This is a genomic window from Pseudomonas sp. JH-2 (genome assembly GCF_036231725.1).
GTDB lineage: Bacteria > Pseudomonadota > Gammaproteobacteria > Pseudomonadales > Pseudomonadaceae > Pseudomonas > Pseudomonas delhiensis.
Genome location: NZ_JAZAQP010000001.1, coordinates 56,795 through 114,112, shown reverse-complemented (window position 1 = coordinate 114,112; position 57,318 = coordinate 56,795). Strand labels below are relative to the sequence as shown.

Here is a 57,318-nt window from a genome sequence, read left to right as displayed (position 1 = left end):
CCCTGAGCCGCCAGGCCGGCGAATCCCTGGGCAGCATCACCCGCACCGTGTCCAACATCCAGGCGATGAACCAGCAGATCGCCACCGCCGCCGAACAGCAGAGCGCCGTGGCCGAGGAAATCAGCCGCAGCGTGGTGAGCGTGCGCGACGTCTCCGAGCAGACCGCCGCCGCCAGCGAGGAAGTCGCCGCCTCCAGCGTGGAACTGGCGCGCCTGGGCGGGCAACTGCAGACGCTGGTCAGCCACTTCCGCGTGTAAGGCTGGCCAGGGAAGCCACGAGCCCCGGGGCTCGTGGCGCCTTCGGCCGCCGGTTCCGTGACGCACAGCACAAAGGAGTCTTTCCCAGGCGCTTTTCGGACTCGTCCTAACTCCAGCCCATGACGAAGCGAGCAGTCTCCCAAGGCATCCGGAGAACCGCATTCCAAGAGCTTCGCATGGACGAAAACGCAGCCGAACGACACCCCGCACCCTTCAACGGGCAGCCCCTGGCCGGCCGGACCCGCGCCCTCTACCAGCACCTGGTCGACCTGTGTACCGCGCCCCTTCCGGCAGCCGCGCGCCTCAAGCAGCTGGAGCGTGCGCGGCCGGAAGTCTTCGAACTGGGCCGCGGCCTCGCCGGCTTGCTCCAGCACCGCCAGGGCGTCGGCGAGCAACGCCGGGCGGACAAGGCGGCGAAGCTGATCACCGCCCTGCACCGCCGCTTGATCCAGGGCTACTGTGGCCTGGCCCAGGCCGAGCGGGCCAAGCCGCAGGTGCGCGCATTGCTGCTGCAACGCGCGCTGCGCAGCGCCCAGGAAATCCACTGCTACGCCCTGCTCGACGGCCAGCAGGCGCCCGCCGGCCTCTGGCGCCTGCTCCACCGCCTGCACGCCAGGGCCCGCCAGCTGTCGCTGCAGGCCATCGAGGTGGACGACCCACAAGCCCCGGACGCGCGAAGCCAGAGCCTCGCCCGCGGCTACCTGGCGGCGCTGCTGCTGGCGGGCTCGGGCCCGCTGGAGATGCCGCGGGAAAGCCTGCGGCTGCTGATCGAATCCCTGGATGCCCTGGCCACGGCGGCGCGCCTGGAGGGCGCCCGCGGCACGGACCGCTGGATCATCGCCAGCGACCAGGATCGCCCGTTCCTCGACATCCCCGCCAACCCCGAGGGCCGCCTGGCGCTGCGGCTGGACGAAGCGCTCGAGGCGATAGGCCATTTCAAGGGTTTCGGCGGCGCCGGCCAGGGCTTCGACCTCAAGGCCCACCTGCAGCGCTGCTGGAGCGAAGAGGCACCCGGCCCCACCTGGGAGGCCTGCCACGGCTTCGCCGCCATCCTGGCGCAGTTGGGCGCCCCCCGCGAAGAAGCCGCCCTGGATGCCCGCCATTTCGCCCGCCAGGCCATGCCCCAGGACGTCTGGGCGATCCATGGCAACGCGCGGGTCGATCTCGACGAAATGGTGCCCCACGAGGACCTCATCGAGTTCACCCCATCGACGCCAACCACTCCCGAGCTGCCGCCGCCCGGCCTGCTGAGCGGGATGACGAAGAGTCCCCGGGGCGTTTGCGCGACATGGAGCGGCGAGGCGGCCTCCCGGCCCGCGGCCGGCGACCTGCTCGGCATCCGCACCGCGCCCACGGCGGACTGGCGCCTGGCCCGCGTCGAACAGGTGGCCCCGGCGGGTAACGGACAAGCCACGCTGAGCCTCGCCTGGCTATCGAAACAGCCCCGCGCCTGCCGCATCACCCTGCTCGGCAAGCTGCAGGAAAGCGCCACCCACAACGCCCTGCTGCTGGACGACGCCGGCGCGAAACGCATCCTCTGCCCCAGCCTGCCGCTGGCCAGCGGCAAGAAGTTGCGGGTGGAGGACGGGGCGGACCGCTACCTCGCCCTGCTCGGCGCAAGCACGGGCAACGGCGCGGAGGCGCCCTGTTTCGGCTTGAGACGGCTGGCCCTGGGGATCGAAGCGAGCCAATGAGAGGAATGGGCGGCAAGCCATTCAGTCGGAGCTGCCGCAGAGGCCGTGCAACCATTTCGCAGCGCTTCGGAAACGTCTGATTGCCCAACGGGCCCGCCCGGCCGAAAGTGGGCAGGCTCTTGCTGAGAGCGGATCGGCCATGGCAGGGACGCCGGACCGGTCCTTACCCACCGCAGCGAAGCCGCAAGGCCCTGAATTCCAGGCCCCGCGAGGCCCCGACAGATCATGCGGGCGCGGCGGCCGCCACGCCCGCAATCACTCAGTCGGTGCCGTACTTCGGCGAACGCGGGCCGTACAGCAGCGCACCCGGCTTGCCGGCGGAGAGCAGGCGCTGGCTGGTGACGCCGGCGATGGGGTAGCCCGCATCCTCCTGGGCGCTGCTGATGATCTGCTTGACCGCCGCCGTGATCAGCATGCCCAGCAGGCCGCCGTTGTTGTTGCTGCTGCCCTCTTCGCTGGAGGCGCTGGCGCTGCCCGTCCACAGGGTGGCGCCGGTCTTCAGGTCCACCAGCTTGGCCCCGGCGGTCACCACGGTGGCGCTGCTCAGCACCATGTAGCTGGTGCCGTACTGGGTCACGGTGATGTACAGGGCCGCATCCGCGCCGAAGATCTCCTGCAGCTTCGCCGGCGACACCGCATGGATGTCCGCCGGCGTGCCCAGGCCGTTCTGGCGGAAGGTCTCGGCCACCAGCGCCACCGGCAGCACGTAGTAGCCGGCCTCGGCGAGCGGGAAGGTAACCTGCGAGAGCATGCTGTAGGTCGCCTTCACGTCCGGCGAATCGTTCAGCGGCGGCAGCACCAGGATCGAGCGCGGCCGGGCCTGCTTGTACGCGGAATAGTCGACGGTCTTCTGCGGCGCGCAGCCGGCCAGCAGCACCAGGGCAAACAGGGCCAGCAAGGCCTTGAACGGGTTCGACATCACTGGCTACCTCCCTGCCGGGCGTTCTTCAGCAGAAAATCCATATAGGCCGCGGATTCCGGGAACAATGCCTTCTCGGTGTTGAACTGCTGGACCATCTGGTCGTCCTTGCCCAGGCTCGAATACAGCAGGCCCAGTTGCGCGTGGTAGCCCGGCGGCACCTTGCCGTCGGTGGATGCGATCTTCTGCAGGTCGCGCTCCAGCGCCTCGGCCTGCGCTTGCTTGGCATCGCTGGTGAAATAGTCGTGCACCTGCGACTGGTAGCTTTCCCACTGGTACAGGGTCTTCGGCGAGGAACACCCGGAAAGCAGCGCCAGGCCGGCACAAGTCAGGGCCGCGAGGCAGCCCCTGGAAACAAAGGTCCTACCCATGAACATCATCACTCCCTGTTCTGTCTCGGGTTAATGCGCGGGGTTCCAGCTGCCGCTGTCCACCGCATTCACCAGCTTGTTCACCGCCTCGCGCATGGCCAGGTCCAGGACCTTGCCGTTGAGCGTGGAGTCGTAGCTGGCGGTGCCGCCGAAGCCGATGATCTCCCGGTTCGACAACTCGTACTCGCCCGCCCCCTGGGTGGAATAGACGACCTCGGAGGTGCTGATGTTGACGATGTTCAGCGCCACCTTGGCATAGGCCACCTGGGTCTTGCCGCGGCCGAGGATGCCGAACAGCTGGCGGTCGCCGACTTCCTTGCGACCGAACTCGGTGACGTCGCCGGTCACCACGTAGTCCGCCCCCTTGAGCCGCTGGGCCTGCCCCTTGATGGCGGCCTCCTGCTGGATCTCGCTCATGTTGTCGCGGTCCAGCACGTTGAAGCGGTTGGTCTGCTGCAGATGGGTGATCAGGATGGTCTTGGCCTGGCCGCCAAGGCGATCGACGCCATCGGAGAAAATGCCGCGCATGTAGCTGGAACGGTTGTCGAACTTGCCCACCGCAATGGGCGAACGCACACCCGAATAGGGCTTGCCGACGCTCTCCACCTGCTGCACCGGCAGCGCCCTGGAACTCTCCGTGGCACAACCGCCGACCATCAGCAGGGCGGCGGACGCCACCCCCAGCAGCAACCCCTGGGACATCTTCATCTTCACGTTGCACTCCCCTCGCAAATCCACCAAACCGGGCCGCCGGCAAACACCGGCACCCTCCAGTCAAAGGCCACGACGGATCCGAAGCTCCTGCGCACGGCACAGCCGCGCTCGAAAGACACGCAGGAAGGGAAAGCTCGAGGATGGAAAACGGCGCCGTTACAGGACGTAGCGGCAGGAAGGGCGGGAAGCGGCGAAACAAGACCTGGCATCCAGCCTGTGGGAACGAACCGTATCCCGTCGATCCTTCGAAAACATCGTGTTACCTGAGGTGGGCGATTAGAGCACAATCATTACGCCATCATCCATGCCAGGTGCCTGAAATCAGAAGTGTCTCAAGAAATTCCCGGCATGCCCGGGATAGGGCGGGTAATGGCGGCCTTCGAAGGGGGCTGGCGAGAACCTGCCAAAGCAGGACCGGTACCGGCAGGAGCGTCTGGCCATCCCCAGCCGCACAAGCGAATGCAGCTCGGTAGCACCCGTTATCCACAGCCGGGGCAGAGCCGGACCGAGCACTTCCGGGCGTGATCAGCCGATAGCGGGCCGGTGTCTGCGGCTCTCTTTATCCTTGAGAACCATCCAACCCATTTGCTCTTTGGCCATTCAGCCTGCGGGGACTTTCTGCAGGTGCCTTTCGACCTCCATGGCATCGTGAAGGATACGAACGATCTCGATGACCTGGTCGTGGCCCAGCCTGTAGAAAACGACGTGGCGGGGACGGTCTACGCGGCCGTTTGGAGCCTCGGAGCGGCAGTAGAGCAGGTGCAGGCTGCGCAGCCCGGTCTCCAACTGCTCCCGAGCGATACTCCCGGCCCTCTCGGACTCTGCTGGCAGCGACACGAAGGCCGCCCGTAGAAGCCCCTGGTAACGACGGCGCACGTCCTCGCCAAACTTCACCTGGGTGAAGCGAAGGATATCGATGAGGTCAGTCTGCGCATCCAGGGACAGGCGGAATCTGGTGGCGCTCACTGCCTGGAGCTCGCCAACTGGCCCAACTCTTCCAGGTATTCCTCGAGCTGTGCTTCGGAGGCAATCTCGACGAACCGACCTGTCTCGAGCTGCATGATGCCGCTTGATGTTGCGTTACGGAGAGCGACGAGCTTGGCGGACTCTTCGGCCTCGCGCTCGAGGAGCAGACGTAGGCCGGCACGCACGACCTCACTGAAATTCTGGTAACGGCCTTCGCTCACGAGGTCATCAATGGATTTCTCCATGGACTGAGGCAGAACGACGTTGTGTGTGGCCATGGCACTCTCCAAGGAAAGCGACTATGGCGTTTTATGCCATGAAGCTTATGGGAATGCAAAAACGGCGTATGCCTGATATCACGGTGCCTTTCGGGAGAGAAGGGGACGAGAAAAGGAGAAAATTATTTAAGCGCTCTAATTCTGCCTGACCGATCAGTTTTAGAGTAGAAGAAATAAATCTATCCTCTTTTCGCTATCCTTCTCCACTTACCCCTGAGCGACTGTAACCCGGCACAAAAGATCACTCTCATTAAACTGAAAATTAACCACAACCCCCCACTTCTGATACCTTAGCCACTTCCCTACATAGCCAATTAATAAATCTTTTTTTCCACCACCTGCCATTGCAGGCTGGCCAAGAAAACTCAAAACACTCTGACAAGTAGATAGACCATTCAACCCCCATACAACTCTCCATTGAAGGCAGAGTATCCATCACTAGCCTCAACATAAAAATTTATATGATTTAGTAATTTTCTTCTGAAACCCACCTCAACTCCCGAGCGAGTAAATTTATAGTACTTTGTCGCCCCTATCGGGTCATTATACTCATCAGGATCAGACGAAATACATGAAACCTCCCCAATAACTTTCTCCAACTCTAAAAAATCGGATGATCTCTCAACCTTACCAATAGCAGCTATAGATTTATCCCATACACTTATCACTTTACAACTCCAGCCTGACGGCTCCTATCAATGATCTGCTTTATTGCCTCTTCAACCTGTCCAGGGTCATAGCCACGCTCAATAATATTTTAAAATGGGACAGATTTATTTTTCACACTCTAATCCAGCCCAACCAGTTGACTTTAGAGCATGGAAAATAAACCCGCCCTCTTTCCGCTCATACTCACGCAAAAATACAATTATAGTCATACATATACTTGTCGTACTCGTCCATACTCCAAACATGGCCGTCCACTCTATCCACCCTAATTTTTCCCCCGGCCCTCTCCCCTGTAGGATCCGAGATAGAAAAACTCCAATACAACGGAGTGAAATTACCTACTCTCAAGTCATTCCCCGCCACCTTAAAGCCCTTAGCCTCTGCATACTCCTTAGCCAAAACCAATGCCTCCCTCCTATCAATATTCAAGCTATCTCGGTATCGTACAGGGACACTAAGCACTCGAACCCCCTCATTGCGCAGATCAACAACCACTCGCACCAATCTAAATCTCTCAACATTCACCCCCAAGTAACCAGAGTAGCATTTCTGAGAGTCAAAAATGAATTCCCTGTCAAATAGCTTAACAAGCGACATAGTCTTTGATCCGACTACTGGTCCAACATACAAGTCACAAATTTCAGAAACCATGGAGTTATTTACCCTTCACAATAACGGCTTTACCAGTTAGCACCTTCTCTAAGTCACCCACCAGAGAAAAGGGGACGAGAAAAGGGGACAGATTTATTTAAGCACTCTAATCCTGCCTGAGTGATCAGCTTTAGAGTAGGAAAAATAAAGCGGCCCCCTTTCCAGGAAGACGAACAACACCGGGTCAAACACGGCCACCTTGATATCCAACTCCACCAGGGCCGCCAGACCATCAATGGACTTACGGAGGTCCACTGGCTTCGGATAGAGATAGACAGCTTTGACCTTGGCGTCCGGACGCATCATGACGGAGCTTCACTGGGAAAATGGGAGCCCAGCATCCGCAAGCGGACAGTTCAAATGAAGGTGGGGTTTGTGGAGCGCTTACCTTGTTCTTGCCGTCGAGCTTCTGGGTGTTGGCCGCCACTTCCAGGGTGATGTCGCGGTTGGCGGCCAGTAGCATGTCGTTGCCGGCCTTGATGCCTTGCAGCGCGGAGAGCCGGTTGTCGTCCTCGTGCTTGGCCTGCTTGGCGGTCTGGTAGCCCGAACTACCGAAGAGCGCCAGGGTGAGGCTGACATCACGGCCCTGGATCAGTCAGTTGGCTTTGTCTTTATCTCTGAGTTGTTTTTAAAGAGCAGTGCCTATTTGAAAGCTCAACTCGATGCCCCCTGTTGCATTCAGCTCCTACAGCTTTCCTACTTGGGCTCGGTATGTTCTTTCAACTATCACAGTAGACTAAGAGCAGCTTTTCTTCTTCAGGATCAATCAATTAATGCTTAAGTAAGCACCATTAAAATCTGGGTTTACCTGCTGGCACACAACCTGATCCGGCTACTCATGGTGCAATCGGCATTAATGGCGGACTATTTGCCGCGTGAACTGAGCTTCAAGCACAGCCTGCAGCTATGGCTGGCATGGCGACAGTTCGATGGTCCGGATATGGACGAAAGCCTTCAGAGGTTACTCATTTTAATCGCCCAGCAGCGCGTTGGCAGGCGGCCTGGGCGGGTTGAGCCACGAGCTCTCAAGCGAAGGTCGAAACCTTATCCATTGCTGACCCATACACGCCAATCTGAGCGCGCCAAAATCAGGCGAAGCGGTCACCCAAGGCGGGCTAAGTAAGCGCCATTCAAATCTGCCTCTTTTCGGCCATTTTCGTTTTGACCAAGAAACTATTGCATGAAGCGAAACTTCCAGTAATCACTCCCATCAACCATCCAGTACCTCTCGCCATCAGGGATCAAATAGCAAAAATCTATATACTTCGCACTCCAACCAGAATGAGCCAAGTCCTCATGAACTCTACCATAATCCATATGGAAAAATATCTCTCTATCAAAATTCACATAGAAACTCGGAAGGGCGACTGCAACAGAGTTCACACTAGAAAAATCTTTTTGACTTAATTCAACACCAGACAAGAGATAGCCCTCAACCCTTCTATGCAGATCTTTACTCAACCCGCTTTGAAGAAACAAGTTCCCAATATCCTCCAAGGATAACACCTGTCGATCCTTTCCCATCAGGTAACTCAGAAAATTATCAGCAGTAAGCTTAAGAATTCCCCCTCTAAAATTCACACATGCCTCAGAATACTGCTCATTAGTTATATAACCCTTTTCTAGATACGCACGATACTCTTTCTCAGCATCCAAGCTAAAATTAAACTTCTCATCAACGACCCAGAAACACTTACCTGAATGAACAAAAAAGCAAATGCTTTTTTCCCCATTCCACAACTCCTCATGTAACTTTTTCCAATTCATCAATTGCCAAACTCCCGCAAGAATTCATCATGAGAGTACACACGTGCATTACTTGAGTGTTTTTCAAGAACTGCTTCCCATACCTTGGGGAGCTCTAATGCAACGCCCGGTTGATTTGGATCCACAATTTTAGGAGCCGATGGGTCTCGCGGGATCCCCGGGACAGGTCGTTGAGGTATCGCGCTGGACATTATTTGATTATGAAGCTCGGCATCTACTTCAAACACCACCACTGTTCCGTCCGGACGTTTGTTACTTAAAAAATAGGTAGCATGATCAGAGTTCCCGACACTTACACAAAGCTGCCCGGAACACCCAGGATTGATTCTTATACTACCATCAGCATTAACTGTAATACGATTCTGACTTGAGGCCACTCCCGAACCACCACCTTCAACCCTGAAATACTTCTCAGTCTTTGGTCGCCCCGAGCTTACTACGACACCATCAGCTACCGTCCCATAAATCCCCAACCCGTTGAGGATAGCCGTAGCTCCCCACAACACCTGCTCACCAGTGCTAGGCACCGCACCGGATATAGGATTCGCTCCCCCCGCTGCACGGTAAATCTGACAAGCTACCGCTGCTACGCCAAAACCACCGCAGCCAACATCGAATGCATCCGCAGTCCATTGCTTAAGAGAAGCATCTGCTTGAGCACTAACACTCTGCTGGCGTGCTGCCTCTATCTGAGCCTGTTCGTCCGAAGCCGGGACCAGTTGCCACTCCTTGCCCTGATCGGTAGTCAGCACTTGGTCTGTTACCTGGCAGAAGCCATTCGACGAACCCACGCAACGAATGATATTCCCAGGCGTGGTCTTGACCGTATTCTCTGGCCCCATATCTGACGCGGGAGCGAGTAGCTCAGTCTCCAACACACTACGACCTTTTTCCCGCAGGGCCTGGATGTCCTTGCGCAGTTGCTGGCAAAGGCCACTGTTAGACGCACCTCCCTGGCAATCGCGCTGGTACTGCACCTCCTTCAGGTTCAGGCTGATTTTCTCGTCAGTGGAAAGGTGATTGTTCTCCACTGCATTCTTGCCAGCCTGAGCTCCCGCTATCGCGCCAGCACTATCACCTGTCAGAGCCCCGCCAATTAATCCGGCGGCGAGGGAAGAAAGCGCCGAGACCGTCTGCTTTTCGCTTTCTGTCAATTGCTCGGTTTTTTTGCCTGGATACAGCTGGGCGGCAATTAACTCGCCGGTTGCAGCACCAGCAGCACCAGCCGAGGCAGAATTTCCCTGCGCCTGGGCAACGACAGCACCCAATACCGCCTGGGCCATGATCCTCGCGGCGTCGTTGCCTGCGGTCTGCTCCTTGATCACGGAAGCCAGGTATGGCGCTGAGGCTCCGGCCAGTGCGGAACCGATATCGCCGCCAGCCAACCCTTGCAGCGCCGCCGTGACTGCCTGAGCCACCTGCTGGTACTTGCCGCCAGTGCCGAAGTCCTGCATTGCTGCCTTGTAGGCAGCACTGTTCTGGATCTGCTCCCGGGTCGGGTTATGGATCCCACTCTTGGCTAGCTCTTCTTTCGCCGCATCACTGGCCTTGATCTCCCCCTGCGTCCGCACGATATCCATCGCCTGGGTACCGATCTCGGCGATCAACTGCACCTGCTTCAGCCGGTTCTGTTCCTTCTCCTTGTCGAAGATCGGGCTGATGCTGCCGTTGGCGTGCTCGACGTCGCGGCTCAGGCTGGCCACGTCCTGTTGCTGGCTGGCCGGGTCGCGGATTTCGATGCTGCCGCTGGAGATGGCCGAGCCGGTGGTGCCGCTGGCGCTGTCGCCGTGGTTGTAGGCCACCAGCATGCCGCTGGGCATGTTGCTGATGAACTTGCCGCTGCCATCGCTGCCGCTGCTGAGGCTGACGCTCTGTTGCTGGCTCTTGTAGTCGGCCTTATTGTCGATGCTGCTCCAGCCCAGGGTGCCGGTGCTCAGGCGGTTCTTGTCGGCTTCGGCGGTGCTGGCGATGACGCTGCCGTCCAGTTGCGTGTGGTTGCCCACGTCGATCTGGAAGCCGCCCTTGCCGGCGTAGAGGCCGGTCTGTTCCTGCACGCTCTTGTAGTTGGAGTCGATCTTGCTCTGGCTGGCACTGAAGCTGGCGCTGCCGCCAGAGCCGATGATGGCCACGCTCGCCCCGGCGGAGACGTTCTTCTGCCTGGCGTCGTAGTAGTCGCTGTCCTGCAGGCTCTGCAGCGTCAGGTCGCGGCCGACGTTGGCGATGATCTGCTCGCCGTTGACCTGGGCGCCCTTGAGCGTGGTGTCGCGGCCGCTGACCAGCTTGACCTGGTTGCCGGCGTCCAGGGTGGTTTCCGTCCAGGTGGTGCCGGTGCCGACTTCCTTGCCCGAGCCCTGGTTGGCGTTGGCGAAGATGCTCAGGCCCACCCCGTTGTCCGCGGAGTACCCCACGCTCACGCCAACCGCGCCGCCGCTGCTCTTGTTCTTGCCGTCGAGCTTCTGGGTGTTGGCCGCCGCTTCCAGGGTGATGTCGCGGTTGGCCGCCAGCAGCACGTCGTTGCCGGCCTTGAGCTGGCTGCCCTGGATGCGAATGTCGCCGTCCTGGCCCACCTTGCCTGCGCCGGTGGCGAGGATGTTGAGGTTGTTCCCCGCGGTCAGGCTGCTGCCCTGGCTGACGCTCTGCTCCTGGGTCTGCTTCGAGCTGGACTTCTGCGAGCCGAGCGAGGCGCTGATGCCGAAGAACTGGCTGGCGCCACCGCCCTCTCTGCCCTGCTGCGCCGCCTGCCAGGCCTGCACGCCGGTCAGCCCGGCCTTGATGCCTTGCAGCGCGGAGAGCCGGCTGTCGTCCTCGTGCTTGGCCTGCTTGGCGGTCTGGTAGCCCGAATCCATGGCGCTGCCGACACTGCCGGAGAGCGCCAGGGTGAGGCCGCTGGTCTTGCTCTTGTAGGTCTGCTCGCTGCGGTTCTCGTTCTGCGCGGCGAGGATGTCGACGTTCTGCCCGATGAGGTTGATGTCCTTGCCGGCGACCACGTCGGAACCGCGGATGGTCAGGTCCTTGCCGACCTGGATGTCGACGTTGCCGAGCACGCTGCCGATGGTGCTGCCACGGGTCTGTTCGTTGTGGTTGGTCTGGGTCGCCTGGGTGCTGGCCGAACCGAGGGTGAAGCCGAGCCCGCCGCTGCTCATCACGCCGGATTTCTTCTTCGACTCGGCGTGGCTGGTTTCGCTGGTTTCAGTGGCGCCGTCGATCAGCACGTTGCGCCCGGCCAGCAGGCTGGTGCCATTGGTGGAAGCCACGTCGCTGCCGCTGACACCGATGTCCTGGCCGGCGCGGATGGCCACCTTGTCGGCGCTGACCAGCGAGCCTTGCTGGGTGGTGTAGAGGGAAGTGTCCTCGGTCTTTTTCTCCGAGCTGGAGAGCAGCCCATGGCTGCGCTTGGTCTTGCTCAGCGCATGGCTGTCGGTTTCCGCCGCCGCCTGCAGGTTCACGTCACGGGTGGCGTAAAGGTAGGCCTCGTTGCTGGCGCTGATGGTGCTGGCGGTCAGGTTCAGGTCCTGCCCGGCGCTGGCCACCAGGTCGCCGCCCGCCGTCAGTTGCGCGCCGAGCTGGCGGGTCTGTCCGGTCTGCTCGACGGTGCGGGTGCTGCTGGTCTTGCTGCGGACTTCGACGCTGGCGGCGTCTTCGACAGCGCGGAGGTTGATGTCGCGGCCGGCGGCGGCGGTCAGGTCGCCCTTCGCGCTCGCCTGGCTGCCCACCACGTTCAGGTCACGCCCCGCATCCAGTACCAGGTCGCCTCCGGCCGTCAGGCTGGAGCCGTGGTTCTGCGCGACCGTGGTGGTGGTGACGTGGTGCCCGCCCTGCTGGATGTCGCGCAGGCGGCTGGCGTCGGTCACGGCTTGCAGGTTGATGTCGCGGCCGGCGCCGAGGTAGCTGTCGCCGCCGCTGGCGAGGCTGCCGCGGTTGGTGATGTCGCGGCCGGCGTCCAGGCTGAGTTCGCTGCGGGCGCTGATGCTCGCGCCGGCGTCCAGGAAGCTGCGGTACTCGTCGCCGCCGATGCCGGCGGTAACGGCGGTGCGATCGTTGACGATGTCGCCCTTGAGCGCGGTGAGGTCGACCTGGTCGCCGCGGATCTGCCCGGCCAGGGCATTGCGGATACTGTCGCCGGCCAGCAGGCTGACGCGTTGACCGGCATCCACCAGGCCGCCCTGGAGGATGCTGCCGCCCGCCGTCGCCGTGAGGTCCTCGCTGGCGCGCAGGGTGCCGACGTTGGTCAGGTCGCCGCCGGCCATGAGGTTGAGGTCGCGGCCCTGGATCAGGCTGCCGCCGCGCAGGTTGCGCGCGTCGGTCTGGGCCAGGTAGACCACCGGGACCAGCACCTGCTGGCCGTCGACGACGCGGGTTTCCATCCAGACGATGTCGTGGGTCAGCGCCGCCACCTGTTCGGCGGAGAGGCCCACGCCGACGCTCAGCTGCAGCGCGTCCTTGGCGGCCAGGGCGTTGTCCATCAGGTATTGGAACTGGTCGTAGTCGCTGGTCAGGCCGTCGAGGAAGCGCTGGCCGGTCTGGGCCTGGATGGCTTCGCGGATCAGGCGGGTCTCGTAGGCGCCGTCGCCCAGGCGCTTCCAGGCCTGGTCCGGGTCGAAGCCGAGCTTGCCGAGCAGGTAGTCGGAGTTGAGGAAGCGCCCCAGGTCGGTGAGCGCCGGGTTGGTTTCGATGAGGTAGTGGCTCTGCGGGTCCGGGCTGCGGATGAACATCCCGTACTGCCCCTGGGGCAGGCGGAAGGTGTCGGCCGCCGTCGGGTCCACGGCGGCGAAGGGCACGCCGGTGTAGTCGACCGGGATGAAGCTGACCTGCTGGCTGCCGTCGGCGGCCGTGTGCGTCACGCTCTGCACGGTTTGCGGCCCGCGCGCCTGGGCGTCGCTGGACTGCTTGTTGAGAGTCAGGTTGACCGTGCCGAGCTGCCCGCCCAGCAGGCTGCCAGCCAGTTGGCCGGTGAGCTGGGCCTGGCTGTATTCGCTGACGGTGCCGTTCTGCAGGTTGTGCGCCACGTTCAGGGTAACGCGGTTGCCGGCCTGCAGCGTGGCCGGCGCGGACTGGGCGCCGTCTTCGCTCCAGCTGACGACCGGGGTGCCGATCGCCCAGCGGTCGCCGTTGTAGATGGCCCAGAGCTGGTCGTACAGGTCCTGGTCGAAGGTGCCCGCAGCCATCTTGTTGTTGAAGGCGCGGGCCAGGTTTTCCATGGCATCCCACTGGCCGGTGGGGATCTTGCCGTAGTCGCCCGGGACCACGTTGATGACCACCACCTTGTTGCCGGTGCGCGAGGTGTTGCCCTGGTTGAGCAGCGAGTTGGCGTTGATGGTCAGGTCGCCGTTGGCGGCAATGGTGCTGTTGCGGTTTTCCACCGCATCGGCATCGATGCTCAGGTTGCCCCCGGCGGTCAGCCAGGCGGCGGGGCTGTTCTGGGTGATGCGTTCCTCGATGGTTTCGCTGACGTCGATCTTGCCGCGCTTGAAGGAGTCGTGGCCGCCGCAGTGCTGGCCGCACTGCACATCGAATTCGCCGAAGCTGGTGGTCTGCTCGAAGGCGAAGACGTCGCGGGTGTTTTCCAGGCTCGCCACATTGAGGTGGATGTCGCCTTGCGCCTCGATGGTGCCGGAGCGGTTGCTCAGGCTCTGCGCCCGCCCGCCGTCCTGGCCGGCGAAGCTGAGGTTGCCCTGGCTGTAGAGGTCGCCGTAGCGGTTGCTCAGGCTGGCCGCGCGCAGGGTCATGTCGCCGCCGCTGAACAGCAGGCTGTCGGCGCCGTTGGCGATGCCCTGGCTGGTGAGTTCCAGCGTCCCCAGGGCGCCGAGGGTGCCATTGTTGTTCACTTGCGCGGCGCTGGCGCGCAGGGCCTGGTTGGCGATCAGCCAGCCCTGGTTGTTCAGGTTGCCGGCGAGGCTGAGCCGGGTATCCAGGCCGCTGGCCAGGCGACCGCCCATCTGGGTGAAGTTGCCGGCGTTCAGGGTGAGGTTGCGCTGAGCGGAAAGCAGGCCGGCGTTGTAGGCGTCGCCGCTGAGGGTCAGGCCGAGGTCGCCGTCGCTGAGCAGTTCGCCCTGGTTGTTCAGGTAGGCGGCCGTCAGGGTCAGGCCGCCGGCGCTGGCGATGCGCTCGCCGGCGGCGAGGTCCAGCCCCTGGTCCACGCGCAGGTCGAGGGCGCCGTTCAGGCGCATCTGGCCAACGCCGGAGAGGCTGCCGAGCTGCCATTGCCCGCTGCCCAGGCCGGTGAGCGAACCCGCACCGACCAGGCTGCCCCCGCCCAGGCGGAACAGGCCGGTACCGGCATGCTGAATCTGCCCCTGGCCATTGAGCAGGGTGGTGCCGCTGTTCAGTTCGAAGGCCTGGCTGGCAACGCCGATGTTCCCGCCCTGGTTGTTCAGCTGGCCGGTGCTGCGGATGTGGCTGCTGTCGCCGCCGAGCGCGCGCAGGCGCCCGCCCTGGCTGTTGTCCAGCGACCCGCTGTCCAGCTCGAGGGTGGTGGCCGATTCGATCAGGCCGCCCTGGTTGTTCAGGGTATCGCTGCTGGCGAGCACGACACGGCTGCCGCTGAGCTGGCCACCGCCGTTGTCCAGCGTGTTGCCGGTGACGCTGAGGTCGCCCTTGCCGAACAGTTGGCCGCCCCGGTTGACGAGGTTGCCAACCACCAGTTCGAGCTTGCCGAGCAGGCTGGCGATGATGCCGGCCTCGCCATTGACCTGGCTGTTGTCCAGGTTCGCGGCCGTGATGGCGACGCTGTCGCCCTGCACGGTCCCTGCCTGGTTCTGCAGGCTGCCCGCCCCTAGTTCGACGGTTACATCACCGCCCTGGGCATGGACCAGGCCCCTTTGGTTGTTCAGCGAAGCGGCCGTCAGGGAAAGGCCCGCGGCGCCCGCCAGCAGCCGGCCGGACGCGGAGTTGTCGACGCTGCCGGCAAGCACCTCGGTCCGCTCGCCACGCAGGGTGCCGCCACGGTTGTCCAACTGGTCGACGGCCTGGGTGAACAGCAGAGCCTGGTCGCCTGCGTCGATCAGGCCGGTAGCATTGTTCAGGACGCCATCGAGGCTGAGGCGCACCTGGTCGCCATTGCCGACCACGGCACCGCCCTGGCTGTTGTCCAGATTGCCGCCTTCAAGCTCGACGCGCTGGCCAAGCACTACGCCGCCACGGTTTTCCAGCTGCGGCGCTACGAGCCGCAGGCCGGCATCGCTCTGGATACGGCCCTGGTCGTTGGACAGGCGCTGCTGCGCCGTGAGCACCAGGCCTTCCGCGCCCGCCACCAGCAGACCCTGGTCGCTGTTGTCGATGCTGGCGGCATTCGCCTGGACACCGTCGCCCACGATACGGCCGCCGCGGTTGTCCAGCGTCCCGCCGGCGCGCAGCAGCAACTGGGCGCCGGCCAGGGCTCCCTGGCGATTGTCCAGGCTGCCTGCCGTGACATCCAGGTTGCCCTGCACCGATTGCAGGCGCCCCAGTGCGTTGTTCAATGCCTGCGCCACGGTCAGCTTCAGCAAGCCGTCGGCGCTCAGCGTGCCGCCGGCGTTGCTGCTGATGCTGGCGAGGTCGGCCTGCAATGTGCCACCCAGCAGCAGGCCGTTGGTGTTGTCGAGATCGCCAGCGCCGAGGACCAGTGCCGAGTCGGCCTGCACCCGCCCATTGCGGTTGGCCAGCGCCTGGGCATTCAGGCTCAGGCGCTCGGCGGCCAGGCTGCCGCCGCTGTTGTCCACAGCCCCTCGGGCGGTCAGTTCAAGCGTCTGCGCCAGCAGCTTGCCGGCGGCGTTGGCGACGCTGCCGACATCCAGCAGCAGGGTGCCGCTGGCCTGTCCCAGGCCCGTTCCGTTGTCGAACGCGCCACTCAGGCGGAGGTCGAGGTCACCCTGCTCCGCGCTGAGCACGCCACCCTGGCGGTTGTCCAGGCTGCTGCCGGCGAGTTCGATGGAGTCGCCGACCAGGGTTCCCGCCCGGTTGTCCACGGCCCCGGCTGTCGCCCGCAAGCCTTGCGCGGCCTGGAGTTTGCCGCTGGCGTTGTTCAGCGCGCCCTGGCTGTTCAGGACCAGGTCGCCGCTACTGGTACCGATCAGGCCACCGGCGTTATCGATGCGCTGCGCATCGATCCGGGCGCTGCCAGCGACGATGCGGCCCTGCTGGTTATCCAGCGTGCCGCCGGCGAGCGTCAGGCTGCCGCCGTTCACTTCCAGGCGACCGGTGCGGTTGTCCAGGCTGGTGAAGTTCAGGCCGGCAGCCTGGCCATCGCCGAAGCGGACCAACCCGCCCAGGTTGACGATGGCGGGAGCGTCGAGCAGCAGGCTCTGCTCGCCGATCAGCTGCGCGCTGGCGCCAAGGTTGTTGAACTGGCGGGTGCGCAGCGAGACTTCGCGCCCCTGCAGTGTCCCGCGGTTATCCAGTTGCTGGCGGGCGTCGACGCCGATGCGGTCGGCATAGGCCTGCCCTGTATTGTCCAGCGTGCCGGCGGCCACGCTGAGGTTGCCGGTGGCGTCCAGCCGGCCACGGTTGCCGACGCTTTCGGCGACGATATCCAGGCCTTGCCCGGGGATACGCTGTTCCCCATCGATGCCGGCGACGATCTGTCCATCGTTGTTCAGGGTACCGGCCCGCAGTTGCACGCCCTGCCTGGCGGCCAGGCTCTGCGCATTGCTCAGCGCACCGCTGGCCTGCACGCTCGCGCTGCCGCCGGCATAGGCCGGGCCATTCAGCGCCACGTCCTGGCCCTTCAGCACGAGATCGCCGCTGGCCGCCACCTGGGCCAGTTCCAGCTTGCCGTTGGCGTCGATGCGGATGTCGCCGGCGCTGGCCGCCATGTTGCCGGCCAGTTTCACGCCCACGCCCTGCTCGGTGCCCACCAGGCGGATGGTGTTGGCGTACATGCCGCCCAGCGCCGCGCTGTCGATGGCCAGTTGCGGCTTGGCGCGGCCGTCGTCGGCCTTGGCGCTGGCGGCCAGGGTCTCGGCATCCACCTGGTTGCGCCCGGCCACCACGGTCAGTTGCTTGGCGTACAGGTCGGCGTTGAGTTTGGCGCTGCGGGTAATCAGCTCGAACTGGTCGAGGTTGCTGGCGTTGAGCCCGGCGCCTTCGATGGCGATTTCGCCGCCATTCACGTCGTAGCCCTGCAGGCGCTCGCCGGCCAGGATCGGCTTGCCGGTGGCGAGGGTGGCGCGCGGGGTGTTGATGAAGCCGCAGCCGTTGCAGGTGATGCCATTGGGGTTGGCGACGATGACGTGGGCGCCCTGCCCCGCCACCTCGGTGTAGCCCTTGAGCTGCGAGGGGCTGCCGCCGGTGACTTCGTTGAGGATCTTCTGCGCCGCCTGGCCCTTGAGGTTGGGGTTGCCGATGATGATCCCGCCCAGCTGGGTACTGGCGGTCTTGCCGGTGGCGTTGTTGAGGATCAGGCCCTGCTGGCCCACCGAGTAGTCGCTGAATTTGTTGTGCGACAACCCCGCGCCATTGGGCGTGGCGATGTTGACGATGGGCACGCCGTTGCCTGCCGCGCCGAGCTGTGTGTTGCCACCGGCGGCCGCATCCACCGCCAATTGGGCAGCGGCCGCGACTATGGGGTTGAGGAACAGGAGGCCGGCCAGGGCGCTGGCGATGGCCTGGTGGAGGGGGCGGCGGATGTCCATATCTCGGTCTCCGTGGCGCGGGGCGCAATATCAGAAGAACAGGTCGACGCGGAAGTACACCGGGTGTTCGCGCTTGTCGATCACGCCGGGCCGCTCCAGGGAGCGGGCGAAGCTCAGGGTCGCGGCCAGGTACTGGCCGCGGGCGTTGAACTCCAGCGCGTGGCCGCTCAGGCGGCCGTGCAGTTCGGGGTTGTGGCGGCCGTTCTCGATGGCGCCGAAGTCGTAGCCGTAGCCCAGGCCGTACTCCTGCAACCACGGCTGCAGCGCTGCCCAGGTCACCGGGCGGCGCCAGCGCAGCTGGTTGCGCCAGTAGTAGCCGCTGTCGCCGGACAGGCTCTGGTCCTTGAAGCCGCGCACCGAGTTGAGCCCACCCAGGCTGATGCGCTGCGGGCTGTAGAGCACGTCCTCGCTCTGCTGCGCGGTGGCCAGGGCGTCGAAGCTGAAGTGCTCGCCCCACAGCTGGAAGGGCTGCAGGTAGCTGAGGGTGAGGGTGTACTTGTCGTAGCGGGCGTGGGGCTGGCCCGGCCGCGGCTCGTGCTCGCCCTGGGCGCCGAGCGCGCCTATGCCCTGCTGCCAGCCGGCGTCGAGGTTGACGAAGGCGCTGCCGATGCGCCGGCCGTGGTTGAAGCCCAGCTGGCTCTCGGTGATCTGGCTGCTGGAGACGCCGATCTTCTCGTCGTCGATGTAGTTGTTCGAGCGCACGTGGGCCAGGCCGAAGTTGACCGCGGTCTTGCTCAGGCTGTCGCGGTGCAGCACGCGCTCGGCGCCGAACTGGTGGGAGCGGCTGTCGCCGTCGAGCTTGAAGGCGAAGCCGCTGCCTTCGTTGCGGGTGCGGTAGTAGCTCTGGTTGTAGCTGTAGCGGAAGGTCCACCAGCCGTAGGGCAGGCTGTAGAACAGGCCCTGGTTGTCGGAGTGCTTCCAGTGGTCGCTGACCACGTCCTCGGCCACCCGCAGGCCGAGCTGGTCGGCCAGGCCCAGCGGGCTGTCCCAGTCCAGGCCCAGGCCGGCCTGCTGCTCGCCGCTGCTGCGGTCGCCGTTGTTGTCGCGGAAGGCCGAGACGCGCCAGGGTTTGCCGCGCTCGCCGGCCAGCTGCACGCGGCTGCCGCCGACCTGCTCGCCGGGCACCAGCTCCAGCTGCGCCTGGCGCGAGGGCAGGCGGTTGACCTGGTCCACCAGCTGTTCCAGCTCGCGCAGGTTGAGCAGCTCGCCGGCCTTGCCGGGGAAGCCCATGGCCAGTTCCCGCGGGCTGGCCACGGCGGAGTCGTCGAAGCCTTCCAGGCGGCCCTCGACCACGATGATCTTCAGCGTGCCGCCGGAGAGGTCCTGCTGCGGCAGGTAGGCGCGGGTGGTGACGAAGCCGCGGGCCAGGTAGTGGTCGGTGATCGTCCGGAGCAGCTCGTTGAGCTGGGCCACGCCCAGGCACTGGCCGCGGTAGGGCGCCAGCAGGCGCTCGCGGGTGGAGGCGGCGAGGTGCCCGGCGCCTTCCAGGGTGATCTCGCGGATGTCGAAGCAGCGCGTGTCGGCCGGCTGCGCGGCGGGGGCCTGCGGCGCAGCCTTGCCGGGCAGTTGCTGCAGTTCCTCCAGGCGCTTCTGTTGTTCGCGCAGCAGCTGCTCCTGGCGGTCGCGCTGCAGGTCACGGTCGCCCGGGGTGGTGGGCAGGGGCGCGGCGGAAACATCAAGAACGACGGCCAGGGCAAGGCCCGGCATCCAGAAACGGGAAATGGACTGCATCCCTTCGATCCCTCGAGTACGACATCCGGTTACAAACTGACCTGATTAAAACATGGCCACTTGATGCCAAGGGAGTGTCATTCGGCGACTGACGTCACTTTTAGGACTATTCCTACAAGCCGGATTTCGCCTCAGACCGCAGAGGGCAAGCGGTAGACCCAGATCCGCCGCAGCACCGTGGCGAATTGCCGCGACAGGCGCCCGCTGTTGTAGGTCTGCCCGTAGCGCGCGGCGATCTGGCGCACCTCGCGGGCCAGTTCGGCGTAGCGGCGCGCCGGCAGGTCGGGGAACAGGTGGTGCTCGATCTGGTGGCTGAGGTTGCCGGTGAGCAGGTGCAGCAGCGGCCCGCCCTCCAGGTTGCTGGAGCCGCGCAGCTGGCGCAGGTACCAGTGGCCGCGGCTCTCGCCCTGCAGCACGCTGGCCGGGAACACCACGGCCTTCTCGGTGAAGTGGCCACAGAAGATCACCGTGAAGGTCCACAGGTTGCGCAGCAGGTTGGCCAGGGCGTTGCCGCAGAACACCGCCCAGAAGCCACCGCCGAGCAGGCCCAGCAGGGGAAAGGCCAGGTAGTCCCTGGCCCACTGGCGGCCGAGCTTGGCATTGAACTGGCGCAGCAGCGGGCGCAGTTCGTCCTTGCCCAGGCGGCCCTTGAAGTACTTGTCCAGGCGCAGGTGCTGGATGGCCACGGCGTACTGGAACAGCACGGCCTGCAGCGTCACCCACAGCGGCTGCCAGCGGTAGAAGGGCTTCCACTTCTGCTCGGGGAACAGGCGCACCACGCCGTAGCCGACGTCGTCATCCTTGCCTAGGACGTTGGTGTAGGTGTGGTGGATGTGGTTGTGGGTGTGCCGCCAGAAGTCGGCCGGGCCGGCGATGTCCCATTCGTACTGGCGGCCGGCGAATTCCGGGTCGTTCATCCAGTCGTACTGGCCGTGCATGACGTTGTGGCCCAGCTCCATGTTCTCGAGGACCTTGCCCAGGCCCAGGAGCAGGCTGCCGAGCAGCCAGGTGGGCGGGAACCAGCCGAGCAGCAGCAAGGCGCGGCCGCTCCAGCAGCAGGCGCGCACGGCGCTGCGCACGCGGCGGATGTAGCGGGCGTCGGCCGCGCCGAGGTCGTCCAGGGTGCGTTGGCGCAGGGCGTCCAGTTCGGCGCCGAAGGCGGCCAGCTCGGCCGGGGTGAGGTCGCGGTCTTCGCGCATGCTGGGGTTCCGAAAGAGGCTAGAGGTCGAGGCTGACGTCGCCCTGCGGGGCGCTGACGCAAAGGCGAATGGGCTGTTGCGGCTCGCTGTGCAGCGCGCCGCTGCGCAGGTCGCGCACGCTGCCGGCGAGCAGGGTGCAGGTGCAGCTGGCGCAGATGCCCTGGCGGCAGCCGTGGGCCGGGCGCAGGCCGGCGGCCTCGGCCTGCTCCAGCAGGCTGCGCTGGTTGTCGCCGGCAGCCTGGCGGCCGCTGCGGGCGAAGTGCAGGCGGACCTCGCGGCGGGCCTCGTCGGTGGACCACGCCGGCGCGCTGAAGGCTTCCCACTGCAGGCTGGCGGCGCGGGGTGCGAGGGTGTCGCGCACGGCGCCGACGAAGCCGGCCGGGCCGCAGGCCAGCACGTGCTCGCCGGCCAGGCCATCGAGATGCTCGGCGCGGAAGCGGCCCCGCAGTTCGCCGGCCGCCGCCGCGCCGCCGCTGATGGCCCAGCGCGGGCTGAAGTTGGGGTACTCGCGGGCCAGTGCCTGCAGGGCGTCGACGAAGGCGCGCTGGCTGCGTTCGCGCACGTAGTGCAGCAGCGTCACCGGGCCGCGGTAGCCGTCGGCCAGGGCCTGGCGCAGCAGGCCGAGCAAGGGCGTCAGGCCGCTGCCGGCGGCCAGCAGCAGCACGCTGCGCTCGTCCTGCGGCCAGTGCAGCTCGCCGCCCGGCGCGCCCAGCTCCAGCACGTCACCCACGCACAACCGGCCCAGCAGCAGCGGCGAGACGCGCCCGCCGGGCTGCAGCTTCACCGCGATCTCCAGGCAGCCGTCCACCTCGGCGATCAGGCTGTAGCTGCGCCCCAGGCGCACGCCGTCGTGCTCGACGAACAGCTGCAGGTGCTGGCCCGGCCGCGCGCCGCGCCAGTTGGCGTTGGGCCGCAGGCGCAGGGCGAGCATGTCGTCGGCCACCCACTGGCGGCCTTCGACGCGGGCGAACACCCGGTTCAGCGCCCAGGCCGGGTTGAACGCGGCCAGCACGGCATCGACGTCGGCCTCGCGCAGCCAATGCCGGCGCACCAGCGCGCGCAGGGGGCCTAGCAGCGGGCGCAAGGCGCGCAGCCAGGCCAGGGGAAGCAGGGACATGGACGGCATCCAGACAGTAAACACTTGTTCACTAAACTGGCATGCCGCCACTTTTCAGTCAACAGTCGTTCACTGAAGCCGTCGGCGCAGTCGCCGATTTCCCCGGCCATTTGCTAGAGTGCCGGGGCCCCACGCCATGGAAGCCCCGATGCCCTCTCCCCGCGCCGAACAGAAACAGCAGACCCGCCAGGCCCTGATGGATGCCGCGCGCGGCCTGATGGACAGCGGCCGCGGCTTCGGCAGCCTGAGCCTGCGCGAGGTGGCGCGCGCCGCCGGCATCGTCCCGGCCGGCTTCTACCGGCACTTCGCCGACATGGACGCCCTCGGCCTGGCCCTGGTGGCCGACGTCGACGAGACCTTCCGCCAGACCCTGCGCGTGGTGCGGCGCAACGAGTTCGAGCTGGGCGGGGTGATCGAGGCCTCGGTGCGCATCTTCCTCGACGCGGTCAGCGCCAACCGCACCCAGTTCCTGTTCCTGGCCCGCGAGCAGTACGGCGGCTCGCTGCCCATCCGCCAGGCCATCGGCACCCTGCGCCAGCGCATCACCGACGACCTGGCGGCAGACCTGGCGCTGCTCAACAAGCTGCCGCACCTGCAGGCCCGGGACCTCGACGTGATCGCCGACCTGGTGGTGAAGACGGTGTTCGCCACCCTGCCCGAGCTGATCGACGCGCCGGCCGAGGCGCTGCCGGCGCACCTGACGCCCGAGGCCAAGGTCACCCAGCAGCTGCGTTTCATCATGATCGGCGCCAAGCACTGGCACGGCATCGAACCGCGCGGCTGAGGCTGGGGCTTCCTTGTAGGAGCGAGCTTGCTCGCGAACCAGCCGGTGGTACCTGCGCACAGGTTCAACTCCGCCCCTCTCCCCAGCCCTCTCCCTGAAGGGAGAGGGAGCCTGTCCGTGCCGGCTGACAGCAAGGCTTCAGCCGGGTATCACAGCATCCGGCGAACTCCAGAGCATCCAGGCACACCGAGCGCTCCCCTCTCCCTTCAGGGAGAGGGTTGAGGCTGGGCCTCCTTGTAGGAGCGAGCTTGCTCGCGAACCCGCCGGTGGTACCTGCGCACGGGTTCAACTCCGCCCCTCTCCCCAGCCCTCTCCCTGAAGGGAGAGGGAGCCTGTCCGTGCCGGCTGACAGCAAGGCTTCAGCCGGGTATCACAGCATCCGGCGAACTCCAGAGCATCCAGGCACACCGAACGGTCCCCTCTCCCTTCAGGGAGAGGGTTAGGGAGAGGGAATGGAGCCAAACCCCGAACACCAACGTCACCGGCCAGCCCCCTTCGCGAGCAAGAGCTAGGCGCCTCCCTCGATCCTACGAAAAGCCCATTCCGCCCCGCATTGGTGCGCACCATTTGCGTGCGCACCAGCAACGCGCACGCGCACCATTCCTGATCACTCGGACAGCCCGCCCAGGTCCCGCCGTTGCTGGCCGCGCCCGCCTCTGGCAAGGCCCTTGCTGTAGCTCGGCCATTGCCTACTGCCGGACACCACCATGCTGGTCATCCACCAACGCATCGAGCCCCGCGACCGCTGGGACGCCGAACTGCACCTGAACTACGAGGCGCGCAGCAAGAGCCGCCTGCGCTGCTACGCCCGCGACGGCGAGGACGTCGGCCTGTTCCTCGAACGCGGCCAGCCACCGCTGGCCGATGGCGACTGCCTGCTGGCCAACGACGGGCGCGTGGTGCGCGTATGCGCCGCGCCCGAGCAGCTGATGCACGTGACCTGCGCCAACCCTCGCGAGCTGAACCGCGCCGCCTACCACCTGGGCAACCGCCACGTGGCGCTGCAGGTTGGGGAGGGCTGGCTGCGCCTGCTGGACGACTACGTGCTCAAGGCCATGCTCGACCAGCTGGGCGCCACGGTGGAAAGCATCGAGGCGCCGTTCCAGCCCGAGCATGGCGCCTACGGCGGCGGGCACCACCATTCGCACCAGGGCGATGCGGAGTTCAACTACGCGCCGAAGCTGCACCAGTTCGGGGTACGCAAGTGACCGGCACAGGCCTCTGGCCCCTGCTGCGCCTCGCCAGCCCGCAGCTGCCCATCGGCGGCTACAGCTATTCCCAGGGCCTGGAAGCGGCGCTGGAACACGGCCTGGTGACGGACGCCGAAAGCGCCTTCGCCTGGCTGGCCGACCAGTTGCAACTGAACATGGCGCGCTTCGAGGGCCCGCTGCTGGCCGAGCTGCTGCGCGCCGCGCTGGCCGCCGACTGGCTGGCCCTGGGCGACGCCGCCGAGCGCCACCGCGCCAGCCGCGAGACCCGCGAGCTGGCCCTGGAAAGCCGGCAGATGGGTTTCTCCCTCGCCCAGCTGCTGGCGGCCCTGCCAGAACTGGACGAAGCGGCCCGCGCCTGGCTCGCCGCGCAGCCGGAGCCCTCCCTGGCCGCCACCTGGGCCCTGGCCGCGCGGGCCTGGGGCCTGGATGCGGAGCAGGCCCTGGGCGCCTGGTTGTGGAGCTGGGCGGAGAACCAGCTCGCGGTGCTGATGAAGGCCCTGCCCCTGGGCCAGCTGGCCGCGCAGAAACTCACCTCGCGCCTGCTCCCCGAACTCGAGCGGGCCTGCGCCGCCGCGCTGGCGGAGGACGCGCCCGGCGGCGCGCCCTTCGGCCTGGCCCTGGCGAGCATGGCCCATGAATCGCAATACAGCCGTCTGTTCCGTTCCTAGGAGAACCCAGCATGAACTCCCAACCCCTGCGCGTCGGCATCGGCGGCCCGGTGGGCTCCGGCAAGACCGCCCTGACCCTGGCCCTGTGCCGCGCCCTGCGCGAGCGCTACGACCTGGCCGTGGTGACCAACGACATCTACACCCAGGAGGACGCGCAGTTCCTGGTGCGCAACGAGGCGCTGGAGCCCCAGCGGATCATCGGCGTGGAAACCGGCGGCTGCCCGCACACGGCGATCCGCGAGGACGCCTCGATCAACCTGGAGGCGGTGGACCAGCTCAACCGCCGCTTCCCCGGGCTGCAGCTGATCCTGGTGGAGTCCGGCGGCGACAACCTCTCGGCCACCTTCAGCCCGGAGCTGTCGGACCTGACGCTGTACGTGATCGACGTGTCCGCCGGCGACAAGATCCCGCGCAAGGGCGGCCCGGGCATCTGCAAGTCCGACCTGCTGGTGATCAACAAGATCGACCTGGCGCCGATGGTCGGCGCCTCGCTGGAGGTGATGGAGCGCGACGCGAAGAAGATGCGCGGCGAGCGGCCCTTCGTGTTCAGCAACCAGAAGACCGGCCAGGGGCTGGACGAGATCATCGCCTTCATCGAACGCCAGGGGCTGCTGAGCGCGGCCTGAAGCGGTTTCCCAGACAATCCCACCCAGGAGTTCCCATGTCCCTGCGCAAAAGCCTTTTCGCCCTGGCGCTGTGCCTCGCCCCGGCTCTCGCCTTCGCCCACCCCGGCCACGGCGACCACGGCCTGGCCGCCGGCGTGCTGCACCCGCTGACCGGCCTCGACCACCTGCTGGCAATGTTCGCCGTCGGCCTCTGGGCCGCCCAGCAGCAGGGCGCGGCGCGCCTGGCGCTGCCCTGCACCTTCGTCGGCGCCATGCTGCTCGGCGGCCTGCTCGGCTTCGACGGCGTGCAACTGCCCTTCGTCGAGACCGGTATCGCCGCCTCGGTGCTCGCCCTGGGCCTGTGCGTGGCCCTGGCGGTGCGCCCGCCACTGCCGCTGGCCATGGCGGTGACCGCACTGTTCGCCCTGGCCCACGGCATCGCCCACGGCCTGGAGCTGCCGGAACTGTCCAGCCCCTGGGCCTACGCCGCCGGCTTCGTCGGCGCCACCGCCGCGCTGCATGCCGCAGGCTATGCGCTAGTGCGCTTCCTGCCGCAGGCCGCGGCGCCGCTGGTGCGTGTGGCGGGCCTGGCTTCGGCCGGTGCCGGGGTTTGGTTGCTGGCGGGTTGATGGGTATCGCGTCGCTCCCCCGTAGGGCGCATAACGCCTACGGCGTTATCCGCCGATTGGCCCGGCCGTGGAGGTCGCCAAGGTTCGCCGCGAAGCCGGGCCGAGCCGAGGTGTAGCGGCGGATAACCGCGAACGGTTATTCGCCCTACGCACCGTCCTCCCGTAGGGCGCATAACGCCTACGGCGTTATCCGCCGATTGGCCCGGCCGTGGAGGTCGCCAAGGTTGGCCGCGAAGCCGGGCCGAGCCGAGGTGTAGCGGCGGATAACCGCGAACGGTTATTCGCCCTACGCACCTGCACCGTAGGAGCGGACTCTGTCCGCGATGGGTCGCCCCACGCACCGACCCGCGAATGCCCCTCGTCGTCAGAGCGAAATGGGGTAGTTGAAGATCACCCGCGTCTGGTCGAAATCGCTGTTGAAGCTGCGCCGGTTGCTGGCGTGGTTGACGCGCACGTTGAGCTTCTTCAGCGGCCCGCTCTGCACCGTGTAGCCCAGCTCCACATCGCGTTCCCATTCCTTGCCGCCGCTGCCGACCTTGGTGGTGGCGTTGTCGCCCTTGCCGTAGCGCACCATGCTCACCAGGCCGGGCATGCCCAGGGCGGCGAAGTCGTAGTCGTAGCGCAGCTGCCAGGAGCGTTCGTCCTCGTTGGTGAAGTTGCCGTTGAACATGTCGTTGCCCATGGTCCTGCCGCTGCTGCCGTAGACCGACTGCCACATGCCCGTGCCGCCGACCTTCTGCAGGCCGACGTAGAAGGTGTGCCCGCCATGGTTGGCCGAGAGCAGCGCGTAGGCGGTGTGGCTGTCGATGTCGCCGGCCAGGGCGCGGCCGTCGTCGCGGTCGAAGAACAGGCCGAGGTTGGCGCCCAGCAGCCAGTCGCCCACCGGCTGCTTGTGCAGCAGGTTGAAGTAGCGCTGGGTGTAGATGTCCTCCAGTTGCGCGTACCAGGCGCCGACCAGGGTGCGCTGGTCGTTGAAGCGGTACTCCGCGCCGGCGTAGTTGAAGGCATCGGATTTCGCCGTGGGCGCCGACCAGGACGACAGGTCCTGCAGGTCCGCCGAGTTGCGCAGGCTGACCTGGTCGTAGCGCCCGCCATGCAGGCTCACTCCGTCCCACTCGCGGGACACCAGCGCCGCGCCGCGGAAGGTCTGCGGCAACAGGCGGCCGTCGTCGTAGCGCAGCACCGGCACGTCCGGGAGCATCTCGCCCAGCTTCAGCTCGCTGGCCGACAGCCGCAGCTTGGCGGCCACCGCCACACGCCCGTATTCGTCGGCGGCCTTGCCGTCGTCGTGCACCGGCAGCAGCTCGGAGCCGCTCTGGTCGCGGCTGCTGTTCAGCTTCACCCCGTACAGGCCCAGGGCATCCACGCCGAAGCCCAGAGGGCCGCGGGTATAGCCGGAGGTGAATTTGAGGATGAAGCCCTGGGCCCATTCGTTGACCAGGCTCTTGCCGGCGCTGTGGTCGCGGAAGTCGCGGTTGAACACGTAGTTGCGCAGTACCAGGTCGGTGCGCGCGTCCTCGAAGAAGCCGCCCTCCTCGGCCTGCGCGGGCAGGCAGGCGAACAGCGGCAGCGCTGCGCAGGCGAGGGACGGCAATACGGCGGTGTGACGGCTTTGCATTGTTATTGTTCTCCGTTTTTCAGGGTGCAGCGGCCCACGGCGCGCCTGCATGGGCGCACCGTGGGTGGGGTTACTGGCAGAACCGGCTAGAGCATCAGAACGGGTAGTGGCGCGCCTCCCGTTGCACGCTCACCCAGTGGTCGCAAGTGAACTCGTCGATCGCCCAGTCGCCGTTGAAGCGGCCCAGGCCCGAGTTCTTCTCGCCGCCGAAGGGCGCGTTGGCCTCGTCGTTGACCGGTATGTCGTTCACGTGGGTCATGCCCGCGCGCACCTGGCGGGCGAATGCCACGCCACGCTCCAGGTCGCGGCTGAACACGGCGCTGGAGAGGCCGTATTCGCTGGCGTTGGCCAGTTCCAGGGCATGGGCCTCGTCGCGGGCGCGCAGCAGGCCGATCAGCGGGCCGAAGATTTCGTCGCGGGCGATCTCCATCTCCGGGCCGACCTCGCCGTAGACGTGGGGCGCCAGCAGTTGGCCCTGCACGCCGCCCTCGTAGAGCGGCTTGGCGCCTTCGCGGCGGGCCAGCTCGATCTTCTCCAGCAGGCCTTCGAGCTGGCGAGCGTTGATGATCGGGCCGATGGCGGTTTCGGCCGCCTGCGGGTCGCCGACCTTCACCTGCTTCACGCGCTCGACGAAGCGCGCGGCGAAGGCGTCGTACAGCGCGTCGACCACGATGATGCGGTTGATCGCCATGCAGATCTGCCCCTGGTGCAAGAACTTGCCGAACACCGCGGCGTTCACCGCCTGCTCCAGGTCGGTGTCCTCCAGCACCACGAAGGGGCTGTTGCCGCCCAGCTCCAGGGCCACGTGCTTGAGGTGCGCGCCGCCGCTGGCGATGCGCCCGATGTTGCGCCCCACCGGGGTGGAGCCGGTGAAGGTCACCAGGCCGGGCACCGGGTGCTCGACGAAGGCGTCGCCGATCTCGCTGCCGGCGCCGACCACCACGCTGAGCACCCCGGCCGGCAGCCCGGCCTCCTCGAAGATGCGCGCCAGCAGCAGGCCGCCGCACACCGGGGTGTCGCTGGCCGGCTTGACCACCACCGCGTTGCCCAGCGCCAGGGCCGGGGCCAGCGAGCGCTGGGTCAGGTGCAGGGGGAAGTTCCACGGGCTGATGACGCCGACCACGCCGATGGCGCTGCGGTACACGCGGCTTTCCTTGCCGGGGATGTTGGAGTCGACGATGCGCCCGTGCACGCGGCTGGGGAAGGACGCCGACTCCAGGGTGATGCCCCGCGCCGCGCCCCATTCCAGGGTGGCCTTCAGGCGGGTGCTGCCGGACTCGCGGATGATCCAGTCGATGATTTCCTCGCGGCGCCGGTCGAATACTTCCACCACCCGGTAGAGCAACGCGGCGCGTTCCGCCGGCGGCAACGCGGCCCAGGCCGGCTGCATTTCGGCGGCCTTGCGGTAGGCGGCGTCCAGGTCCTCGCGGCTGGCCTGGGGGATTTCCACCAGCAGGCCGCCGTCGTATGGGTTGCTGTCGCGCAGCGGCTTGCCGGTGCTGCCGGTGCGCCATTCGCCGGCGAGGGGTTGCAGGTGGAAGTCGGTGTAAGCGGTCATGGACGGTCTCCTGATCAAACGGTTTTTTCCGGGGCGGCGAAGGCCGCGCCGACGGCGCGCGGGCGTACGCGGATGCAGCCGATCGCCAGCGCGCCGATGACGCCGGGCAGGGCGAAGGCCAGGAAGTTCTCCTGGAACGGCAGCTCCAGGGCCAACAGGCTGCCGCCAAGCATGGGCCCGGCGATGGCGCCGAGGCGGCCGATGCCCGCGGCCCAGCCGACGCCGGTGGAACGCACGTGGGCCGGGTAGAACTGCGAGGCGTAGGCGTGGATCACCGCCAGGGTGCCGATGGTGGTGGCGCCGGCGATCACCAGCAGGGTGTTGAGCAGCCAGGGGCCGGGGTTGACGCCCAGCGCCGCCAGCGAAGCCGCGGCCAGGGCGAAGAACAGCACCAGGGTGCGCTGGGTGCCGAGGCGGTCGGCCAGCCAGCCGCCGAACAGCGCGCCGAGGGTGGCGCCGACGTTGAGGGTGACGAGGAACACCAGGCTGGAGGTCAGCGGGTAGCCGCCGTTGGCCATCAGCTTCGGCAGCCAGGTGTTGAGGCCGTAGCTCATCAGCATGCACATGGCGAAGCCCACCCACAGCAGCAGGGTGCCCAGCGCCTGGCCGGCGTTGAACAGCTGCGGCAGGCGTGCCTTGTCGGCATCGGCATCCACCTCGGCGATCGCCAGTTCGGTGCCCGGGCGGTAGCTCGGCTCGACCTTGGCCAGCAGCGTGTCGAGCTCGCCGCGGCGGCCCTTGAGTTCGAGGAAGGCCGCCGACTCCGGCAGGTAGCGCAGCATCAGCGGCACGGCCAGCACCGGCAACACGGCGACGTAGAACACCGACTGCCAGCCCCACTGCGGGATCAGCGCGATGCCCACCAGCGCCGAGAGCACCGCGCCCACCGAGTAGAAGCTGGACATCACGGTGATCAGCGTGGCGCGGCGCCCGGCCGGGGCGAACTCGCTGATCAGGTTGACCGCGCTGGGCACCAGGGCGCCCAGCGCCAGGCCGGTGCCGAAGCGGCAGACGCCCAGCTCCAGCGGGTTGCGCGCATGCCCGGTGAGGAAGGCGGCGAGGCTCGCCAGCAGGGTCATCAGGATCACCAGGCGGCGCCGGCCGAAGCGGTCTGCCAGGGGCGCCAGCAGGGTGCCGCCGAAGAGCATGCCGAACAGCGCGCAGCTGCCCAGGGTGCCGGCCTGCACCGGGCTGAGCTGCCACTCGTGCATCAGCCTGGGCACCACCGAGCCGTAGACCACCATGTCGTAGCCGTCGAACAGCATGATGAAGCAGCCCCAGGCCAGGATCAGCCAGTGGGTGCGGTTGAAGCGGGCGGCGTCGATCACCGCCGCGACTGTCGTCTTGTGCATAACCACCTCTTGTTATTTTTCTGTGGGTGTAGCGGGGAGCGCCCCAGGCAGGGCGCGCACGCGTCAGGGCTCGATGGTCAGGGTGGGCACCTCGATCAGCACCGGCTCGTCGCCAGCCAGGGCGCGGGCCAGTTCCTCGCGCAGGCTCGCGGCGTCGGCCGCCTGCACCGAGCGCACGCCGTAGCCGCGGCCGAGCTGGCAGAAGTCCAGGCCGGGCACGTCCAGGCCCGGCGCGTCGGGCACGTCGAGCACCCCGGCGAACCAGCGCAGCGCGCCGTAGGTGCCGTTCTTGAGGATGATGAACACCGCCGGGATGCGGTATTGCGCGGCGGTCCAGAGCGCGGTGATGCCGTAGTTGGCCGAGCCGTCGCCGATGATGCCGATCACCCGCCGCTGCGGCTGCGCCAGCTGCACGCCGACCGCCGCCGGCAGGCCGAAGCCCAGGCCGCCGGCGGCCGGGAAGAAGTAGCTGCCCGGCTCACGCATCTGCACGCGCTGCCAGAAGGCGGTCACGGTGGAGGTGGATTCCTTGACGAAGATGGCATCGTCCGGGGCCAGTTCGTCGATCACGTCGAACACCGTCTCCGGGTGCAGCGGGCCGGCTTCGGCGGCGCGTGGCGCCGGGCGCGGCAGGGCCTCGGGCAGCGGCCGGGCGCTGGGGCGGACGGCTTCCACCAGGGCCTCCAGGGTGAGGAAGATATCGCCGACCAGGGCATCGCCCATGGGCGCGCGGGCGGCCTCGCCGGGGTCGCAGGTGATGTGCACCAGCTCGGCGCCGGCGGGCAGGTAGTCGCCCGGGGCGAACTGGTGGTAGCGGAACACCGGGGCGCCCACCACCAGGATCAGGTCGTGCCCGGCGAGCAGCCTGGAGATGCCGGCGATGGCCGCCGGCAACACGCCGCGGAAGCACGGGTGGCGGGTGGGGAACGGGCAGCGCGAGGCAGACGGTGCGACCCAGGCCGGCATGCGCAGCTTCTCCGCCAGTTGCACGGCCAGCGGGTTGGCGCGGGCGCCATCGACGTCCGGCCCCAGTACCAGCACCGGGTTGCTCGCCCGCGACAGGCGCCCGGCCAGTTCCCCCAGTTGCGCCGGCGAAGGCAGCCCGGCGCTGGCCACGTTGCGCGCGGCCAGGTGCTCGACGCCCGCCGGCGCCGGCTGCGCCCAGTCGTCGTAGGGAATGGACAGGTACACCGGGGCCCTGGGCGCCAGGTTGGCCATGTGGATGGCCTGGCTCAGCGCGCGCGGCACGTCCTGGGCGCAGGCCGGCTCGGCGCTCCACTTCACCAGCGGCTTGGGCAGCTGCGGCGCCTCGACGTTGGCCAGCATGGCCTCCACGCCGATCATCGAGCGCACCTGCTGGCCAGCGCTGATCACCAGCGGGCTGTGGCTGTACCAGGCATTGGTCAGCGCGCCCATGCCGTTGCCGGTGCCGGCGGCGGCATGCAGGTTGACGAAGGCAGGCTGGCCGCTGGCCAGGGCGAAGCCGTCGGCCATGCCGACCACCGCGCCCTCGTGCAGGCCGAGGATGTAGCGGAAGTCCTCGGGGAAGTCCTTGAGGAACGGCAGCTCGTTGGAGCCGGGGTTGCCGAAGATGGTGGTCAGGCCGTGGCGCCGGAGGATGTCGTAGGAGGCGGAGTGGACGGTTTTCATGCTGGCCCTTCAGGCTCGTTCTTGGGTTTGCGCTACTGTCGCAGCGGCCTGATAATCGATCAAATCGATAGTCTTTCTATCGAAAATAAAAACTATCTATGCGAATGCCATGGCCCAGATCGACCTCAACCTGATCCGCACCTTCGTCACCCTCTACGAGGCCGGCAGCGTGACCGCCGCCGCCGAGCGCCTGTTCGTCACCCAGCCGTCGGTGAGCTACGCCCTGGCGCGGCTGCGCGAGCTGTTCGACGACCCGCTGTTCAGCCGCAGCCGCGACGGCATCCAGCCGACCTTCGTCGCCGAGCAGCTGTACGGCACCCTGCGCGAGGCGCTGACGCGCATCGAGGGCGCGGTGCAGAGCACCCGCCAGTTCGACCCGGCGAGCACCGAGCGGCGCTTCCGCATCGCCCTGTCCGACCTCGGCGAGCTGGGCTTTTTGCCGCTGATCCTGGCGCGGCTGAACCGCGAGGCGCCGCTGGCCGAGGTGGAGGTGCTGCCGCTGCAGGTGGACGAGGTGGGCGACTGGCTGGCCAGCGGCAAGGTGGACACCGCCATCTGCCGCCAGGCGGTGCCCGGCAGCCGCAGCCGGGTGCTGATCCAGGAGCGCTACGTGTGCCTGCTCAGCGCCGACCACCCGCGCATCGGCGAGCGCCTGGAGCTGGCCGGCTACCTGGCCGAGCGCCACGTGGTGGTGACGCGCACCTCCGGCCACGGCATCGCCGAGGACGTGCTCCAGGCGATGAAGCTGGAGCGCCGCATCGCCCTGCGCGTGCCGCACTTCTCGGTGCTGCCGAAGATCATCCCCGGCACCGACCTGCTGACCATCCTGCCGGCGCAGATCGCCCGCATGTTCGTCGCCGAGGGCGGGCTGAAGATGCTCGAACTGCCCTTCGCCGTGCCGGCGTTCGAGGTGTCCCTGCACTGGCGCGCCAGCAGCGAGCACTCGGCGGCGCTGGAGTGGTTCCGCAACAGCATCGCCGAGGCGATCATCGACGGGCAGCATTGAGGCGCCCTCAGTGCGCGGCCAGCGGTTCACCGGCCGGCGCCGGCGGGCGCAGGCCCAGCAGCACCAGGGCGGCGGCGACGAAGACCACGGCGAACACCCCGTACAGGTGCAGCGGCTGCCAGCCGCCGTCCAGCAACAGCCCGGCCACGGTGGGCGAGAGGATCGCCCCCAGGCGGCCGACGCCGATCGCCCAGCCCACGCCGGTGGCGCGCACGTCGGCCGGGTAGACCTGCGGCGACAGCGCGTAGAGCCCGGCGATGCAGCCGTTGACGAACACCCCGATGAGCAGGCCCAGGCCGAGCGCTGCGGCCAGTGACGACGCCGAGCCGAGGAACAGCACCAGCAGCACGGCGGTGACCAGCATGAAGCCCTGCAACACCCGCGGCAGCGGCACGCGTGCCGAAAGCGCGCCGACCAGGGCGGCGCCGAAGATGCCGCCGAAGCTCAGCAGCACGCCGCCGGTGATGCCCTGCTGCGCGGTGAGGCCGGCGGCGGTCAGCAGCTTGGGCGTCCAGCTCATGATGAAGTAGAAGCCGAACATGGCGAGGAAGAACAGCAGCCAGATCAGCAGGGTCGAGCGGCGCAGCGCGGGGGCCAGCAACTGCAGCGCGGCCACGCCCCCTGCCCCGCGCACCCGCGCCGCCGGCAGTTCGTCCAGCTGCCCCAGGCCCAGGCGCGCGGCCAGGGCATTGACCCGCGCCAGCGCGTTGGCCGGGCGCCGGGCGAGCAGGAAGTCGAGGGACTCGGGCAGGCCCGCCAGCACCAGCGGGATGGCCGCCAGGGAGACGACGCCGCCGGCGAGGAACACCGAGCGCCAGCCCCAGTGGCCGATCAGCCACACCGCCAGCAGCCCGCCGAAGGTGGCGCCCAGGGCATAGCCGGTGGACTGCAGGCTGACCGCCAGCGGGCGCCAGCGACGGTTGGCGTACTCGGCGGCGATCACGTTGCTGCTGGCGAGGATGCCGCCGATGCCAAGGCCGGTGAAGCCGCGCAGCAGGGCCAGCTGCGTCGGGCTCTGGGCGAAGGCCGAGAGCAGCATGCCGGTGCCGCACAGCAGCAGGCAGAAGAGGATCAGCGGGCGGCGTCCGAAGCGGTCGGCGCGCGGGGCGATGAACAGCGAGCCGGCGGCCATGCCGAACAGCCCGGCGCTGAGCAGCAGGCCGACCTGGGCGCCGTTCAGGCCCCATTCGGCGGACACCGAGGCGGCGGTGAAGGCCATCACCAGCACGTCGAAGCCGTCGATCATGTTGAGCAGGATGCAGATGCCGATGGCCGTCCACTGGAAGCGGTTCATCGGGCCCTGGTCGAGGGCGGCGCGCAGGTCGCGGTTCATGGGCGCACCCCCTGGGTCGACGGGGCGTGGGGCTGGACGCAGCACGGGCAAGGCAAGGCCGGCATGGCAGGTTCCTCTTGTTGTTCTTGTGGAGGCTTGGTGGCGCACACCCTGGCAGCAGTGGATCCCGAAAACAAGCCTCATTGGATCCCAATATCGGCAAGGCATCGCTGGCCGCCCCCCTTTCCGGCACCGCAGCCCAAGGAGAAACCAAGCAAATATCGGAGTTTTCGCCTACCCCGGAAAATCGTTCGATTAACGAACTGATTATTCGACCATGCGGGTTGACAGTCTTCGCCCTCGAAGCGAACCATTGGATCCAATAACAACCACAAGATGAGGATCGCCCCATGTTCCCGAAGAACGCCTGGTACGTCGCCTGCACCCCCGACGAGATCACCGACAAGCCCCTGGGCCGGCAGGTCTGCGGCGAGAAGATGGTCTTCTACCGCGGCCCCGAGGGCCGGGTGGCGGCGCTGGAGGACTTCTGCCCGCACCGCGGCGCGCCGCTGTCGCTGGGCTTCGTCGAGGATGGCAAGCTGGTCTGCGGCTACCACGGCCTGGCCATGGGCTGCTCGGGCCACACAGAGTCCATGCCCGGCCAGCGCGTACGCGGCTTCCCGGCGATCCGCAGGTTCGCCGTGGAGGAGCGCTACGGCTTCGTCTGGGTGTGGCCGGGCGACGCCGCCGAGGCCGACCCGGCGCTGATCCACCACCTGGAATGGGCCGACAACCCGGACTGGGCCTACGGCGGCGGCCTGTACCACATCCAGTGCGACTACCGGCTGATGATCGACAACCTCATGGACCTCACCCACGAGACCTACGTGCACGCCAGCAGCATCGGCCAGAAGGAGATCGACGAAGCCGCGCCGAAGACCCGCGTGGAAGGCGACGAGGTGATCACCGAGCGGCACATGGAAAACGTCATGGCCCCGCCCTTCTGGCGCATGGCCCTGCGCGGCAACGGCCTGGCCGACGACGTGCCGGTGGACCGCTGGCAGATCTGCCGCTTCACCCCGCCCAGCCACGTGCTGATCGAGGTGGGCGTGGCCCACGCCGGCCACGGCGGCTACCACGCGCCGGCGCAGCACAAGGCGTCGAGCATAGTGGTGGACTTCATCACCCCGGAGACCGAGACCTCCATCTAGTACTTCTGGGGCATGGCGCGCAACTTCCAGCCCCGGGACGCGGCGCTCACCACGACCATCCGCGAGGGCCAGGGGAAGATCTTCGGCGAGGACCTGGAGATGCTCGAACAGCAGCAGCAGAACCTGCTGCGCCACCCGCAGCGGCCACTGCTGAAGCTGAACATCGACGCCGGCGGCGTGCAGTCGCGGCGCATCCTCGAACGCCTCTGCGAGACCGAGCGCCAGCCTGCCGCCGCGCTGATCGCCAGCGCCTGACCGCCCTTCCAGCGCCGGCCCGCGGGGCCGGCCAAGCGTGAGACCACCACCGTGCTAGACGTCGTCATCACCCGCGTGCAGCGGGAAACCCCGGACATCCTCAGCCTCGACCTGGCCCGCGCCGACGCCGGCCCCCTGCCGGCCTTCAGCGCCGGCTCGCACATCGACCTGCACCTGCCCGGCGGGCTGGTGCGCCAGTACTCGCTGTTCAATGCGCCGGGCGAAACCCACCGCTACCGCATCGCCGTGCTGCGCTGCGCCGACTCCCGCGGCGGCTCGCGCACGGTGCACGGGTTGCAGGCCGGGCAGCCGCTGCGCATTGGCGAACCGCGCAACCTCTTCCCCCTCGCCGAAGGCCCGGGGCGGCGCCTGCTGCTGGCCGGCGGCATCGGCATCACGCCGCTGCTGAGCATGGCCGAGCACCTGGCCCGCAGCGGCGCCGACTTCGAACTGCACTACTGCGCCCGCTCGGCGCGGCAGGCGGCCTTCGTCGAGTACCTGGCACAGTCCGCCTTCGCCACCCGCGTGCATTGCCATTTCGACGGTGGCGAAGCGGCGCGGCGCCTGGACGTGGCCGCGCTGCTGGCCGCCCAGGCGGGCGATGCGCAGCTGTACACCTGCGGCCCGGCGGGCTTCATGGCGCACGTGCTGGACAGCGCCCGGGCCCTGGGCTGGGACGAGGCACGCCTGCACCGCGAGTATTTCGGCGCCGAGCCGGACGTCGGCGGCGAAGCCTTCGAAGTGCAACTGGCGAGCAGCGGCCAGGTGGTGCGCGTGGAGGACGGACAGAGCGTGGTTGAAGCGCTGCGCGGCATCGGTGTGGAGGTGCCGGTGGCGTGCGAGCAGGGTATCTGCGGCACCTGCCTGACCCGCGTGCTGGAAGGCGTGCCGGAACACCGCGACCAGTACCTGACCGAGGACGAGCAGGCTGCCAACGACCAGTTCACCCCCTGCTGCTCACGGTCGCGGAGTGCGCGGTTGGTGTTGGACCTGTAGGGCGCATGAGGCGGCGCCGGTGCTGCGGCCGACGGCGGATAGCCGCCCTACGCTCGGGTGGGCTTGGGCGTGGGGCGCATAACGCCTATATCCTCGGGCGCCGGAGCTCCGGCCGGCGGCGGATAACCGCGAACGGTTATTCGCCCTACGCTCGGGGTGGGCTTGGCGTAGGGCGAATAACGCTCCGCGTTATCCGCCGTTTGACCTTGGCCCAAGGCCGCTCGGGGTCGCGGATAACCGCGAATCGCGGACGGAGTCCGCTCCTACGACCAGTCCTTTTCCGGCGCGGCGGGTTTCTTCAACACCGCCACGCCCTCCCGCGGCGGATGGAAGTACGCGGCGTAGCGCAGGGTGGCGTTGGCGTGCTCGCGCATGATCGCCTCGGCCCGCGCGCCCTGGCCGTTGACCAGGGCGTCGTAGGCGGCGTGGTGCTGCATGTGGGCGAAGTTGAAGCGCTGGTATTCGCGCGGGAGGTTGTCGCGGTCCACCGCCAGCGAGCTGACCGAGGCGAACGGCAGGTGGTCGTTGCGCGCCAGGGCCTCGGCGATGGCGCGGTTGCCGCTGGCCTCGATGATCGCCTGGTGGAAGCGCATGTTGAGGCTGTGGTAGGCCTCCAGGTCCTCGGGCAGCACGTGGCCCTTGGCGAAGATGCGGTCGCCTTCGTCCAGGCAGGTCTGCAGGACCGCCCGGGTGCCTTCGGAGATGCCGCGCTCGGCGGCCTGGCGCGCTGCCAGCCCTTCCAGCACGCCACGCACTTCGACGGCGCCGGCGATGTCCTCCTCGGTGACTTCGCGCACCGTGTAGCCGCGGTTGCCGGCCTTGACCAGCAGCCCTTCCTGCTCCAGCACGCGCAACGCCATGCGTACCGGCATGCGCGACACCTGCAGGCGCTCGGCGGTGGGAATCTCGACGATGCGCTCGCCGGCGGCCAGCTCGCCGGAGGCGATCATCTTGCGCAGTTCAGCCAGCACGCGTTGGCCTGGTTTGCTCATCGAGGGGGCTCTTGTGGCGGGGAGGAGTTGGCGGATGATAACGCGGTGTGGCGCTTTTCGTAGGATCGAGGGGGGCGCCTGGCTCTTGCTCGCGAATGGTGTTATCAGGTGACGTTGGTGCTCGAGGTTGGCTCCGCTCCCTCTCCCTAACCCTCTCCCTGAAGGGAGAGGGGACCGTTGGGCAGACACGGATGTTCTGGAGTCAGCCGGCAACACCGTTGGTTTCCGACTGAAACCATTTCCTCTCTCGGCACGGACAAGCCCCCTCTCCCTTCAGGGAGAGGGCTGGGGAGAGGGGGCGGAGTCAAACCAACGCAGAGGAATCGCCGGGAAACTCCGTTCGCGAGCAAGCTCGCTCCTACAAAAACCCACCCCTCACCCCTTGCGATGCACCGAGAAGCCGGCCCAGGCCTGGCTCACCGGCATGATCTCCAGGCTGTTGATGTTGATGTGCGGCGGCTGGTTGACGATCCAGTGGATGGTCTCGGCGATGTCCTCGGGCTGCAGCGCCTCGGTGCCGGCGTAGGTCTTGTCGTAGCGGGCCTGGTCGCCGCCGAAGCGCACCAGGGAGAACTCGCTTTCGCACAGGCCCGGCTCCAGGTTGCTGACGCGCACGCCGGTGCCCTGCAGGTCGCAGCGCAGGCTCAGGGAGAACTGTTCGACGAAGGCCTTGGTGGCGCCGTAGACGTGGCTGCCCGGGTACGGCCACTGGCCGGCCACCGAGCCGAGGTTGAGGATGCTGGCGCCGCGGCCGTGGGCGATCAGCCGGGGCAGCAGCAGGCGGGTGCAGTACATCAGGCCCTTGATGTTGGTGTCGACCATGGTGTCCCAGTCGTCCAGGTCGCATTCCTGCGCGGGGTCGGCGCCCAGGGCCAGGCCGGCGTTGTTGATCAGCGCGCGCAGCTTGTCGAAGCCGGCCGGCAGGTTGTCCACGGCATGGGCCACGGCGGCGCGGTCGCGCACGTCGAGGGTGATCGGCAGCACTTCGGCCTGGCTGGACAGTTCCTTGGCCAGGGCCTGCAGGCGGTCCTCGCGGCGGCCGGTGATCACCAGCGACCAGCCGTCGCGGGCGAAACGACGGGCGCAGGCTTCGCCGAAGCCGGATGTGGCGCCGGTGATGAACAGGGTGGGAGTCATGGGCCAATTCCTCTGCTGGCGGGATGTTCTGTCGGACCTGGCAGGATAGCAGCCCTCCCCGCCCGACCTGCGCTACAGCCGCCGCCAACAACGGCCAAACAGTTCGGCAAGCGCCCGGGGCTGGACCGCAGGGAAGTTTGCTCCCAGGTTTTCCACAGGCTTTTCAACAGCAGCCGGGGACAAGCGCAGCGGTGGCCTGGCCGGCATTCCCCAGCCAAGGGCCAGGCGAAAAACCGGCCAATGCCCCACACCCCGCGCAGGGCATGGGCCGGCGCCGGCTTTCCCAAGCTTATCCACAGATTGCCCAACAGATTCCGTGGACAACCCGCACGGCCCGCCGACGCCCACGCAAGCCGCCCAACTGTCTGTATATACAGGGCTTTACGCCACCTGGCGAAAAAACCGGCGACGCCCCGCAGGCGGGCCGGGGCGGTGCTTTGCGGCAGCTGCCCCAACCTTATCCACAGCGTCCTCCACAGTTTCGCTGGATAACCCGCTAGCCCCCCTGCTCCACCAGCAGGCGCGCGGCAATCAGGTCTTCCAGGGCGTAGCCGACCGACTTGAACAGGGTGATCTCCTGGTCGTCGCGGCGCAGCCCGCGGCCCTGCAGCAGGTCGCTGAGCTGGGTGTGGATGGCCGATTCGGCGATGGCGCCCTCGGCCAGGGGAATCAACAGGTCGCCGGCTTCCTCCAGCGCGCCTTCGCGGGTGTCGACGACGATGCGCGCGCGGCGCACGGCCTCGCTGTCGGTCTCGCGCATGCTCGGCAGGAAGGCGCCCACCAGGTCGAGGTGGGTGCCGGGGCTCAGCCACTCGCCGTGCACCAGCGGCTCGCGGGAAGTGGTCACGCAACTGACGGTGTCGGCCGCGGCCACGCCTGATGCGAGGTCTTCGCAGGCCCGCACCGGGTAGCCCTCGGCGGCCAGGTGCTCGACCAGCGCGGCGACCTTCGCCGGGTGCCGCCCCCAGATGGCGACCTCGCGGTACCCGCGCACCGCGCAGTGGGCCCGCACCATGTGTGGCGCCAGGGTGCCGCTGCCGACGATGAGCAGGCGCTCGGCATCGCGCCGCGCCAGGTGGTCCGCCGCCAGCGCGGAGGTGCAGGCGGTACGCCGGGCGGTCAGTTCGGAGGCTTCGAGCAGCGCCAGGGGGCGGCCGTCGACACCGTCGAACAGGCAGAACAGCGCGGCCACCGCCGGCAACCCGCGCGCGCCGTTGCCGGGGAACACGGTGACCAGCTTGACGCCGATGTCCTGCCCCGGCCGCCACACCGGCATGGTCAGCAGCGTGGCGTCGCCGGGCAGCGCATGGCAGCCACGCACCGGCGCCTCGCAGCTGCCGGCCAGCCCCTGGCGCAGGGCCTCGATCAGCTGTGGATAAGCCAGGCGCTCGGCGACGTCGGCGTTACTCAGAAAACGAACAGTTGCCATGAGATCCTCCGGATCAGCTCCAAGCCGCAAGCCACAAGCTGCAAACAGCGCTCTCGCTTGCCGCTTGCAGCTTGCAGCTTGCAGCTGGCACGTCAGTGCCCTCCCAGATAGGCGTCCCGCACCTCCTGGTTGCCCAGCAGCTCCTGGCCCGTGCCGCTCATGCGGATCTCGCCGTTGACCATCACGTAGCCGCGGTCGGAGAGCTTGAGCGCGTGGTTGGCGTTCTGCTCGACGAGGAACAGCGTCATGCCGGTCTGCGCCAGTTCGCGCAGGGTCTGGAAGATCTGCTTGACCACGATGGGCGCCAGGCCCAGGGAGGGTTCGTCGAGCAGCAATAGCCGCGGCCGGCTCATCAGCGCGCGGGCGATGGCGAGCATCTGCTGCTCGCCGCCGGACATGGTCATGGCGCGCTGGTTGCGCCGCTCCTTCAGGCGCGGGAAGAGGTCGAACATGCGCTGCATGTCTTCCTGGGCGTGGTCCATGCCGACGGGGATGGTGCCCATCAGCAGGTTCTCCTCCACGCTCATGTCGGGGAACACCCGGCGCCCCTCCGGCGACTGCGCGATGCCGTTGGAGGCCACGTAGTGCGCCGAGCGCCGGGCGATGTCCTGGCCGCGGTAGAGGATCTGCCCGGCGGCCGCGCGCGGCTGGCCGAAGATGGACATCAGCAGGGTGGACTTGCCGGCGCCGTTGGCGCCGATCAGCGCCACCGTCTCGCCTTCGCCAACGGTCAGGGAAACCTTCTTCAGCGCCTGGATCGGCCCGTAGAACACATCCACATCACGGAATTCCAGAATCGGCGCCGTCATGCGACCTCCTCTTCGTCTGCGCCCAGGTAGGCGGCGATCACCTTGTCGTTGCTGCGGATCTCCGCCGGCAGGCCGCGGGCGATCACATCGCCATGGTCGAGCACGATGATGTGGTCGGAGATGTTCATCACCATGCCCATGTCGTGCTCGATGAGCAGCACGGTGATCCCGTGGTGGTCGCGCAGGAAGCGCACGATGCGGCTCAGCGCCTGGGTCTCCTGCGGGTTGAGGCCGGCGGCCGGTTCGTCCAGGCAGACGATTTCCGGGCGCGTGCACATGGCCCGGGCGATCTCCAGGCGGCGCTGCTGGCCGTAGGACATCTCGCCGGCCAGGCGGTTGGCGCAGTCCACCAGGTCGACCACCTCCAGCCAGTAGAAGGCGTGGTCCAGGGCGTCGTTTTCGGCGCGGCGGTAGCCGGGGGTGTTGAGGATGCCGGAGACCAGGTTGCGGTTGGCGTACATGTGCTGCGCCACCAGCAGGTTCTCCACCACCGACATTTCGCGGAACAGGCGGATGTTCTGGAAGGTGCGCGCCAGCCCCGCGCGGTTCACCAGGTGGGTGCCGCCGAACATCTTGTAGTACAGGCGGCTGCCGAACTGCGCCGGGTTGACGAAGTCGCCGCCCTGGAACGGCTGGCCGAGGATCTTGATGACGTCGGTGGTGCTGCCCTGGGTGTTGAGCAGGATCTTCCCGCCGGTGGCCTTGTAGAAGCCGGTCAGGCAGTTGAACACCGTGGTCTTGCCGGCGCCGTTGGGGCCGATCAGCGCGGTGATGGAGCCGCGTTCCACGTCCAGGTTGACGTCGTTGAGCGCCTTGATGCCGCCGAAGTGCATCATCAGGTGCTCGACGCTGAGAATCTTGTCGCTCATGGCGCCACCCCCTTGCGCTTGGCAAAGCCCCTGCGGTTGATGCGGATCAGCCCGCGCGGGCGCCAGATCATCATCAGCACCATGAGCATGCCGAACAGCAGCACGCGGTAGTCGGCGAAGCTGCGCAGCAGCTCCGGCGTCACCGTCAGCACGAAGGCGGCGATCACCACCCCGACGGTCGAGCCCATGCCGCCGAGCACCACGATGGCGAGAATCAGCGCCGACTCGAAGAAGGTGAACGACGACGGGTTGACGAAGCCCTGGTAGCTGGCGAAGAACACCCCGGCCAGGCCCGCGGTGGAGGCGCCCAGCATGAACGCCGAGAGCTTGACCAGCACGTGGTTCAGGCCCAGCGAGCGGCAGGCGATCTCGTCCTCGCGCAGCGCTTCCCAGGCGCGGCCCACCGGCATGCGCGTCAGCCGGTGCTTGATGTACAGCACCAGCAGCACCACCAGGAACAGCACGGCGTAGATGAAGATGAACTTGAGGTTCTGGTTGTAGTCGATGCCGAGGAACTCGTGGATGGGCGTGCCACCCTCCTTGGCCCGGCGGCCGAACTCCAGGCCGAAGAAGGTCGGCGCCGGCACCTGCATGCCGTTCGGGCCGCCGGTGAAGGACAGCCAGTTGTTGAGGATCAGGCGGATGATCTCGCCGAAGCCCAGGGTCACGATGGCCAGGTAGTCGCCATGCATGCGCAACACCGGGAAGCCCAGTAGCGCCCCGGCCATCGCCGCGGTGATGGCGGCCAGCGGCAGCACCGTCCAGAAGCCCAGGCCGAGGTACTGGTAGCCCAGCGCCAGGCCGTAGGCGCCGATGGCGTAGAAGGCCACGTAGCCCAGGTCGAGCAGCCCGGCCAGGCCCACCACTATGTTCAGGCCCAGGCCCAGCAGCACGTAGATCAGGCCGAGGATGACCACCGTGAGCAGGTACTTGTTGGCGAAGAACGGCAGGGCCACTGCGGCCACCACCAGCAGCGGGACTATCCAGCGCAGGCGCGTCTTGTAGCCCGGCGGCAGCACCTGGATGCCGGAGTCGGAGCCCTCGAAGCGGTCGAGGACGCGGCTGCCGGCGGCGGTCTGCAGGAACAGGCTGAGCACCAGGCGCCCGGCCATGACCGCGCCGACCATCCAGGCCAGGCGCACCGGTTGCAGGTTGAAGCTGTAGCCGTCGAGCACGATGCCGACGATGGGGCCGAACACAATGAGGGCGACCAGGCCGGCGAGGACGGTGTCCACCAGGCTCTGCTTGAGGTCGATGCGCGGGGCGGAAGCGGTTGCGGTAGCCATGCTCACACCTTCGATACCTGGGGCCGGCCCAGGAGTCCCTGCGGTCGGAAGATGAGGATGGTCACCAGCAGCCCGAAGGCGAACACGTCCTTGTAGTCGGTGTTGACCATGCCGGAGAACTGCGCCTCGGCGACGCCGAGGATCAGGCCGCCGAGCATGGCCCCGGGCAGCGAGCCGATGCCGCCGAGCACCGCGGCGGTGAACGCCTTGATGCCGATGATGAAGCCGGCGTAGAAGTCGAAGGTGCCGTAGTTCATGGTGATCAGCACGCCGGCCAGCGCGGCCATGGCGGCGCCGATGACGAACACGTAGGAGATCACCCGGTCGGTGTTGATGCCCAGGATCGAGGCCATCTTGCGGTCCTGCTGGGTGGCGCGGCACATGCGCCCGAGCTTGGTGTACTGGATCACGTAGGTGAGCACGGCCATGCCGGCGAAGGAGGCCAGCAGGATGAACAGCTTGGTGTAGGTCAGTTGCACCCAGCCGTCGCCGATGTGCAGCTTGAAGGCGCCTTCGAGCAGCGTCGGCACGCCCTGCTGGCGTGGGCCCTGGGACAGCTGCACGTAGTTCTGCAGGATCAGCGACATGCCGATGGCGCTGATCAGCGGCGCCAGGCGCGTGGAGTTGCGCAGCGGCTTGTAGGCGATGCGCTCGATCGCCCAGCCGTACACGCCGGTGACGAAGATGGTGAAGATCAGCGTGCCGAGGATCAGCAGCGGGAAGGAGTGCAGGCCGAAGAAGGCCAGCAGTGCCAGGCCGATGGCGGAAAGATAGGCCGAGACCATGTAAACCTCGCCGTGGGCGAAGTTGATCATGCCGATGATGCCGTAGACCATCGTGTAACCGATGGCGATCAGGCCGTAGACCGACCCGAGGGTCAGACCGTTGATCATTTGCTGGAGAAAGATGCCGTCCACGATTGGGTACTCACGCATGCGGGGCAGGAAAAGGCTGACGTGGCGCCCTGGTGCGGCTCGTGACCGCCAGCGGGCGACGTCGACCTGCGGAGGATGCCGGCGCCGCTCGTGGCGGCGCCGGCAGTCGGCGCTTCAGGCCGGGGTCACTTCTTGAAAGCGTCCAGCTGGTGGTACTTGCCCTTGTCGTCCCACTCGTAGACCACGTAGTCGGAGACCTTCAGGTCGCCCTTCTGGTCCCACTCCTTCTTGCCCATCACGGTCTGCACCGGGTGCGACTTCAGCCACTTGGCGGCAGCCGCCGGGTCGGTCTTTCCGGCGCCGTTGAAGCCGGCCGCCAGGGCCTGCACCGAGGCGTAGGCGTAGAGGGTGTAGCCCTCGGGCTCGAAGCCGCCGGCGCGGAATTTCTCGACCACCGCCTTGCCGTCGGGGATCAGCCGCGGGTCGGCGCCAAAGGTCATCAGCACGCCCTTGACGTACTGCGGGCCGCCGGCGGTGGTGACCAGTTCGTCGGTGACGATGCCGTCGTCGGACATGAACTTGGCGGTCAGGCCCTGTTCGCGCATCTGCCGCACCAGTGGGCCGGCCTCGGGGTGCAGGCCGCCGAAGTAGACGACCTCGGCGCCGGAGGCGCGGATCTTGGTGACCAGGGCGTTGAAGTCCTTCTCGCCGCGGGTCAGGCCCTCGTACAGCACCTCCTTCACGCCGCGCTTGTTCAGCTGCGCGCGGGTGGCGTCGGCCAGGCCCTGGCCGTAGGTGTCCTTGTCGTGGATGACCGCGACCTTCTTGGCCTTGAGCACGTCGACGATGTAGTCGCCGGCGACGATGCCCTGCTGGTCGTCGCGGCCGCACATGCGGAACATGCCGGAGAGGCCGCGCTCGGTGACCTGCGGGTTGGTCGAGCCGGGGGTGATGGCGATGATGCCGGCCTCGTCGTAGACCTCCGAGGCGGGGATGGTGGAGGAGGAGCAGAAGTGGCCGACCACCGCCACCGCCTTGTCTTCGTCCACCAGGCGGTTGGCCACGGCCACGGCCTGTTTCGGTTCGCAGGCGTCGTCCGCCTTCACCAGCTTGATCTTCTCGCCGTTGACGCCGCCGGCGGCGTTGATGTCCTCGGCGGCCTGGGTCGCTCCGCGCCAGTATTGCTCGCCGAAGGAGGCGTTGGCCCCGGTGTGCGGGCCGGCGACGCCGATCACGACGTCGGCCTGGGCGAGAGAAGTCATGCCCATCGCGGCGGTTACCGCCAGGGCCAGAAAGCCTTTTCTGAAAATCTTCTGCGACATGGAGTTTTGCTCCTGAGGTTTTTTGTGATGACGCGCGAAACAACAGATGTTGGCGTCTAGCCAACAGCAAGCCGCGTGCCATCCGTTTTTGTTATTTGAAAAGTCGGACAGCAGAACCGGCCAGGGCCGGCAGAAAACAGCTTTTGGCGTGTGCAACCCCCTAAAACAAAAGGTGCAACCCAGACATCCAAAGGGTGCAACCATCCATCCCGCGAGCCGGCACAACCAGCAGCCACGGGGCGCAACCCGAGCGGTAACCTTCACTGTCACCTAACTGCACATTCTCGGTGCGCGCCCTTCGAGGTAACGCACCAAAAAGGCTAGACCAAAGTGCAGAAGGGGCCAGATGAGGCGGACGGGGCCGGGCGCCCCGCCCTGGGCGCGGCCGCTAGATCACCACGCGCAGGCACTGGCCGGCGTGGTAGAGCGAGAAGCCCGCCTCGTACAGGCAGCTGCGCAGGCCCGCCGCGGAGATTTCCTCCAGCGGCCGCAGGGGCATGGGCAGGGCGCTGGCCTCGCCGCGCAGCAGGAAGTCGGCGAAGGCCTTGCCGACCACCGTGCCGGTGGTCACTCCGCGGCCGTTGTAGCCGCTCATGGCGAGCAGCCCCGGCGCCGGCTCGAACAGGCGCATCAGGTGGTCGGGGGTGAAGTCGATGCAGCCGGTCCAGGTGAATTCCCAGTCCACCTTGCCCAGCCGCGGGAAGTAATGCTGCTGGACGCGGTCGGCCCAGCTGCGGATGAACCACTCCGGCTTGCCGGTGCCCTTGCCCAGGCTGCCGAGCAGCAGGCGGCCGTCGGCGTCGCGGCGGATGCTGCTGAGCACCTGGCGTGTATCCCAGGAGCCCTGGCCGCCGGGCAGGATGCGCGCGGCTGCCGCGCCCTCCAGCGGGCGCGAGGCGACCTGGTAGTAGTAGCCGGGGAAGAAGGTGCGGCGCAGCTGCGTCCACTCGCCCTCGGTGTAGGCGCTGGAGGCGATCACCACCTTCTGCGCCAGCACGCTGCCGTCGCCGGTGGAAACGCGCCAGGCATCGCCCTCGCGCTCCAGCGAGGTCACTGGCGAGTGGTGGTACAGCTCGCCGCCCAGGCCCACCACGGCGCGGGCCAGGCCGCTGACGTAGGCCATGGGGTTGAGGGTGCCGGCGCGGCGGTCGAGCAGCGCGCCGGCGATCCGCTCGGTGCCGCAAGCCTGGGCACAGGCCGCGCCGGTCAGCAGCTCGACCGGGGCGCCGCGGCGCTGCCACTGCTCGCAGCGGCTGCGCAGGTCGTCCAGGCCGCGCGGGTTGTGGGCCATGTGCAGGGTGCCTTCACGGCGCGCCTGGCAATCGATGGCGTACTTGTCGATCAGGGCGAAGACCAGCGAGGGCGCCGCGCCCAGCATGCGGTTGAGCCGCGCGCCGACCTCCGCGCCCATGCCCGCCTCGATCTCGTCCGGCGCAATCCACAGGCCGGCGTTGACCAGCCCGACGTTGCGCCCGGCGCCGCCATGGCCGGTGCGATGGGCCTCCAGCACGCAGACGCTGCGCCCCGCCTCCAGCAGGTGCAGGGCCGCCGAAAGCCCGGTGAAGCCGGCGCCGATGACGCACACATCGGCCTTGCGCTCCCCCAGCAACGACGGCGCCTGCGGCCGCTCGGGGGTCAGGTGTTCCCACAGACACTCTTGGCGAAGCGACATCCGCTGATCCTTGTACAAGGAGCCGCGAGCGGCAAGCGGCAAGCTCCAAGAAAGAGCCCGCCGCCTCACCCACGGCTAGAAGTCACACCCTGGTCTTGCGCTTGCAGCTTGCAGCTTGCAGCTTGCAGCTTGCAGCTTGCAGCTTGCAGCTTGCAGTCAATCGAACACTATCCCCTGCGCCAGCGGCAACTCCCGCGACCAGTTCACGGTGTTGGTCTGCCGGCGCATGTAGGCCTTCCAGGCGTCGGAGCCGGATTCGCGGCCGCCGCCGGTTTCCTTCTCGCCGCCGAAGGCGCCGCCGATCTCCGCGCCGCTGGGACCGATGTTGACGTTGGCGATGCCGCAGTCGCTGCCGATGGCCGACATGAAGGCTTCCGCCTCGCGCACGTCGGTGGTGAACACGCAGGACGACAGGCCCTGGGGCACGGCGTTGTTCAGCGCCAGCGCCTCGTCGAAGTCCCTGTAGGGGATTACGTAGAGGATCGGGGCGAAGGTCTCGCTGCGCACCACGTCGCTCTGCTCGGGCATCTCGACGATGGCCGGGGAGACGTAGAAGGCGTCGGGGAACTGCTGCTGCAACTGGCGCTCGCCGCCGAACACCACGCCACCCTCGCCGCGCGCCTGTTCCAGCGCGCCCTGCATGGCCAGGAAGCTGCGCTCGTCGATCAGCGGGCCGACCAGGTTGCCCTGCAGCGGGTGGCCGATGCGCACCTTCGAGTACGCGGCCTTCAGGCGCGCGACTATCTCGTCCTTCACCGATTCGTGGGCGATCAGCCGGCGCAGGGTGGTGCAGCGCTGGCCGGCGGTGCCCACGGCGCTGAACAGGATGGCCCGCACGGCCATGTCCAGGTCGGCGCTGGGGGCCAGGATCATGGCGTTGTTGCCGCCCAGTTCGAGGATGCTGCGGCCGAAGCGGGCGGCGACGCGCGGGCCCACTTCGCGGCCCATGCGGGTGCTGCCGGTGGCGCTGACCAGGGCCACGCGCGGGTCGTCCACCAGGGCCTCGCCGGCGGCGCGGTCGCCGATCACCACCTGGCCGAGGCAGGCCGGGGCGTCGCCGAAGCGCGCCAGGGCCTTGTCGAACAGGGCCTGGCAGGCCAGCGCGGTGAGCGGCGTCTTCTCCGACGGCTTCCACACCACCGGGTTGCCGCACACCAGCGCCAGCGCGGTGTTCCACGACCACACGGCGACCGGGAAGTTGAAGGCGCTGATGACGCCGACCACGCCCAGCGGCTGCCAGGTCTCGCGCATGTGGTGTCCGGGGCGCTCGGAGGCGATGGTCAGGCCGTAGAGCTGGCGCGACAGGCCGACGGCGAAGTCGCAGATGTCGATCATCTCCTGCACCTCGCCCTGGCCTTCCTGGGTGATCTTGCCGGCCTCCCAGGACACCAGCTCGCCCAGCTCGGCCTTGTGCGCGCGCAGCTCTTCGCCGAACAGGCGCACCAGCTCGCCGCGGCGCGGCGCCGGCACCGCGCGCCAGGCGCCGAAGGCCTGGGCCGCGCGGCCGATCTTCTGCTCCACCTCGGCGGCGCTTTCCAGGCGCACGGCGCCCAGGCGGCTGCCGTCGATGGGGCTGTGGATGACATGGTCGCCGTTGGAGTAGAGGGAGGAATCCACCCCCAGTTTCTCGAGCAGTGCGGAAATCATCGCGTCTCCTGAGCCGGTCGGTTAAGACATTGGAATGCAAGCAGTAATAACCGGCTTGCGGGCGGCCAACAAACGACGTTTCCTATGCACATCATTCCGTAAATTCATGCCAGGGGCGCCAGGCGCCCCGGCCGGACACCGAGCGATGCTGAACAAACGCCACCTGCCCTCCATGACCGCCCTGCAGTGCTTCGAAGCCGTGGCCCGGCACCTGAGCTTCACCCGCGCCTCGGAGGAGCTGGCGCTGACCCAGAGCGCGGTGAGCAAGCAGGTGGCGCAGCTCGAGGAGATGCTCCAGCACCTGCTGTTCCGCCGCGTGCGCCGGCGCCTGCAGCTGACGCCGGCAGGCGAGCTGTACCTGCAGGAGGTGCGCAAGATCCTCAGCCAGGTGGAGCTGTCCACCCGCTACCTGCTGTCCTACGGCGGCGAGACCGAGGTGCTGCGCGTGTCCACCCCGCCCACTTTCGGTGCGCGCTGGCTGATCCCGCTGCTCAACGGCTGGCGCCACCGCCATCCGAACATCCACCTGGACCTGCGCCAGGAGCTGGAGCCCGACGACCTGCTGCAGCAGCGCTGCGACGTGGCCTTCTTCTTCGGCCCCGGCACCCTGCCCGGCGCCGAATGCCTGCACCTGTTCGGCGAGGAGATGCTGCCGGTGTGCTCGCCGGCGATCCTCCCGGCGCAGCCGCTGGACGACCCGCTGCAGCTGGACGAGCTGGTGCTGCTGCAGAACGCCACCCGTCCGGAAGCCTGGCACGAGTGGTTCGCCAGCCTCGACCGGCGCAGCGAGCACAGCTTCCACGGGCCGCGCTTCGACACCTTCTACATGTGCATCCGCGCCGCCCAGGCCGGCTGCGGCGTGGCCCTGCTGCCGCGCTTCCTGGTGGAAGAGGAATTGCATGAAGGCAAGCTGGTGGTCGCCTGGCCCCACGCCCTGCACAGCCGCAGCGCCTACTACCTGGCCTACCCCGAGCACGCCGCGGCGGTGCCCAAGGTGCGCGCCTTCGTCGAGTGGATCGGCGAGCACCTGGCCAGAACCTGATCCCAGCGTCCCGCGACCATCCGGACATCGCCCGGCGCGCCGCGGGCTGGTATTTTTTCCGCATCCGACAGGCGCGTCCTGTCCACAGCCGGATCGAGGAGCCCCATGAAGACCATCCAAGACACCATCGCCAAAGACCTCAACGTGCAGCCGCCCTTCCAGTCCGATGCCCAGGTGCAGGCCGAAATCCAGCGGCGCGTCCGCTTCATCCAGGATTGCCTGCGCGAGTCGGGCACCAGGACCCTGGTGCTGGGCATCAGCGGCGGCGTCGACTCCCTCACCGCCGGCATGCTCTGCCAGCGCGCGGTGGAAGAGCTGCGCGAGCAGACCGGCAACCCGGACTACCGCTTCATCGCCGTGCGCCTGCCGTACAACGTGCAGGGCGACGAGTCCGACGCCCAGGCGGCGGTGGACTGCATCGCCCCGGACGAGCGCCACACGGTGAACATCGGCCCGGCGGTCCAGGCCCTGGCCGAGCAGACCCGCGCCCTCGACGGCCTGCCCGCCGGCACAGTGGACTTCGCCCTGGGCAACACCAAGGCGCGCATGCGCATGGTCGCCCAGTACACCATCGCCAACGCCCGCCAGGGCCTGGTGGTAGGCACCGACCACAGCGCCGAGGCGGTGATGGGCTTCTTCACCAAGTTCGGCGACGGCGCCTGCGACATCGCCCCGCTGACCGGCCTGGTGAAGCACCAGGTGCGCGCCATCGCCCGCAGCCTGGGCGCCCCGGAGTTCCTGGTGGAAAAAGTGCCGACCGCCGACCTCGAGGACCTGGCGCCGGGCAAGCCCGACGAGCACGCCCACGGCGTGACCTACCAGGAGATCGACGCCTTCCTGCACGGCCAGCCGGTCAGCCCGGAAGCCTTCGAGATCATCAAGCGCACCTACGAGAAGACCCACCACAAGCGCCAGTTGCCGAAGGCGCCGTGAGCCGGCCCGACGCCGTTCCCTGTAGGAGCGAGCTTGCTCGCGAATGGCGCACCCCGGACACCGTTGGTGTTTGGATCAACGCCGTCCCCTCTCCCCAACCCTCTCCCTGAAGGGAGAGGGGGCCGTTCGGAGCGCTCGGCGAGCCCGGCATCATCCTGATACGCCCAGCTACCCTCGTCATTCCCCCGGACGCGGGAACCCAGTGACTTTGGCGCCCCACCCACCCCGCGCCCCTGTAGAGGCAACTGTCTAATAGGTTGCCGCGTTCACAGGAATGACGAAGGTACGAGGGTGGCTCCGGTCTTTCCCCCAGCAGAGGACAGCCCCCTCTCCCGCTTGCGGGAGAGGGTTGGGGAGAGGGCGCTTTCGAACCCAACGCCTACGTCACCGGGAAACACGATTGCAGGAGCGGGCCTTGTCCGCGATGGCCGGCACCACCGGCGCGCTTCGCGGATGAGATCCGCTCCTACGCCCCCCGCGCCGGCAGCACGTAGAGCCACACCGCGATGAAGTGCAGCAGGCTGCCGGCGATCACGAACAGGTGCCAGATGCCGTGCCAGTGGCGGAAGCGCTCGTCGTAGGCGAAGAACAGGATGCCGATGGTGTAGCTGGCCCCGCCGGCCACCAGCCAGGCCACGCCGTCCGGGCCGAGGGCGCGGTACAGCGGGCCCAGGGCGATCAGTACGATCCAGCCCATCACCGCGTAGATGACGATGGACAGCACCCGCGCCTCGGAGCGCGGCTTGAGTTCCTGCAGCATGCCCAGCACGGCCAGGCCCCAGACGATGCCGAACAGCGTCCAGCCCCAGGCGCCCTTGAGGCTGACCAGGCAGAAGGGCGTGTAGCTACCGGCGATCAGCAGGTAGATCGACAGGTGGTCGAGCTTGCGCAGGACCGCCTTGGCCCGCCCGCGCACGCTGTGGTAGCTGGTGGAGACGCTGTAGAGCAGCAGTAGGCTGCCGCTGTAGACCGAGACGCCGACTATCTTCAGGGCATCGCCGAGCAGGCTGCTGGCGACCACCAGCCAGGTGCCGCCCACCAGCGCCGCCACGGCGCCGAGCAGGTGGGTCCAGGCATTGAAACGTTCACCGTGATACATGCTTCCCCCTGGCGGCGACCGCAACACGAGGCGCCGCGTACAGGGATAAGGTAAAACGAAAAAGCCCGGCTGCAAGCCGGGCTTTCGTGCGGGCCGACGAACTCACTTGAGCGCGAGGGTGCCCTTCATCATCGCCGAGTGGCCCGGGAAGCTGCAGAAGAACATGTACTGCTCGCCTTCCTTGAGCTTGGAGACGTCGAAGCTCACCGAATCCTTCTCGCCGGAACCGATGATCTTGGTGTGGGCGATCACGCGGGTGTCACCGTCCTTCAGGTAGTTCTTGTCCAGGCCCGCGGCCATGCCGTCGGCGACCACGCCCTGCATGTCGGCGGCGGTGGTCAGCACCCAGTTGTGGCCCATGACGTTCTTCGGCAGGGCGCCGGGGTGGGACAGGTTCACGGTGAAGGTCTTGCAGCTCTTGTCCACGCTGATGGCGTTGGTGTTGAACTGCATCTGGTCGTTGCCTTGAATGTCCACCGAGCATTCGGCAGCCAGCAGCGGGGCGCTGAACAGACCGAGCAGGGTGACAGCAGCGAGTTTGTGGAACATACGAGCCTCCTGGGCAGGTTGGGCGGAGAATCCGGAACGGCAGACTGCCCGATAGTCGGGCGGCGCCTGCTGATCCAGGTCAATTCGGTGCGGGCGGCGCCATGGTCTTGCCAGCATGCAGTTCTATCAGGCTGATACGAACTTTCAACGAGGCAAATTAGCGCGCCCCGTCCAGCATAGACCGTCACGGATGCCTGACGGAGAGCGTCGCCATGCCCGACAAATCGGATACAAACATGTATACAATTTTTCAGCAAGTCCTCGCATGCTATGCCCAGGGCGCCTGTGGCGGCTAGGTCGGCCATGGCGGCTTGGAGCGCGGACACGCAGCAGTTACTCTGACGACCGTTTTGACGGTCACGGAGTTCCAGGCAATGACCTTGCGTTCCATCTGCGTATTCTGCGGCGCCAGCCCCGGTGCCAGCCCCATTTACCGCGAAGCGGCCGAGAGCCTCGGCCGGCATATCGCCGAGCGTGGCCTGCGCCTGGTCTATGGCGGCGGCGCCGTGGGCCTGATGGGCATGGTGGCCGATGCCGCCCTGGCCGCCGGCGGCGAGGTGGTGGGGATCATCCCGCAGAGCCTGAAAGAGGCGGAAATCGGCCACAAGGGCCTGAGCCGCCTGGAAGTGGTCGACGGCATGCACGCGCGCAAGGCGCGCATGGCCGAGCTGAGCGACGCCTTCATCGCCCTGCCCGGCGGGCTCGGCACCCTGGAGGAGCTGTTCGAGGTCTGGACCTGGGGCCAGCTGGGCTACCACGCCAAGCCGCTGGGCGTGCTGGAGGTGGACGGCTTCTACGACCCGCTGCTGACCTTCCTCGACCACCTGGTGCAGGAACGCTTCGTCCGCGCAGAACACCGCCAGATGCTGCAGCGCGGCGCCACCCCGGCCGAGCTGGTCGACGCCCTGCAGGCCTGGAAGCCCCTGGCCGCGCCCAAGTGGGTCGACCGCACGCCGACCTAGCGCCAGCAATCCACCGCCGCCGGGCCGCGAACCCCGGTGGCGTCGAGCGTCAGGTTGCTGCAGCGGGGGTCGCTCCACTGCGGCACCGCGGTCAATTGGTAGCCGCCAGGCCCTTCCCCCAGCGCCAACCGATAGTAGCCATTGGGTGACAGGGCCTGCATGCCCAGTTGGCCGACCAGGTCGTCGCTCACCACATAGCGGAAATTCTGCGCGAAGAAGCGCTCCTGGCGTGCTGCCACCTCATGGAGCAAGGCCCGCCCCTCCGCGCGCTTGGCGCGGTTGACGTGTTCCATATAGCTGGGGTAGGCGATGGCGGCGAGTATGCCGACGATCGCCAGCGCGACCAGCAGCTCCAGCAAGCTGAAGCCGCCTGGCCGAACCTGCCGCCTCATTGCTCGACCCTCATCATCCGCCAGCTCTGCCGCCCCGGGCGGATGCCGTCGAAGAAGCGCAGCGAACCCTCGCTGCCATGGGCCAGGCCCAGGCCACTGTCGAGGTCGAAACCGATGGTGGTGCCGCCCAGGCCGGGGAACTGCAGGCCGGCGACCTTCGCGCCGCCCTCGCGGTCACGGTCGTCGATCACGCCGTTGCGGTCGTAGTCCAGCGCATCGGCCAACGGCGCCCCGCCGGTCAGCGGGTTCAGCGCCATCAGCCAGGTGCTGACGCCATCGCTGCAAGGATCGACGTTCGGCGTCAGGGTGGAGAACAATGCCAGCCGGCCACTGCCGGCCGGGTCGGCGACGACGCGTTCGCCGGTCATCGGCAGGTCCAGCAGCCAGCCATGCCTACCCGTGCCGGAAGCGCCCGGTTTCTGCGTGGCGGGTGCCCAGGCCAGCGGCTCGTCGCTGAGCGTCCGGTAGCCATCGCCGTCATCTTCGATCTGCTGGACCTGCAGGTGGCCGCGCTGCACCGTCGAGGCGCCGTCGGCCGGCTCCCCGGCGACCTGCCGGTCCCAGATGCCGTACAGGCTCATGGCCTTGCTGGTGTCGGCCTGGGCATCGTTCACCTCGAAGTACTTGCCGGTCCCCAGCAGCGCCAGCACCCCCTGGCCGGACGGGTGCCGGACCAGCCAGGGCGTCGCGCTGATCGGCTGCACCTTCTGCCTGGCATCCCGGGCCTGGAACAGCGGCCGGCCGGCCAGGCCCACCGCCTCGCCGCCGGCGCCGTGCAGGTCGAAGCGCCAGAGGTTGCCGAGCAGGTCGCCGGCATAGGCGTAGTCGACGATGCCGTCGCCATCCATGTCCGCCGCGCGCGGGCTGGACAGGCCGTTGGCGGCATCGCCGCCCTTGCTCACGTTGAGCTCGCGGATCAGCTCGCCGCTGCCGATGTCGATCAGGTAGAGCACCGCCATGTCCTGCACGCTGTCGTAGCCGTTGGCCGCCAGCACCGCCCAGCGGCCGCTGGCCAGGCGCACGATGGCCGGGCGCGGCAGGCTGTGGCCCAGGCGGGCGAACGGGCCGGCGCCGCCCTCGATTTCCCAGAGCAGTTTCGGCGCCCGCGGCTCGGTGACGTCCAGGGCGAACAGCGCCCGGCCACCGGCGCCGAGGCCGCCGACCAGCACCGTGCGCCAGGCGCCGTCGAAGAACACGTCCTCGGCCACCAGCGGGCCGTCGACGAAGTAGCGGTGCTCCGTGCTGCCGTAGCGCGGGTCGGCCAGGCGGTGCAGGTTGCCCACCACCGCCGAGGGCACGAAGGCGAAGAGCTCCTCGCCCGCCTCCGCATCGAAGGCGTGCAGCATGCCGTCGTTGGCGCCGACGTAGACCACCGCCTCGCGCGCGGCCTGGGCCGCCTTGAACTCGCTGTAGGCGCCGGGGGCTTCCAGGCTGTCCCGCGCGTGGGCCGGCCGGGAGGGCGCCGCGACCAGCAGCGGCGCCGAGTTGACGATGTCGCCGAGCAGAGCGCCGCGCGTGCGGAAGGTCCCGCCCTCCAGGTCGCGCTTGCCGCGCAGGAAGCCCAGGCGCGCCTCGCCGAGCGTGTCCTTGTCGCCGGAGAGCGTGCGGTTCAGCGCGGCCTTCTGGCTGGCATCCAGGTTGGCCCAGGTGAACTCGGCCAGGGCCCCGCCCTTGCGCATCAGGACCCTGCGCGGCGCGGTGCGCGCATCCAGTAGCCCCTTGGCACTCCACAGCGCCTCCCGGCGGCCGTCCGCCAGTTGCCGGTACTTGACCAGGTCGCCGCTCCAGTCCTCGCTGGAGAAGGACGCCGCATAGACGTGCGCCTGGTCCTTCACCTCGCCCGCCGCCACCGCCGGCCGCGCCGCCGAGGCCGTGCGGCTGGCAATCCGCGAGAGGATGCTGGCGAAGGCATCGATCATCTGCTGCGGGTCCTCGGCGCTGAAGAACTCGCCGCGGGAATTGATCGCCGCGTGCCAGAGGTCGTAGACGTTGTTGTCGCTGTCCGCGGCGGCCGCCGGCCAGGCGATGCTGCCATCGAGCAATCCCTGGTAGCCGGGCCCCTCGAAGGTGCTGCCGGCCCATTGGGGCTTCTCCAGCGCGCGCCCGAGGCCCAGGCCCATGGTGAAGGTCACCAGGTGCTGCCAGGTCGCGGGGTTGTTACGCGGGTCCCAGTACTGGCGCGTGGCGTCCGCATCGGCGGCGGCAATGTGGGGCGCCAGCTGGTTGGGGATGTCCTTGCGCGCATCGTTGGCCCAGTAGTAGAACGCCAGGTCGGCCAGGGTGTTGCCGGCCCCGTCCCGGTAGGGCGCGAGCGGCGCGTACCGCCTGCCATCCGGCAGGGTGACGTTGCCGCCATCGAGGTTGCCGACCCTGGAGCCCTCGCCCCCGTTCCACTTCCCGTCGGTCATCATCAGGTGGTAGCTGGGGCGGCAGGCGAACTGCGGTTGCTTCTGCCCACCGGGCTGGAAGTCGTAGGCCGGCCCGTCGCGCTTGGCGATGAACTTGCCGGCCCGGTCGAGCGCGACGCGCAAGGGCGTGGCGGTGTTGTAGTTGATGTCCCCCAGCCAGCGGAAGAAGTTCGCCCGGCCCTGGCTGGCGAACGGCCGGAACTGGTTGCTGCCGCTGTAGCTGACGCCGTTGCAGCCCCGCGAGGCATCGAGGGTGGTGCAGTTGCTCAGGTCCTGCCAGGTCAGGCGCACGCTCTCGGGCAGGCTGTTGAAGGCCAGGTTGGCGGCGCTCTGGGTGGCCAGGGCACGGTTGCGGTAGAAGGCGTACCAGATGGCGAAGTTGCGCCGCTCGTCGCGGCCGCCGGGCCCGGAACTGGCCGAGACGTTCACCAGGCGGTAGCAGTTGTCGTTGTCCAGCCTGCAGTTCTTCTGCAGGCTCGGGTCATACCGGTAGTAATAGGCCGGCACGCCCTTGCGGGTGCGGTCGTCGGGCCTCCAGCCGCCGGTCTTGAAGTCGGCGGCGGGGTTCTCCGCCAGGTGGTAGATGCGCCCCGTGCTCCCGCCATAGTTGGTGCTGCTGTTGAAGTTGGTGGCCTGGCCACCGGTGGGGTCGTATTGCCAGCTCACCCGATAGTCGCTGGACAGGTCGACCGCACCACGCATGCCGCTGAAACCGTTGACCTGCACCCGCCTGAAGTTGAACTGATCGCTGTCGCTGATCCGGTAGTCGCTGACCCTCAGGGCACCGTTGACGAACTCGACCTTCTTCGGCACCTGGTAGTCGATGTCCGGGTTGTAGTACATCGGGTTGTAGCTGGCCGACTTCGCCCGCCGCGTATTGCGCACCCTCGTCGATTCGTAGCCGGTGACGTCGGGCACGAAGGCCCACTTCATGCTGTTGGAGTTGTCCATCGTCAGGATCAGGTTGGGCGCCACCGTCTGGGTGAGGAACAGCGGCTGCTGGCTGATGTTCAGTTGCGCGGCGCCCGCCGGAGCGACCAGCCAGGGGGCGGCCATGCCGACGATGAAAAGGTGCAGGTGATGGCGAGGGTTCATCGGCTCTCCTCAATTGGCATAGCGCCGGGCGAACACCGACTGC

The 57,318-nt window shown here is 67.4% G+C and carries 44 protein-coding genes and 3 pseudogenes (2 of these 47 only partly in view); 14 read left to right on the top strand and 33 right to left on the bottom strand.

What is annotated here, in order from left to right; genetic code table 11:
- Positions 1 to 257, top strand: the final stretch of a protein-coding gene (locus tag VV867_RS31095) for a methyl-accepting chemotaxis protein (RefSeq protein ID WP_442964994.1). It extends 616 nt beyond the left edge of the window; the window shows 257 of its 873 coding nt (coding positions 617–873); its start codon lies off the left edge, out of view; its stop codon occupies positions 255 to 257.
- A 176-nt stretch (positions 258 to 433) separates the two neighbouring features.
- Entirely contained in the window at positions 434 to 1,951 is a 1,518-nt protein-coding gene (locus tag VV867_RS00465; protein WP_328565349.1) for a hypothetical protein, read from the top strand.
- Positions 1,952 to 2,210: 259 nt separating this feature from the next.
- Here VV867_RS00465 and VV867_RS00460 read toward each other — a convergent pair whose 3' ends face one another.
- The 8 genes from VV867_RS00460 to tnpB all read right to left on the bottom strand — a co-directional run bounded on the left by VV867_RS00460 (position 2,211) and on the right by tnpB (position 6,825).
- The gene (locus VV867_RS00460) at positions 2,211 to 2,870 is read right to left on the bottom strand and encodes a DUF799 domain-containing protein (protein WP_275628464.1); all 660 of its coding nucleotides are present in this window, start codon (positions 2,868 to 2,870) and stop codon (positions 2,211 to 2,213) included.
- A complete protein-coding gene (locus VV867_RS00455) occupies positions 2,870 to 3,241 on the bottom strand; it encodes a DUF4810 domain-containing protein (protein ID WP_109937292.1) in 372 nt (123 codons plus the stop codon). The genes VV867_RS00460 and VV867_RS00455 overlap by 1 nt, the downstream gene beginning before the upstream one ends.
- 30 nt (positions 3,242 to 3,271) lie before the next feature.
- Positions 3,272 to 3,949 (bottom strand): CsgG/HfaB family protein, encoded by a 678-nt coding sequence (locus VV867_RS00450; RefSeq protein WP_089390279.1) that lies wholly within the window; start codon positions 3,947 to 3,949, stop codon positions 3,272 to 3,274.
- A 606-nt stretch (positions 3,950 to 4,555) separates the two neighbouring features.
- Complete coding sequence (locus VV867_RS00445; protein WP_109935956.1) at positions 4,556 to 4,921, bottom strand: type II toxin-antitoxin system RelE/ParE family toxin; 366 nt, start codon at positions 4,919 to 4,921, stop codon at positions 4,556 to 4,558.
- Positions 4,918 to 5,199 carry a type II toxin-antitoxin system ParD family antitoxin gene (locus tag VV867_RS00440; protein WP_109935957.1) on the bottom strand — a complete coding sequence of 94 codons (282 nt, stop codon included), beginning with the start codon at positions 5,197 to 5,199 and terminating at the stop codon, positions 4,918 to 4,920. The genes VV867_RS00445 and VV867_RS00440 overlap by 4 nt, the downstream gene beginning before the upstream one ends.
- Positions 5,200 to 5,594: 395 nt before the next feature.
- Positions 5,595 to 5,867: a hypothetical protein gene (locus tag VV867_RS00435; protein ID WP_328565348.1), complete on the bottom strand. Its 273-nt coding sequence runs from the start codon at positions 5,865 to 5,867 to the stop codon at positions 5,595 to 5,597.
- Between the two features lie 184 nt (positions 5,868 to 6,051).
- Positions 6,052 to 6,519 carry a hypothetical protein gene (locus tag VV867_RS00430; RefSeq protein ID WP_139210169.1) on the bottom strand — a complete coding sequence of 156 codons (468 nt, stop codon included), beginning with the start codon at positions 6,517 to 6,519 and terminating at the stop codon, positions 6,052 to 6,054.
- Positions 6,520 to 6,612: 93 nt separating this feature from the next.
- Positions 6,613 to 6,825, bottom strand: coding sequence for an IS66 family insertion sequence element accessory protein TnpB (gene tnpB / locus VV867_RS00425; RefSeq protein ID WP_244906817.1), 213 nt, complete (start codon positions 6,823 to 6,825; stop codon positions 6,613 to 6,615).
- 487 nt (positions 6,826 to 7,312) lie between these two features.
- Between tnpB and VV867_RS00420 the strand changes: the two are divergent.
- Positions 7,313 to 7,642, top strand: a pseudogene (locus VV867_RS00420) (IS4 family transposase); the annotation flags it as partial.
- A 50-nt stretch (positions 7,643 to 7,692) separates the two neighbouring features.
- Here the strand turns inward: VV867_RS00420 and VV867_RS00415 are convergent.
- From VV867_RS00415 to VV867_RS00395, 5 genes are all read right to left on the bottom strand, one after another.
- A complete protein-coding gene (locus VV867_RS00415; protein WP_089390057.1) occupies positions 7,693 to 8,289 on the bottom strand; it encodes a hypothetical protein in 597 nt (198 codons plus the stop codon).
- Positions 8,286 to 17,894 (bottom strand): hemagglutinin repeat-containing protein, encoded by a 9,609-nt coding sequence (locus tag VV867_RS00410; RefSeq protein ID WP_328565347.1) that lies wholly within the window; start codon positions 17,892 to 17,894, stop codon positions 8,286 to 8,288. The genes VV867_RS00415 and VV867_RS00410 overlap by 4 nt, the downstream gene beginning before the upstream one ends.
- A gap of 30 nt (positions 17,895 to 17,924) precedes the next feature.
- Positions 17,925 to 19,625, bottom strand: a complete 1,701-nt coding sequence (locus VV867_RS00405; protein ID WP_328565346.1) for a ShlB/FhaC/HecB family hemolysin secretion/activation protein — start codon at positions 19,623 to 19,625, stop codon at positions 17,925 to 17,927.
- 131 nt (positions 19,626 to 19,756) lie between these two features.
- Positions 19,757 to 20,824, bottom strand: a complete 1,068-nt coding sequence (locus VV867_RS00400) for a fatty acid desaturase family protein (protein ID WP_328565345.1) — start codon at positions 20,822 to 20,824, stop codon at positions 19,757 to 19,759.
- Between the two features lie 19 nt (positions 20,825 to 20,843).
- Positions 20,844 to 21,941 carry a flavin reductase family protein gene (locus VV867_RS00395; RefSeq protein ID WP_328565344.1) on the bottom strand — a complete coding sequence of 366 codons (1,098 nt, stop codon included), beginning with the start codon at positions 21,939 to 21,941 and terminating at the stop codon, positions 20,844 to 20,846.
- Positions 21,942 to 22,089: 148 nt separating this feature from the next.
- Here VV867_RS00395 and VV867_RS00390 point away from each other — a divergent pair, with 148 nt between their 5' ends.
- The 5 genes from VV867_RS00390 to VV867_RS00370 all read left to right on the top strand — a co-directional run bounded on the left by VV867_RS00390 (position 22,090) and on the right by VV867_RS00370 (position 25,838).
- A complete protein-coding gene (locus VV867_RS00390) occupies positions 22,090 to 22,725 on the top strand; it encodes a TetR family transcriptional regulator (RefSeq protein ID WP_109935962.1) in 636 nt (211 codons plus the stop codon).
- A gap of 707 nt (positions 22,726 to 23,432) precedes the next feature.
- Positions 23,433 to 23,933, top strand: coding sequence for an urease accessory protein UreE (gene ureE / locus VV867_RS00385; RefSeq protein WP_109935963.1), 501 nt, complete (start codon positions 23,433 to 23,435; stop codon positions 23,931 to 23,933).
- A complete protein-coding gene (locus VV867_RS00380) occupies positions 23,930 to 24,604 on the top strand; it encodes an urease accessory protein UreF (RefSeq protein WP_109935964.1) in 675 nt (224 codons plus the stop codon). Before ureE ends, VV867_RS00380 begins: the two co-directional genes overlap by 4 nt.
- Before the next feature lie 11 nt (positions 24,605 to 24,615).
- On the top strand, positions 24,616 to 25,230 hold the full coding sequence (gene ureG, locus VV867_RS00375; protein WP_109935965.1) for an urease accessory protein UreG: 615 nt from the start codon (positions 24,616 to 24,618) through the stop codon (positions 25,228 to 25,230).
- Between the two features lie 35 nt (positions 25,231 to 25,265).
- Positions 25,266 to 25,838, top strand: coding sequence for a HupE/UreJ family protein (locus tag VV867_RS00370; RefSeq protein ID WP_109935966.1), 573 nt, complete (start codon positions 25,266 to 25,268; stop codon positions 25,836 to 25,838).
- Positions 25,839 to 26,202: 364 nt separating this feature from the next.
- On the opposite strand, the gene VV867_RS00365 is transcribed toward VV867_RS00370, so the two are convergent.
- From VV867_RS00365 to mdlC, 4 genes are all read right to left on the bottom strand, one after another.
- Positions 26,203 to 27,456 carry an OprD family porin gene (locus tag VV867_RS00365; RefSeq protein WP_328565343.1) on the bottom strand — a complete coding sequence of 418 codons (1,254 nt, stop codon included), beginning with the start codon at positions 27,454 to 27,456 and terminating at the stop codon, positions 26,203 to 26,205.
- A 94-nt stretch (positions 27,457 to 27,550) separates the two neighbouring features.
- The gene (locus VV867_RS00360) at positions 27,551 to 29,014 is read right to left on the bottom strand and encodes an aldehyde dehydrogenase family protein (RefSeq protein WP_328565342.1); all 1,464 of its coding nucleotides are present in this window, start codon (positions 29,012 to 29,014) and stop codon (positions 27,551 to 27,553) included.
- 14 nt (positions 29,015 to 29,028) lie between these two features.
- Complete coding sequence (locus VV867_RS00355) at positions 29,029 to 30,366, bottom strand: MFS transporter (protein ID WP_275628449.1); 1,338 nt, start codon at positions 30,364 to 30,366, stop codon at positions 29,029 to 29,031.
- A 63-nt stretch (positions 30,367 to 30,429) separates the two neighbouring features.
- On the bottom strand, positions 30,430 to 32,016 hold the full coding sequence (mdlC, locus tag VV867_RS00350) for a benzoylformate decarboxylase (RefSeq protein WP_328565341.1): 1,587 nt from the start codon (positions 32,014 to 32,016) through the stop codon (positions 30,430 to 30,432).
- Between the two features lie 109 nt (positions 32,017 to 32,125).
- Between mdlC and VV867_RS00345 the strand changes: the two genes are divergently transcribed.
- The gene (locus VV867_RS00345) at positions 32,126 to 33,022 is read left to right on the top strand and encodes a LysR family transcriptional regulator (protein WP_109935971.1); all 897 of its coding nucleotides are present in this window, start codon (positions 32,126 to 32,128) and stop codon (positions 33,020 to 33,022) included.
- Between the two features lie 7 nt (positions 33,023 to 33,029).
- Here VV867_RS00345 and VV867_RS00340 read toward each other — a convergent pair whose 3' ends face one another.
- On the bottom strand, positions 33,030 to 34,355 hold the full coding sequence (locus VV867_RS00340; protein WP_328565340.1) for an MFS transporter: 1,326 nt from the start codon (positions 34,353 to 34,355) through the stop codon (positions 33,030 to 33,032).
- 350 nt (positions 34,356 to 34,705) lie between these two features.
- Between VV867_RS00340 and VV867_RS00335 the strand changes: the two are divergent.
- Positions 34,706 to 35,761: pseudogene (locus VV867_RS00335) on the top strand (Rieske 2Fe-2S domain-containing protein).
- Positions 35,762 to 35,812: 51 nt separating this feature from the next.
- Complete coding sequence (locus VV867_RS00330) at positions 35,813 to 36,757, top strand: PDR/VanB family oxidoreductase (RefSeq protein ID WP_328565339.1); 945 nt, start codon at positions 35,813 to 35,815, stop codon at positions 36,755 to 36,757.
- Between the two features lie 263 nt (positions 36,758 to 37,020).
- Here the strand turns inward: VV867_RS00330 and VV867_RS00325 are convergent, their stop codons facing one another.
- The 10 genes from VV867_RS00325 to amaB form a co-directional block, all read right to left on the bottom strand.
- Entirely contained in the window at positions 37,021 to 37,749 is a 729-nt protein-coding gene (locus tag VV867_RS00325; RefSeq protein WP_328565338.1) for a GntR family transcriptional regulator, read from the bottom strand.
- A 375-nt stretch (positions 37,750 to 38,124) separates the two neighbouring features.
- Complete coding sequence (locus VV867_RS00320; RefSeq protein WP_089390029.1) at positions 38,125 to 38,886, bottom strand: SDR family oxidoreductase; 762 nt, start codon at positions 38,884 to 38,886, stop codon at positions 38,125 to 38,127.
- 496 nt (positions 38,887 to 39,382) lie between these two features.
- Positions 39,383 to 40,315, bottom strand: a complete 933-nt coding sequence (locus VV867_RS00315) for an ornithine cyclodeaminase family protein (protein WP_328565337.1) — start codon at positions 40,313 to 40,315, stop codon at positions 39,383 to 39,385.
- 92 nt (positions 40,316 to 40,407) lie between these two features.
- On the bottom strand, positions 40,408 to 41,124 hold the full coding sequence (locus VV867_RS00310) for an ABC transporter ATP-binding protein (RefSeq protein WP_109935977.1): 717 nt from the start codon (positions 41,122 to 41,124) through the stop codon (positions 40,408 to 40,410).
- Entirely contained in the window at positions 41,121 to 41,993 is an 873-nt protein-coding gene (locus VV867_RS00305; RefSeq protein WP_328565336.1) for an ATP-binding cassette domain-containing protein, read from the bottom strand. The genes VV867_RS00310 and VV867_RS00305 overlap by 4 nt, the downstream gene beginning before the upstream one ends.
- Positions 41,990 to 43,279, bottom strand: a complete 1,290-nt coding sequence (livM, locus tag VV867_RS00300; protein ID WP_328565335.1) for a high-affinity branched-chain amino acid ABC transporter permease LivM — start codon at positions 43,277 to 43,279, stop codon at positions 41,990 to 41,992. The genes VV867_RS00305 and livM overlap by 4 nt, the downstream gene beginning before the upstream one ends.
- Before the next feature lie 2 nt (positions 43,280 to 43,281).
- The gene (locus VV867_RS00295) at positions 43,282 to 44,196 is read right to left on the bottom strand and encodes an ABC transporter permease subunit (protein WP_089390024.1); all 915 of its coding nucleotides are present in this window, start codon (positions 44,194 to 44,196) and stop codon (positions 43,282 to 43,284) included.
- A gap of 143 nt (positions 44,197 to 44,339) precedes the next feature.
- Positions 44,340 to 45,476 carry a branched-chain amino acid ABC transporter substrate-binding protein gene (locus VV867_RS00290; RefSeq protein WP_009613410.1) on the bottom strand — a complete coding sequence of 379 codons (1,137 nt, stop codon included), beginning with the start codon at positions 45,474 to 45,476 and terminating at the stop codon, positions 44,340 to 44,342.
- 388 nt (positions 45,477 to 45,864) lie between these two features.
- On the bottom strand, positions 45,865 to 47,148 hold the full coding sequence (gene amaA / locus VV867_RS00285) for an L-pipecolate oxidase (protein WP_328565334.1): 1,284 nt from the start codon (positions 47,146 to 47,148) through the stop codon (positions 45,865 to 45,867).
- Positions 47,149 to 47,304: 156 nt separating this feature from the next.
- Positions 47,305 to 48,795 (bottom strand): L-piperidine-6-carboxylate dehydrogenase, encoded by a 1,491-nt coding sequence (gene amaB, locus VV867_RS00280; protein ID WP_328565333.1) that lies wholly within the window; start codon positions 48,793 to 48,795, stop codon positions 47,305 to 47,307.
- Between the two features lie 145 nt (positions 48,796 to 48,940).
- Here amaB and VV867_RS00275 point away from each other — a divergent pair.
- Positions 48,941 to 49,874: pseudogene (locus VV867_RS00275) on the top strand (LysR family transcriptional regulator); the annotation flags it as partial.
- Between the two features lie 68 nt (positions 49,875 to 49,942).
- Positions 49,943 to 50,770 carry an ammonia-dependent NAD(+) synthetase gene (gene nadE / locus VV867_RS00270; RefSeq protein ID WP_109935983.1) on the top strand — a complete coding sequence of 276 codons (828 nt, stop codon included), beginning with the start codon at positions 49,943 to 49,945 and terminating at the stop codon, positions 50,768 to 50,770.
- A gap of 466 nt (positions 50,771 to 51,236) precedes the next feature.
- Here nadE and trhA read toward each other — a convergent pair whose 3' ends face one another.
- Entirely contained in the window at positions 51,237 to 51,869 is a 633-nt protein-coding gene (gene trhA, locus VV867_RS00265) for a PAQR family membrane homeostasis protein TrhA (RefSeq protein ID WP_109935984.1), read from the bottom strand.
- 102 nt (positions 51,870 to 51,971) lie between these two features.
- Positions 51,972 to 52,418, bottom strand: coding sequence for an azurin (gene azu, locus VV867_RS00260; RefSeq protein WP_009613416.1), 447 nt, complete (start codon positions 52,416 to 52,418; stop codon positions 51,972 to 51,974).
- 374 nt (positions 52,419 to 52,792) lie between these two features.
- On the opposite strand from azu, the gene VV867_RS00255 reads away from it, so the two are divergent.
- Entirely contained in the window at positions 52,793 to 53,380 is a 588-nt protein-coding gene (locus VV867_RS00255; protein WP_275628439.1) for a TIGR00730 family Rossman fold protein, read from the top strand.
- Here the strand turns inward: VV867_RS00255 and VV867_RS00250 are convergent.
- The 3 genes in view from VV867_RS00250 to VV867_RS00240 are tightly spaced (at most 9 nt apart) and all read right to left on the bottom strand, a layout consistent with a single transcriptional unit that may run on beyond the window.
- Positions 53,377 to 53,772 carry a type IV pilin protein gene (locus tag VV867_RS00250; RefSeq protein WP_275628438.1) on the bottom strand — a complete coding sequence of 132 codons (396 nt, stop codon included), beginning with the start codon at positions 53,770 to 53,772 and terminating at the stop codon, positions 53,377 to 53,379. The genes VV867_RS00255 and VV867_RS00250 overlap by 4 nt on opposite strands.
- On the bottom strand, positions 53,769 to 57,275 hold the full coding sequence (locus tag VV867_RS00245) for a pilus assembly protein (RefSeq protein ID WP_328565332.1): 3,507 nt from the start codon (positions 57,273 to 57,275) through the stop codon (positions 53,769 to 53,771). Before VV867_RS00245 ends, VV867_RS00250 begins: the two co-directional genes overlap by 4 nt.
- A 9-nt stretch (positions 57,276 to 57,284) precedes the next feature.
- On the bottom strand, positions 57,285 to 57,318 hold the 3' portion of the coding sequence (locus VV867_RS00240; protein WP_328565331.1) for a pilus assembly PilX family protein. The gene runs 548 nt beyond the window's last position; only the last 34 of its 582 coding nucleotides appear in the window; the start codon falls outside the window, past its right edge; it ends in the stop codon at positions 57,285 to 57,287.

Bases quoted from the DNA above. Each gene is read 5' to 3' on its own strand.
- tnpB (WP_244906817.1), bottom strand. From the start codon at position 6,825: ATGATGCGTCCGGACGCCAAGGTCAAAGCTGTCTATCTCTATCCGAAG.
- VV867_RS00355 (WP_275628449.1), bottom strand. From the start codon at position 30,366: ATGCACAAGACGACAGTCGCGGCGGTGATCGACGCCGCCCGCTTCAAC.
- VV867_RS00340 (WP_328565340.1), bottom strand. From the start codon at position 34,355: ATGAACCGCGACCTGCGCGCCGCCCTCGACCAGGGCCCGATGAACCGC.
- amaA (WP_328565334.1), bottom strand. From the start codon at position 47,148: ATGTCGCTTCGCCAAGAGTGTCTGTGGGAACACCTGACCCCCGAGCGG.
- ureE (WP_109935963.1), top strand. From the start codon at position 23,433: ATGCTGGTCATCCACCAACGCATCGAGCCCCGCGACCGCTGGGACGCC.
- VV867_RS00405 (WP_328565346.1), bottom strand. From the start codon at position 19,625: ATGCAGTCCATTTCCCGTTTCTGGATGCCGGGCCTTGCCCTGGCCGTC.
- amaB (WP_328565333.1), bottom strand. From the start codon at position 48,795: ATGATTTCCGCACTGCTCGAGAAACTGGGGGTGGATTCCTCCCTCTAC.
- VV867_RS00290 (WP_009613410.1), bottom strand. From the start codon at position 45,476: ATGTCGCAGAAGATTTTCAGAAAAGGCTTTCTGGCCCTGGCGGTAACC.
- VV867_RS00365 (WP_328565343.1), bottom strand. From the start codon at position 27,456: ATGCAAAGCCGTCACACCGCCGTATTGCCGTCCCTCGCCTGCGCAGCG.
- VV867_RS00245 (WP_328565332.1), bottom strand. From the start codon at position 57,275: ATGAACCCTCGCCATCACCTGCACCTTTTCATCGTCGGCATGGCCGCC.
- VV867_RS00395 (WP_328565344.1), bottom strand. From the start codon at position 21,941: ATGTCCCTGCTTCCCCTGGCCTGGCTGCGCGCCTTGCGCCCGCTGCTA.
- mdlC (WP_328565341.1), bottom strand. From the start codon at position 32,016: ATGAAAACCGTCCACTCCGCCTCCTACGACATCCTCCGGCGCCACGGC.
- nadE (WP_109935983.1), top strand. From the start codon at position 49,943: ATGAAGACCATCCAAGACACCATCGCCAAAGACCTCAACGTGCAGCCG.
- VV867_RS00320 (WP_089390029.1), bottom strand. From the start codon at position 38,886: ATGACTCCCACCCTGTTCATCACCGGCGCCACATCCGGCTTCGGCGAA.
- livM (WP_328565335.1), bottom strand. From the start codon at position 43,279: ATGGCTACCGCAACCGCTTCCGCCCCGCGCATCGACCTCAAGCAGAGC.
- azu (WP_009613416.1), bottom strand. From the start codon at position 52,418: ATGTTCCACAAACTCGCTGCTGTCACCCTGCTCGGTCTGTTCAGCGCC.
- VV867_RS00430 (WP_139210169.1), bottom strand. From the start codon at position 6,519: ATGGTTTCTGAAATTTGTGACTTGTATGTTGGACCAGTAGTCGGATCA.
- VV867_RS00305 (WP_328565336.1), bottom strand. From the start codon at position 41,993: ATGAGCGACAAGATTCTCAGCGTCGAGCACCTGATGATGCACTTCGGC.
- VV867_RS00345 (WP_109935971.1), top strand. From the start codon at position 32,126: ATGGCCCAGATCGACCTCAACCTGATCCGCACCTTCGTCACCCTCTAC.
- trhA (WP_109935984.1), bottom strand. From the start codon at position 51,869: ATGTATCACGGTGAACGTTTCAATGCCTGGACCCACCTGCTCGGCGCC.
- VV867_RS00250 (WP_275628438.1), bottom strand. From the start codon at position 53,772: ATGAGGCGGCAGGTTCGGCCAGGCGGCTTCAGCTTGCTGGAGCTGCTG.
- VV867_RS00325 (WP_328565338.1), bottom strand. From the start codon at position 37,749: ATGAGCAAACCAGGCCAACGCGTGCTGGCTGAACTGCGCAAGATGATC.
- VV867_RS00370 (WP_109935966.1), top strand. From the start codon at position 25,266: ATGTCCCTGCGCAAAAGCCTTTTCGCCCTGGCGCTGTGCCTCGCCCCG.
- VV867_RS00255 (WP_275628439.1), top strand. From the start codon at position 52,793: ATGACCTTGCGTTCCATCTGCGTATTCTGCGGCGCCAGCCCCGGTGCC.
- VV867_RS00315 (WP_328565337.1), bottom strand. From the start codon at position 40,315: ATGGCAACTGTTCGTTTTCTGAGTAACGCCGACGTCGCCGAGCGCCTG.
- ureG (WP_109935965.1), top strand. From the start codon at position 24,616: ATGAACTCCCAACCCCTGCGCGTCGGCATCGGCGGCCCGGTGGGCTCC.
- VV867_RS00460 (WP_275628464.1), bottom strand. From the start codon at position 2,870: ATGTCGAACCCGTTCAAGGCCTTGCTGGCCCTGTTTGCCCTGGTGCTG.
- VV867_RS00310 (WP_109935977.1), bottom strand. From the start codon at position 41,124: ATGACGGCGCCGATTCTGGAATTCCGTGATGTGGATGTGTTCTACGGG.
- VV867_RS00455 (WP_109937292.1), bottom strand. From the start codon at position 3,241: ATGGGTAGGACCTTTGTTTCCAGGGGCTGCCTCGCGGCCCTGACTTGT.
- VV867_RS00400 (WP_328565345.1), bottom strand. From the start codon at position 20,824: ATGCGCGAAGACCGCGACCTCACCCCGGCCGAGCTGGCCGCCTTCGGC.
- VV867_RS00360 (WP_328565342.1), bottom strand. From the start codon at position 29,014: ATGACCGCTTACACCGACTTCCACCTGCAACCCCTCGCCGGCGAATGG.
- VV867_RS00450 (WP_089390279.1), bottom strand. From the start codon at position 3,949: ATGAAGATGTCCCAGGGGTTGCTGCTGGGGGTGGCGTCCGCCGCCCTG.
- VV867_RS00410 (WP_328565347.1), bottom strand. From the start codon at position 17,894: ATGGACATCCGCCGCCCCCTCCACCAGGCCATCGCCAGCGCCCTGGCC.
- VV867_RS00390 (WP_109935962.1), top strand. From the start codon at position 22,090: ATGCCCTCTCCCCGCGCCGAACAGAAACAGCAGACCCGCCAGGCCCTG.
- VV867_RS00440 (WP_109935957.1), bottom strand. From the start codon at position 5,199: ATGGCCACACACAACGTCGTTCTGCCTCAGTCCATGGAGAAATCCATT.
- VV867_RS00465 (WP_328565349.1), top strand. From the start codon at position 434: ATGGACGAAAACGCAGCCGAACGACACCCCGCACCCTTCAACGGGCAG.